The organism is Streptomyces sp. NPDC005017 (assembly GCF_042873115.1).
GTDB lineage: Bacteria > Actinomycetota > Actinomycetes > Streptomycetales > Streptomycetaceae > Streptomyces.
Genome location: NZ_JBIALD010000019.1, coordinates 111,956 through 161,089 on the forward strand (window position 1 = coordinate 111,956; position 49,134 = coordinate 161,089).

Here is a 49,134-nt window from a genome sequence, read left to right on the forward strand (position 1 = left end):
GCGCGACCCGCATGGAGGTCAGCTGGCGCCAGAACCAGCGGGCCCAGCCGATCACACCGAGGGCGGGCGGGTTCGGTGCCTCCTCCTCGGGCGCGGTGGACAGCTGGGAGCCGGCGGCGCCGAGGTCCTGGTCCTCGGGGGCGCTGGGTGTCGTCTTGCTCATGGATCAGATCCCCACAACGAATCCGTCGGACCAGTTCTGCATCTCGCGCACGAGACTGTCCCACGCCCCGGTCAGCAGCAGCACACCCGTGACGATCATCATCGTGCCGCCGGCCCGCATGACCCAGACGTAGTGGCGCTTGACCCAGCCGAAGGCGCCGAGGGCCTTGCGGAAGGCGACGGCGGCGAGCACGAACGGCAGGCCGAGGCCCAGGCAGTAGGCGACGGTCAGTATGGCACCGCGCCCGGCGCTGGCCTGCTCCATGGCGAGGGTCTGCACGGAGGCGAGGGTCGGGCCGATGCAGGGCGTCCAGCCGATGCCGAACAGCGCGCCGAGCACCGGGGCGCCGACCAGGCCGGTCGCGGGGCGCCGGTGGAAGCGGAACTCCCGCTGGGTGAGCCAGGGCATCAGGCCCATGAAGAACACGCCCATGAGGATCATGAGCACGCCCAGCACCTTGGACAGCGTCTGCTGGTGCTCGCGCAGGGTGTAGCCGAAGTAGCCGAAGAGCGCGCCGCCGGAGACGAACACGACCGTGAAGCCGAGCACGAACAGGGAGGCGCCGGCGACCATCCGGCCGCGCCGGGCCTCGGCCAGGTCGGTGCCGCTGACGCCGGTGACGTAGGAGAGGTAGCCGGGGACGAGCGGCAGGACGCAGGGCGAGAAGAAGGAGACGAGGCCGCCGAGGACCGCGAGCGGCAGCGCCAGCAGCAGCGCGCCGTGCAGCACGGTGGCGTTCTGGCCGCCCGCCTCGGCCAGGGTGGACAGCGCGGTCACGTTACTTCTTCTCCGCGATGACCGGCTTGATCATGCCGAGCAGCTTCTCCGCGCTGAGTTCCTGGAGCGCGCGGGCCGCGATCCTGCCGTCGCGGTCGATGACGATCGTCGAGGGCACGAGCTGCGGGTTGAGCGTGCCCTTCTTGAAGCGGAGCATCAGCTTGCCGTCCGGGTCGTACAGGCTGGGGTAGGTGATGCCCCATTCCTTCTCGAAGGCGAGCGCGGGGATGGTGCTGGTGTCGCGGGTGTTGACGCCGACGAACTCGACGCCCTGCGCCTTGACGTCGTTGTAGACCTTCGCGAAGTGCTTCGCCTCGATCCGGCAGGGGCCGCACCAGGAGCCCCACACGTTCACGACGAGGACCTTGCCCTTGTAGTCGGCGGTGCTGAGCGGCTTGCCGTCGAGGGTCTCGCCGTCGAGCACCGGCGCCTCGGCGCGCTCACCCTGCTTGGCGGTCGCGATGCCGTCGTCGCCGGTGACGAAGTTGGTGTCACCGCCGCCGCCGGACGTTCCCCCGGAGGTGCACGCGGACAGTGCCAGCGCGGTGACGACGGCACCGGCGGCGAGCAGGGTGGTACGGCTGGCGGCACTCATGTGAAAAGTTTCGCATGTCCGTTCCGGGGATCTTGCGCACCCCCCTCGCGGGGACGAAACCGCATTTCACGGCCCCTTTCGCAGCCCGTTCCGCTCCCCGCCTCACAGGGCCTTGAAGCCCCCCGCGGGCGCCTGTCCCACACCGAGCGTGCGCAGCTTGTCGAGGACCTCGGGCCGCTGCACGTCCAGCCAGTCGGTGAACTGCCTGAAGGACACCATCCGCACGTCACCGCCCTGGTCCGCGGCACGCGCGATGTGCTCGATCGCCTGCTCGACGGCGTCCATGTAGATGCCGCCGTTCCACTGCTCGAAGTGGTTGCCGACGAAGAAGGGCGCCCGGTTCGTCTCGTACGCCCGCTGGAAGCCGGATATGTACGCCCCCGCCGCCTGCTCGCGCCAGGCCGGGTAGTTGTGCGCCGGGGCGTTGGTGGAGGCCAGCGACTGGTTGGCGAGCATGTTGTAGTCCATCGACAGGACCTCGAAGCCGCGGCCCGGGAAGGGCACCTGCTGGAGCGGCAGGTCCCAGACGCCCTGCTTCTTCGCCGGCCAGACCTGGAGGCCGCCGGGCGAGGAGGCGTCGTAGCGCCAGCCCAGCTCGCGGGCGACGGGCAGCAGGTTGTCCTGGCCGAGCAGACAGGGGGTGCGGCCGCCGACGAGTTCCTTGTCGTAGTCGAAGGGCAGGGAGGGCAGGTCGGTCCAGCCGCTGTTGGTGCGCCACTGCTTGACGAAGGACTTGGCCTGGTCGATCTCGCTGCGCCACTGCGCGCCGGTCCAGTGCGCGACGGAGCCGCCGCCCTCGCCGCAGAAGTGACCGTTGAAGTGGGTGCCGATCTCGTGGCCCTCGAGCCAGGCCCGGCGCAGACCGGCGAGGGTCGCCTTGATGTGGTCGTCGGTCAGGTAGCCGATGTCGGAGGCGCCGCGCGGGTTGTTCGGCGGGTCGTACAGGCGCTGCTTCGACTCGGGCAGCAGATAGAGCCCGGAGAGGAAGAAGGTCATGGACGCGCCGTGCTCCCGCGCGAGGTCCAGGAAGCGCGGGAAGAGGCCGTTGCCGACCTCGCCCGCGCCGTCCCAGGAGAAGACGACGAACTGCGGCGGGGTCTCGCCGGGCTCCAGCGGGACGGGCCGGGGCGGCTGGTGGGGCTGCCTGCCGGTGAAGGCGGTGGAGCCGTCGCCGATGGGGCGGGCGGTGGGTGACGGGCTGCCGGACGGCTTGCCCGACGGTCCGCCGGGACGGTTCTTCCCGGAACCGGATCCCGGGCTCGGTCCGTCGGAGGAGGTGAGGCTGCCGCACCCGGCCAGTCCGACGGTGGCGGCGACGCCCGCGCCGAGTCCGAGTGCTCCCCTGCGAGTGACAGTGCGCATCGCGCGCCCCCCGTTCGTGGCCTTCTCTCGTGGTCAATCACAGAGAGGGCGCCACGAACGGGGGGGTTCCCGCCGGAATTCGCCGGTTGCGTAACAGACCGCCTCATCGCGCGACTCGGGCCGCGGGTGTCGCACGGTGCCCCCGCGGACGGGGGCCACGGCGTACGCGGGCCGCGACGGACGCGGGCCGCGGGCGAAGGGCGACGGGCGTACCGGCCCTACGCCCCGAAGGCCTTGTCCTTGCCCTGCACCGGTTTGGCGCCGGCCCGCAGATGCGCGGGGACGAGATCGAGGGCCGGCTCGGTGTAGCCGACGGACACGATCCGGTCGCCCTCGTAGGTGAAGGACGTCAGCGAGGCGAGGGTGCACTGCCGGCGGCGCGGGTCGTGCCACAGCCGCCGCTTCTCGGCGTAGGAGCGCACGATCCAGATCGGCAGCTGGTGGCTGACCAGCACCGCCTCGTGGCCGCGCGCGGCGTCCTTGGCGGCGTCCAGCGCGCCCATCATGCGCACGACCTGGTCGACGTACGGCTCGCCCCAGGACGGCCGGAACGGGTTGACCAGGTGCTTCCAGTTGCCCGGCCGCTTCAGCGCGCCGTCGCCGACGCCGAAGGTCTTGCCCTGGAAGACGTTGTCCGCCTCGATCAGCCGGCCGTCCGTGGCGAGGTCGAGGCCGTGCGCCTTGGCGATCGGCGTCGCGGTCTCCTGCGCCCGCTCCAGCGGGGAGGAGCAGACGTACGTCACGTCCCGCTCGGCGAGGTGCTCGGCGACCCGGTCGGCCATCCGGCGGCCCAGTTCGGAGAGGTGGTAGCCGGGCAGCCGGCCGTAGAGCACGCCGTCGGGGTTGGCGACCTCGCCGTGCCGCATCAGGTGGACGACCGTGATGTCACGGGTGCCGTTGCCGTCGCCGCTCATGCGCTCGCCTCCGCCGCCGCGCGGGCCGCCGCCGGGAGCGCCTCGGCGATCCGGTCGAGGGCGCGCTCGTCGTGCGCGGTGGACACGAACCAGGACTCGAAGGACGAGGGCGGCAGATAGACGCCCTGCGCGAGCATCGAGTGGAAGAACGCGTTGAAGCGGAACGACTCCTGGCGCCGGGCGTCGTCGTAGTCGCGTACCTCACGGTCGGTGAAGAACACCGAGAACATGTTGGAGGCGGTCTGCAGCCGGTGGGCGACGCCCTCCTTGGCAAGCGCCTCGGTGACCAGCGCCTGGATCTTCGCCGACACGGCGTTCACGGTGTCGTACGCCGCGTCGTCGAGCAGCCGCAGCTGGGCGAGGCCGGCGGCGGTGGCGACGGGGTTACCGGAGAGGGTGCCGGCCTGGTAGACGGGCCCGGCGGGGGCGAGGTGGGCCATGACGTCGGCGCGGCCGCCGAAGGCCGCGGCGGGGAAGCCGCCGCCCATGACCTTGCCGAAGGTCATCAGGTCGGGCACGACGCCCTCGACACCGAACCACCCGGCGCGGCTCGTGCGGAACCCGGTCATGACCTCGTCGGAGACGAACAGCGCGCCGTTCTTCTCGCACGCGTCCTTCAGGCCCTGGTTGAAGCCGGGCAACGGCGGGACGACGCCCATGTTGCCGGGGGCGGCCTCGGTGATCACACAGGCGATCTCGCCGGGGTGCCGGTGGAAGGCCTCCTGCACGGCCTCCAGGTCGTTGTACGGCAGCACGATCGTGTCGCCGGCCTGGGCGCCCGTGACGCCGGGCGTGTCGGGCAGCGCGAAGGTGGCGACCCCGGAGCCGGCCGCGGCCAGCAGGGAGTCGACGTGGCCGTGGTAGCAGCCGGCGAACTTGATGACCTTGGCCCGCCGGGTGAACCCGCGCGCGAGGCGGATGGCCGACATGGTGGCCTCGGTGCCGCTGGAGACGAGGCGGACCTGCTCCAGGGGCGCGATCCGCGCGACCATCTCCTCGGCGAGCGCGACCTCGCCCTCACCGGGCGTGCCGAAGGAGGTACCGCGGGCGACGGCGGCCTGCACGGCGGCGACGACCTCGGGGTGGGAGTGGCCGAGGATCATCGGGCCCCAGGAGCAGACCAGGTCGACGTACTCGCGCCCGTCGGCGTCCGTCAGATAGGGGCCGGTGCCCGAGACCATGAACCGGGGCGTGCCGCCCACCGCCCGGAAGGCGCGCACCGGGGAGTTCACACCACCCGGGGTGACGGCAGCCGCACGGTCGAACAGCGCCTGCGAGACGGGTGCTTCGTATGGATATGGCAGTTCGCTCATGACCTGCGACTTCTCCGACTTCTCGGACTCCGGTGGGCAGTGACCCGTTCAGGGTAGGCCGCGGAGGACGTCGATCGATCCTCCACCGCTCGTGAAAGCATCTGCGAAACTGAGAGCTGACACACACACGTCATTCGGGCGAAGGTGGCCAGAGGCTGCGAAGATCCTGCGGACAGGAGTTCCCGGCGCACGTTTCGGCGGGCGGCCGTGGGGGAGGTCACTGACACGATGATCGGGTTGCGCGGCGGGGGCCACGCGTCCTAGAAAAGCAGTCGGGTGGAGATATGCATCGCGGTGGCGGACTGGGCGAGGGGACGGACGATCTCGGTCCTCGACGTGCCCGGCGGGGAAAGCACCGGCGCGAAGCGGACGAGACCGGCGAAGCACGTCAGGCACACGGTGGACCGAGCGAGCCCGAGAGCGCCGACCGGCGCCGGGAGCGCCGCGCGGATCCGCTGCGGGCCGAAAGCAGGAATGGTGGTCGGGTGGGGGTGACGTACAAGTACTTCGGCGCGCCGGACGGCGCGACCGCGGCCCGTGTCCCGATCTCGATGCGTCCCGAGGAGCTCGGCGGCGACGAGCTCGGGATGAACGGCATGTTCACCAAGATCAAGCCCGAGACGATGGCCGCGATGGTCCTCACCGGCATCGAGGGCGTCCCCCTGCACAAGGTCCCCCCGCTGGAGCTCGTCGTCCTCCACCCCGACTACGCCGTCGTCAAGCTCCCCATGACCGTCGTCGACCCGCTGCGCGACATAGGCGAGGAGGCCGTCGGCGCGGCCGCCTTCATCTGGTCCACGGTCCCCGACCGCGGAGGCCCCCGCGACGCCTTCGACGTCTACCAGCTGCTGCACGAGTGGCAGGACTTCTCGCATCGGCTGCATGAGGCGGGGCATCAGCCTTACTGCCTGGTGTGGCCCTGACCTGGGGTTCTGCGGGTCGGGGGGGCGGTTTCGGGCCCCGGCCGTGCAACCGCCGCGGGTACGCCGTCGCTGATCACGACCATGGGGACAGCCGCGGAGCAGGCAGCGCCAGCACGTCGCCCCAGCGGTAGCGGTCGCCCCTGACGCCGGCCTTCGGCCGGTGAGGCAACGCGGCCGGACACCACCGCCCCAGAGGCGCGGGGAGTGCGCGAACAAGCCCCACCAGCCCGCACCCGGCAAACCAGCAGACCTACGGCTCCACCGCACGGGCACGACCCCTGAACGCGGCCGGACACCACGGCCCAAGGGGCGCGGGGAGTGCGCGAACAAGCATCACCGACCCGCACCCGACAGCACCGCACAGGCCACCCCACAGGGGCGCGGGGAACTGCGCAACCCCCCGAAACCCTTACACCCGCCAGGCCGAGGCCGCTCAGGACGCGGTGGACGCCCGAAGCTCGTTCTCCAGCCCGTCCAGCAGGGCCCGCAGTCCGAAGTCGAAGGTCCGCTCCGGGGAGGCGTTGTACCCGGCGGCGGGCGCGTCGAGCCGGGCGCGCAGCCGGGGAAAGGCCTCCGCGATCTTCCGCGCGTCGGCGAGCGCCTGCTGGACCCGCGCCTCGGCGTCCCCGTCGGCCCCGCCGAGCCGCCGCGCGAGCGAGGCGTTGGCGGCGTCGCCGAGGGAACTGCCGAGCACGAAGGTGAACACGGTGGCGGCGGCCCGGTCGGCGGCGGCCCCGGCGAACCCGGCGCTCTCGTACACGGCGAGGCTGTGGTCGTCGTAGCGCGCCTTGGCGGGCCCGTACAGCAGATGGGAGCCGAGGGCCTGGACCAGCCACGGGTGGCGTCCGAACATCGCGTGCAGCCCGGTCGCCATCCGGGTGGCGGCATCGCGCCAGTCCACGGCCGCGAGGTCGGGCAGCCCGATCTCCTGCCAGACCTGGTCCCCGGCCAGCAGGACGAGGTTGTCCTTGTTCTTGACGTGCCAGTAGACGGCGGTGGCGGCGGAGTCCAGCCGCTTGCCGAGGGCCCGCATGTTCAGGCCCTCCAGCCCTTCCTCGTCGAGCAGCTCGATGGCGGTCCGGACGATCTGTTCCTTGGTCAGCGTGTCGCGCGGCATGGGCTCACGATAGGCACGCCGAGCCCACTTGCACAAAGTTCAGGAAGTCTATTGCACTTAGTTCAAGTACCCCCTTACAGTCATCCACAGACAGCAAGGCCCCCACCCCGAACCGGGCGCGGACCACCACCGCACCCATCACTTGAACAAAGTGCAAGGCCAATCCGGACCCACCCGCACCCACCACTTGCACTTAGTTCAAGAAGCACCGGACCCACCCGCGAACCGAGCCCCTGCGAGGACCCGAAACCATGAACACCTTCATCGCCGTGATGCAGCTGCTCGTCACCGCCGCCTTCGTCAGCATCCCGCTGGTCCGCCACCGCTACGGCGCCACGGCGATGGCGGGCGCCCAGGCCGAACTGACCCGCCAGGGCGTGCGGACGACCGTCCTGCACGAGAACGGCATGCGCTTCGACGCGGGCGGCCACGAGACGGCGGCCCCGGCGACCGTCGCCGCGATCATGCTCACGCTCGCCGCCCTGAACCTCCTGGACGGCCCATGGGCCACCCCCCTGACCCTGGTCTTCATGACCCTGGTCCTGCTCGGCAACTGCGCGATCCTCCACAGCCAGCTCACCGCCGTGAAGTCGGTCCGCTCCGCCTTCGCCCGCAAGAACGACCCCGAACTCACCCGCATCGACGTCCCCGCCCTCCTCAAGGCCGCGGAGGCCGGCTTCCCCGCCTGGACCTGGACCCTCCAGACCGTCCGCCACACGGTCGTCTTCACCGCCACGATCCTGTCCCTGGCGGCCACCCTCCCCCTGACCTGAACCCACACCGGACCCACCCGGACCACAGCGCTCGGCCCCCAGGCCCCAGGCCTGGGGGCCGAGGGCTGTCGTGGCGGGACTCAGCCCACCGAGGACCGTTCCGCGACCGGGGCCCGCCGCTGCGCCGGCGGCTCCAGGTGCGCCACGACCGAGGCGTGGAAGCGGTCGACCGCGTCGTCGACGCTGCGGATGAAGCCGGACTCGGCGTTCCCACGGGTGCTGCCCATGCCCTTGAACAGGGAGAGCCGGAAGCCGGTGATCTGCACGCCGCTCTTCGGCAGCATGTCGCCCGGCTCCGGACGCAGCCGTTCCAGGGTTCCCCGCGGCCCGCCGGCCTCACCCTCGACCAGCGTCTCGACGTGGAGGTCGGCGGGGGCCTCGGGGCTGCCCGCGAAAACACCGAGTGGCCGGACCGCGGACGCCTCGGTGCCCAGGCCGACGGGCCGGACCGCGGACGCCGCGGTGCGCCGGCCGACGTCAGAGGCGCCCCGCCCCCTCACCGCACCCCCCGCACCGTGAACCCGATCACCGAGCCGCCGCCCTCGCGGGTGTACGCGAACGGGGCGCCGCCGTGGGTCAGGGCGATCTCGCGGACGATCGAGAGGCCGAGGCCCGAGCCGGGGAGGGCGCGGGCGTCGGCCGCTCGGTAGAAGCGGTCGAAGACGCGGGCGAGGTCGTCGTCGGTGATGCCGGGGCCGCGGTCGAGCACCTCGACGCGGACGGGTGAGCCGGGGCCGCCGCCGATGTGGATCTCGATGGGCGAGGTGCCGCCGCGGTCGAACTTGGCCGCGTTCTCGACAAGGTTGGAGACCGCGCGGGTCAACTGCGCGGCACGCCCCTCGGTCACGGTCGTGCCGCTCGCGGCGACCAGGATCTCGCGCCCGGTGCGGCGGCGGGCGAGGGCCGCGACCTCCTCGGCGACGTCGAAGAGGTCCACCTGCTGCGGCGGCTCGCTGTCGGACTGCCCGGCCGCTAGGTCGACCAACTCGTTGACCAGATCGGTCAGTTCGCGCGCCTCCTCGCCGAGGTCGGCGACCAGATCCTCACGGGCCTCGGCGGGCAGTTCGTCCATCCGCTTCAGCAGCGAGATGTTCGTCCGCAGCGAGGTCAGCGGCGTCCGCAGCTCATGGCCCGCGTCCTGCACCAGCCGCCGCTGGTCCTCCTCCGACTGCGCCAGCCGACCCAGCATCCGGTCGAAGGCCCGCCCGAGCCGCCCGACCTCGTCGCTGCCGGACACCGGCACCTGGATGCCGAGCCGACGCGTGCGGGCCACGGCCTCCGCCGCCGAGGTGAGGACGACCAGACGCCGGGTGATCCGCCAGGCCAGCCACCAGCCGAACAGCCCCGCGCCCAGCACCACCGCGCCCACCAGCACGAGCGTGCGCTGCTGGAGCACCCGCAGCAGATCCTCGGTGTCGCCGAACTGCTGCCCGACCTGCACCGCGCCCCGGCCGCCGCCGAGCGCCACGGTCGCCACCCGGTAGACGTCGCCCTCGACCCGGACGTCCCGGTGCACCACCACCCGCCCGGCCGCCGGGGCGGCGGCGACCAGCCGGTCGTCACCGACGACCGGCAGACCGGGGCTGCCCTCGTCGAAGACCGACCCGTCCGGCCCGAGCACCTGCACATCCGTGCGCGCGGGCCGGACCAGGTCGTGGCCCGGCGCCGAGGAGAAGTCGGCCGGGTTCATCGGAGCGCGCCGCACCTCGGCCCGTACGTCCTGCACGACCTCGTCGAACACCGTCTGCTGGTCCACCCGCACCAGCCGGGCCGCGGCGCTGTACGACAGGATGCCGACCAGCACGGTCACCCCCGCGGTCACCGCCGCGAAGGACATCGCGAACGTGGTGCGCAGCGACACCAGCCGCCACAGACCGCCGCTCACTCAGCCCTCCCGCAGGACATAACCCACCCCGCGCACCGTGTGGATCAGCTGCGGGGCACCGGGCTCGTCCAGCTTGCGGCGCAGATAACCGACGTACACGGCGAGGTTCTTGGAGCCGGGCCCGAAGTCGTAACCCCAGATCCGGTCGTAGACGGTGGCGTGGTCCAGGACCGTCCCGGCGTGCCGCACGAGCAGCTCCAGCAGCTCGAACTCGGTGCGGGTGAGCTCCAGTTCGCGCTCGCCGCGCCACACCCGGCGAGCCTGCGGGTCCATCCGCACACCCGCCGCCTCCAGCGTGCTCTGGACCGGCGCGGCGGGCTCGGGCGCGGCGACGGCGCCGGTCTCCGGCACCGGGCCGACACGGCGCAGCAGGGCGCGCAGCCGCGCGAAGACCTCCTCGACGTCGAAGGGCTTGACCACGTAGTCGTCCGCCCCCGCGTCCAGGCCCGCGATCCGGTCCGCGGTCTCCACCAGCGCGGTCAGCATCAGGATCGGCGTACGGTCGCCGTCGGCGCGCAGCTCCCGGCAGACCTGGAGTCCGTCCTTGCCGGGCATCATCACGTCGAGCACGAGCACGTCCGGCGGCATCCGGCGGGCCTCGGCCAGGGCCGCGACGCCGTCGGCGACCGCCGTCACCCCGTACCCCTCCAGGGTCAGGGCGCGCTCCAGGGCGTGCCGGATCGCGCGGTCGTCCTCGGCGAGCAGAAGTGTCGGGGCCACCCGTCCAGTGTGGCAAAGCCACCTGTGCCGACGAGCGGCCCCGGCCCGCTGACCCGCGCTTCTTACCGTTCGCTCACCCGGTGGGCCGCAGCCCCGCGAGCCGCTGCTCGAAGGGCACCACGGCGAACTCGTCCTTCGGCTCCGGCCGCCGCGCCCCGAGCCCGCTCATCAGCGCGGCCAGTTCACCGGCGGCCCGGTCGATCCGCTCCTGGAGCCCCTCGGCGCCCCAGTCCTCCGAGGCGGCGTACACCCCGGTCGGCACGACCACGGCCCGCAGGTAGGCGAACAGGGGCCGCAGCGCGTGCTCCAGCACCAGCGAGTGCCGGGCGGTGCCGCCGGTCGCGGCGATCAGCACCGGCTTGCCGGTGAGCGCGTCCTTGTCGAGGACGTCGAAGAAGGACTTGAACAGCCCGCTGTACGAGGCCGAGAACACGGGCGTGACGACGACCAGTCCGTCCGCCCCGGCCACGGCGTCGAGCGCGGCGCGCAGCGCGCGGCCCGGGAAGCCGTTGGTGAGGTGGTGCGCGATCTCCACGGCGAGCTCGCGCAGCTCCACGACCTCCACCTCGGCCGGCTCCCGCCGGTCCACCGCGGCGGCCAGCCGGTCGGCGAGCAGCCGGGTGGAGGACGGGACGCTCAGTCCCGCGGAGACGACGACGAGCTTCATGCGACGACCTCCTTCTCGTCCTGGGCGGCAGCAGCGGCCTCGGCCGCCAGCAGCGAGGCGTGGGTGGGCGCGTCCGGCACGTCCGCGGGCCGCCCCGCGGCGAACTCCTTGCGCAGCACCGGCACGACCTCCTCGCCCAGCAGGTCGAGCTGCTCCAGCACGGTCTTCAGCGGCAGCCCCGCGTGGTCCATCAGGAACAGCTGGCGCTGGTAGTCACCGGCGTACTCGCGGAAGCCCAGCGTCCTCTCGATCACCTGCTGCGGCGAGCCGACGGTCAGCGGGGTCTGGTCGGTGAAGTCCTCCAGGGAGGGCCCGTGCCCGTAGACCGGCGCGTTGTCGAAGTACGGCCGGAACTCCCGTACCGCGTCCTGGGAGTTCTTCCGCATGAACACCTGCCCGCCGAGCCCGACGATCGCCTGCTCGGCCGTACCGTGGCCGTAGTGGGCGTACCGGGCGCGGTACAGCTCGATCATCCGTTTGGTGTGATCCGCCGTCCAGAAGATGTTGTTGTGGAAGAAGCCGTCGCCGTAGTACGCGGCCTGCTCGGCGATCTCCGGCGAGCGGATCGACCCGTGCCAGACGAACGGCGGTACGCCGTCCAGCGGGCGCGGCGTGGACGTGAAGCCCTGGAGCGGCGTGCGGTGCTTGCCCTCCCAGTTCACGACGTCCTCGCGCCACAGCCGGCGCAGCAGCGCGTAGTTCTCGATCGCCAGGTCGATGCCGTCACGGATGTCCTTGCCGAACCAGGGGTAGACCGGGCCGGTGTTGCCGCGCCCCATCATCAGGTCCACCCGGCCGTCGGCCAGGTGCTGGAGCATCGCGTAGTCCTCGGCGATCTTCACCGGGTCGTTGGTGGTGATCAGCGTGGTGGAGGTGGAGAGGATCAGCTTCTCGGTCCGCGCGGCCACATAGCCGAGCATCGTCGTCGGCGACGACGGCACGAACGGCCGGTTGTGGTGCTCACCCGTGGCGAAGACGTCGAGGCCCACCTCTTCCGCCTTCAGGGCGATGGCGACCATGGCCTTGATCCGCTCCCGCTCGCTCGGCGTACGCCCGGTCGTCGGGTCCGGAGTGACATCACCGACGGTGAAGATCCCGAACTGCATGGCCACCCTCCAAGTAGTTGAGCGTTGAACTATACCGCTGAACGGCCACCACGGCACGGTTATTCCACGCCTCCACCCGACCCCGACCCCGACCCCGCAAGGGCCGCAGGGAACCACACGCCCCGTAAGGGGCGCGGGGAACTGCGCAGTCTTCCAGGGGCGCGGGGAACTGCGCAGGTCCTTAGGGGCGCGGGGAACTGCGCAGGCCTTGAGGGGCGCGGGGAACTGCGCGACCAGCCCCACACGACCCGCACCCACCGAGAACCCCCACCCGCACCCCACAGGTACGGGCGGACGCCCCACCCCACGGAACACCCCGCAACCCTCACGGCACCAGAACCAGCCGCCCCCGCACCCCTCCCTCGGCCAACCGCACATGCGCCTTGACCACGTCCCCCAGCGCGAACACCTCCGCGACACGCGTCGACAGCACCCCCTCGTCCAGCAGCCGCGCCAGCTCCCCCAGCCGGCCCCCGTCCGCACTCACCTCGACCGCCGCCGTCCGCACCCCCCGCACCGAGGCCGGCTCGGCGTGCGGAATCACCCCCGCGTACGCCCCCTCGTCCCGGACCCAGGCCAGCGCCCGCTCACCCAGCACCGCCGCGTCCAGCACCGCGTCGAAGCCGCCGGCCACCCCGTCGGTGACGAACGCCGACGCACCCAGCGATCGCACCAGCTCCTCGTCGCCCGCACGGGCCAGCCCGGTCACGGCGAACCCCTGATGCGCGGCGAGCTGCACCGCGTAACCGCCGACCGCGCCCGCGGCACCCGTCACCAGCAGCGACTGCCCCGGCCGCAGCCCCAGCAGATCCAGCGCCTGCGCGGCCGTCAGCGCGTTCAGCGGCAGCGTCGCCGCGTGCACCGCGTCGGCCGAAGCCGGCGCCGCCGCCACCGCGCCCGCGTCCACGACGACGTACTCCGCGTGCGTCCCCAGCGGCTTCGCCGTGCCGTAGACCAGCGCCACGACCTCCTCGCCCACCCGCCACGCCGCGCCCTCGCCGACCGCGTCGACCGTGCCGGCCACGTCCCAGCCCAGCCCGAGCGCCCCGGTCCCGCCGAAGACGCCCGAGCGCACCCCGGCGTCGACCGGGTTCAGCGCGGCCGCCGCCACCTTGATCCGCACCTGCCGCGCCCCCGGCTCGGGCACCGCCGCGTCCACGACCCGCACGGCCTCGGGACCGCCGAACTCCGTCACGACCACAGCACGCATCTCAACTCTCCCCGTTTCTAGGTCACTTGCGGGGCCGTTCGCCCCGTGACCACAACCCTAGGAAGAGTTACTCTCTTTCGGTAAGTAGTTACCTGAAGGTGCCTACCGCACCCCGAGGAGAGCCATGGCGACCCAGACGGCGGCCCAGCGACGCGAACAGGCCCGGGCCGAGTACGACGCGTTCATCAAGGCGTGCCCCACCAACCAGCTCCTCGACCGCATCAGCGACAAGTGGGTCAGCCTGGTCGTCTCCGCGCTCGCCGCCCACCCCATGCGCTACAGCGACCTCAGCCGCAAGATCGCCGGGGTCAGCCCCAAGATGCTCACCCAGACCCTGCGCACCCTCGAACGCGACGGCATCGTCACCCGCACCGTGACCCCGTCCGTCCCCGTCCGCGTCGACTACGAGCTCACCACCCTCGGCAGCAGCCTCGCGCTCCTGCTCACCGCGGTGAAGGACTGGGCCGAGACCAATTTCGACGAGGTCCACAAGGCCCGCGAGCGCTACGACACGGACACACCGGCCGCCTGAACCGCGCCCCCTCGCCTCAGGAAGCGCGAGGAAGCGCGCACGTCCCCGCCGGACACAAGCCCCGAAGCCCCTCATCCCCGAAGCCCTCAGAAGAAGTACGTGTCCCCGGTGTCGAGCACCAGCACCCGCTGCCGGTCGTTCTCCCGGTTGCGGTTCACCGCGCCACCGCCCCACACCGTGTCCAGCTCCAGCACCGCCTCCGACGGCACCCCGAGCAGCCGCACGCCCAGCTCCCCCGGCCCGTCCGCCGGCAGCGCCCCCGTCCGGCACACCACCGCCCGCGCACACCCCGCAGGCAACTCCTGCCGGTCGGCCGGCGGCACCGACCACCGCAGCCGTACGGTCGCCTCCGGCACCTCGTCGGGCCCGTGGTCGCCCACGGCGAACCGCACCCGCATCCACCCGTCCACCATCACCGCGGACCTGTGATACGCCAGATCAGCCTCCGGCCACCCGCCCCGCGGCCCCGCCGCACCGGCCCCCGGGGCACCCACCACCCCCGCCGCGCCGGCGACCGCCGGCACCGCACCGCACACGACCAGCCTCCGCACCGCCCTGCGCATGCCGTCCACCAGCCCTCCAGACCTCACCGGGCCCTCGGCGCGCACCCGGTCCGCACCGCTGTGCATCCCACGACCCGCGCACCGGCAGGCGCCCTCCATCAGGTGACACCCGCACGCCATGCCAAGCTGAGGCCATGCTCGTCGCCCGGTCCGCCGCCCTCTTCGTCGTCGCCGCCCTCTTCGAGATCGGCGGAGCCTGGCTGATCTGGCAGGGCCTGCGCGAACACCGCGGCTGGCTGTGGATCACCGGCGGCGTCCTCGCCCTCGGCGCCTACGGCTTCGTCGCCACCTTCCAGCCCGACGCCCACTTCGGCCGCATCCTCGCCGCGTACGGCGGAATCTTCGTCGCCGGGTCCATCGCCTGGGGCATGGTCGCCGACGGCTACCGCCCCGACCGCTGGGACATCGGCGGCGCGGCGATCTGCCTCGTCGGCATGGCCGTGATCATGTGGGCCCCGCGCAACGGCTGACCACCCGCCGTACGGCTGCGGCCGCCACCTATCCTGGCGGGAGCCCGGTCGTACCAACGCCAGCCCGAGGAGCAGTCCCATGGCCACCGCCGCCCCCTCCGCCGCCTCCCGCATCGCCGTGGTCACCGGTGCGAGCGGCGGCATCGGCGCCGCGACCGCCCGACAGCTCGCCGCGGCCGGCTACCGCGTCGTACTGACCGCGCGCCGCAAGGACCGCATCGAGGCCCTCGCCGAGGAGATCACCACGGCGGGCGGCTCCGCGACGGCGTACCAGCTGGACGTGACGGACCGCGCGGCGGTCGACGAGTTCGCCACGGCCTTCAAGACGATCGGCGTGCTGGTCAACAACGCGGGCGGGGCGCTCGGCGCCGACCCCGTCGCCACCGGCGACCCCGCCGACTGGCGCACGATGTACGAGACCAACGTCATCGGCACCCTCAACATCACCCAGGCCCTGCTGCCCAAGCTGGAGGCGAGCGGCGACGGCACGGTCGTCGTGGTCTCCTCCACCGCGGGCCACGGCACCTACGAGGGCGGCGCGGGCTATGTCGCCGCCAAGCACGGCGAGCACGTCCTCGCTGAGACGCTGCGCCTGGAGATCGTCGGCCGTCCGGTCCGGGTGATCGAGGTCGCCCCCGGCATGGTGAAGACCGACGAGTTCGCCCTCACCCGCTTCGGCGGCGACCAGGAGAAGGCGGACAAGGTCTACGCGGGCGTCGCCGCCCCGCTCACCGCCGACGACGTCGCCGACACCATCACCTGGGCCGTCACCCGGCCCAGCCACGTCAACATCGACCTGCTCGTCGTCCGCCCCCGCGCCCAGGCCTCCAACACCAAGGTCCACCGCGAGCTGGCGTGACCTCCGGGGCTCCCAGGGCCTACCGTCCCCATCGATGGACAGACACATACCCTTCGAGTCCCTGGCCAACTTCCGCGACCTGGGCGGCTATTCGACGACGGACGGCCTGCGCGTCCGCCGCGGCCGCCTCTACCGCGCGGACTCCCTGGGCAAGTTGAGGCCGGACACCCCCGACTGGGACCGCTTCCTCGCCCTGGGCATCCGCACGGTGATCGACCTGCGCTACCCCTGGGAGATCGACAACAGGGGCCGCGTACCGGCCGACCCCTCCTTCGCGTACCACAACCTGAGCATCGAGCACCGCCCGTACGACCAGCCGTCGCTGGGCCCGGAGGTGGCACCCGGCCCGTATCTGTCGGCCCGCTTCATGGAGGTGGCCGAGGACGGCACCCGGGAGATCGCACAGGTCCTGAACCTCGTCTCCCAGGCGGCGAGTTCGGGCGAACCACTCGCCTTCCACTGCGCCTCCGGCAAGGACCGCACGGGCCAGATCGCCGCACTGGTCCTGACCCTCCTGGGCGTCCCCGCCGAGACCGTCGTCGAGGACTTCACCCTCACCGACCGGGCCACCCCGGCCCTCCTCGCGGACTGGTCCGCCCGCAACGAGGGCCGCACCCCCGCCTGGCCCGCCTTCGGCCGCGCCCCCGCGGAGGTCATGACCCTGTTCCTCACCGCCATGACAACCCGCTACGGCTCGATGGACGCCTACGTCACCGAGGCCCTGAACCTGGACGCCCCCACCCTGCGCCGAACCCTCCGCAAGGGCCTCCTGGAGCCCGCTGGTTAGTCCATAAGGGTGATCACTCTCGATCACCCGAACGGCAGCCGAACTGCCGATCTACGCTCGCGTCACACCACACATTCGATGGCCCTTGCCGGGGACTGCCATCCCCGGCAAGGGCCTGACCAGCATGGAAGAGGCACTTCCTGTGGCTGAATGCGAGCCTATCGCTCACCCGTTCATGGACCTCACGGTCCCCGAGTACGCGTACATGTTCGGCTTCTTGCAGGCGGACGGGCATCTGGCGAAAGGGACCGGACAGAAGGGCCGCCTGACTGTCGAGATCAACTCTCGGGACATCGAGCTCCTGCGCGAGTTCCAGAAACTCACGCCCTACTACAGCAGCATCACCGAGCGCACTCGCTCCACCAATTTCGCCGCGACCCACACATCGGCCGTATGGAGCCTGTGCTCCCTCGAAGCCAGGACCCGGCTCAACGAAGTCGGCCTGCCGTACGGCCGCAAGTCGAAAACCATCGAACCACCGCGCGGAGACTGCTCTCGGCGCGATTACCTACGGGGTCTGATCGACGCGGACGGCTCCATCGGTTTCACCGGCAAGGGGTTTCCCTTCGTCTCCCTCACCACCGCCAGCACCGCCGTCGCCGCACACCTGAGCGACTACGCGCGGGACGTGACGAACGCAGAGCGCATCCCCAGGCGCAACGCCCGCGACGACCTCTACAACATCCTCTACACCATGGAGGTCGCTCAGGGGCTGGCAGCCGACCTGTACTACCCCGGCTGCCTCTCCCTTGAGCGCAAGCTGACCGCAGCGGGCTCCCTCGCGGCTTGGACGCGTCCCGCCGGGATGAGGGCCGCGTGCACGCGACGCCGGTGGACCGGCCAGGAGGACCGGATTCTGCTGGAACTGAACAGCCCGACGGCAGCCGCCGCGGAACTCGGACGAACCGTCCAGAGCTGCGAACTCCGCCTCTGGCGATTCCGCACCGGCCGGACACCGATGCCCGGCGCACGGTGACCGAACGAGAGGCCCCGGCAACGGCCGGGGCCTATTGCGTCAGCCCTTCACACAGATGAACTGCTTCAGCTTCGCGACGACCTCCACGAGGTCCCGCTGCTGAGCCATCACCTGGTCGATGTTCTTGTAGGCCGCCGGAATCTCATCCAGAACTCCGGCGTCCTTGCGGCACTCGACGCCCCGGGTCTGCTCCTCCAGGTCCTTCACGGTGAACCGGCGCTTGGCGGCATTGCGGCTCATCCGTCGTCCCGCTCCATGCGAAGCAGAGTTGAAGGCCTTCTCGTTCCCGAGGCCTTTCACGATGTACGAGCTGGTACCCATCGAGCCCGGGATGATTCCGTACTCGCCGGAGCCCGCGCGGATCGCACCCTTGCGGGTGACGAGCAGGTCCATTCCCTCGTACCGCTCCTCCGCCACGTAGTTGTGGTGGCAGGAGATCTCCGGTTCGAAGGTCACCTTCGCCTTCTTGAACTCCTTGCGGACGATGTCCTTCAGGAGCGCCATCATGATCGCGCGGTTGTACTTGGCGTACTCCTGCGCCCAGTACAGGTCGTGCCGGTAGGCGGCCATCTGCGGAGTGTCCGAGACGAACACCGCGAGATCACGGTCGACAAGGCCCTGATTGTGCGGAAGCCGCTGTGCGATCCCGATGTGGTGCTCGGCCAGTTCCTTGCCGATGTTGCGGGAACCGGAGTGCAGCATGAGCCAGACCGAATCCGACTGATCAAGGCAGAACTCGATCAGGTGGTTGCCCGAGCCCAGCGTTCCCATCTGCTTCGTCGCACGCTCCTGACGGAACTTCACCGCGTCCGCGACCCCGTCGAACCGTCCCCAGAAGTCGTCCCACCCAGCGGTGGCGAGGCCGTGGAAGCGGCCCGGGTCGACCGGGGAGTCGTGCATGCCGCGGCCCACCGGGATCGCCTGCTCGATCTTCGTGCGCAGGCGGGACAGATCCCCGGGCAGGTCGTTGGCCGTGAGGGACGTCTTCACCGCGGACATCCCGCAGCCGATGTCGACGCCGACCGCGGCCGGGCAGACCGCGCCCTGCATGGCGATGACGGACCCGACGGTCGCGCCCTTGCCGAAATGGACGTCCGGCATGACGGCGAGACCCTTGATCCACGGCAGCGTCGAGACGTTGCGCAGCTGCTGCATGGCGACGTCCTCGACCGACGCCGGGTCGGTCCACATACGGATGGGTACCTTCGCGCCCGGCACCTCGACGTACGACATATCGTCCTCATTCCCCCGGAAAGCAAACAGAAGCCTTTAACCGCAAAACCGGCGCCAGGGTCAACGAAAGGGGCAGGGGACCGGCGTTCACGGCAGTGCGTGCGATACACATTGTCTGCGGGCCGTACCCCCGCCGGGCAACCGATTAAGCAGCCAGGACATCGACGGAGAGGAGCCGGACCGTGCAGCGGAAGGCTTACGTATCCGGTACCGCCGCCCTCCTCGCGGCGCTGCTGGCCGGCTGCACCGGCGGCACCCAGGGCGGCGCCACCTCGGACGGCTCCAACCCCCAGGGCTCCGGCACGACCACCGCGGCCGCCGAACCCGGCCGCTACCGCACCCTGCCCGAGCCGTGCGGCGTGGTCGGCGAGGACACCCTCGACACGCTGCTGCCCGGCATCCTGGAGATCACCGACGAGGTGCGGCGCGAGCAGGCGTACGAGGGCACGGCCACGCTCACCTACGACACGGACCGCAAGGTCGGCTGCCGCTGGAAGGTGGAGTCCGCGGCGGCCACGGACCATCTGCTGATCGACTTCGAGCGCGTGGTGTCGTACGACTCCTCCGTCAGCGACGAGACCGAGGCGGAGTCCCTGTTCGCCGCCAGGGTCGCCGCGGCGGACCTGCCCGAGCCGGCCGCGACGCCGGGGACCACGGCGTCCGCGTCGCCGAGCGGCAGCCCCACCGCCTCCGTCGCCCCGTCCGGCAGCGCGAGCGCGAGCGCCGGCGGCACCGCGAGCCCCTCGGCCACCCCCACCGCCCTCCAGCCCCGTCTCCTCGACGGTCTGGGCGACCAGGCGTTCGTCGACGACGAGCTGAACAGCTCCGGTTCCACGGCCAAGCGCCGCACGGTGACTGTGGCGTTCCGCACGTCGAACGTCATCGTGACCATCGAGTACGAGGAGCAGCCGGCCGTCGTCGGAGTCGTGCCGGACAGCAAGGAAATGCAGGACAGGGCAAGGAATCTGGCTTCCCGGCTCGCCGACTCCCTCTCCTGACAGCCCCCTTGTGGGGCCGGGCCGCGCCGCGGCGCGAAGCGTCCGAAGCGAGGCGGCCCGTGTCGTTCACCGCGTACCGTGGCCCCTCGGACCCGAACCGACCGCAGGAACCATGAGCGTCATGAGCGAAGGAACCATGCAGCGACGAGCACAGCGAGCCGACCGTGACCAGCGAGTGATGCGACGGGGCCGTGCCCTGGCCGGTGTGGCCGCCCTCCCCTTGGCACTGCTGGCCGCAGGCTGCTCCTCCGACTCCGGTTCGGAGGACAAGGCGAAGGAGGCGTCCCCGAGCGTCACCGCGAGCCCGTCGCCGACCGTGAAGGCGGCGGCGTACGCGACGCTGCCGGAGGCGTGTGACGTCCTGACCTCGAAGACGCTGGAGGAGCTGGTCCCCGAGGCGGGCAAGTCCGGCAAGGAGGGCAGTTCGGACGATCTGGAGTCGCGCGGCAGCTGCTCCTGGGACAGCCTCGACAACAACGGCGTCAAGGGCTCCCAGTTCCGCTGGCTGAACGTCTCGCTGCTGCGCTTCGAGTCGGACGTCACACGCGGCCCCGGTGACGAGCTGGCCAAGGAGTACTACGACGGCCAGGTGGCCGACGCCAAGGGCGCGACGGGCGCGCGGAACGTGAAGGCCGTCCCGGTGGCGGGCACCGGCGACGAGGCGACGGCGATCCGCTACGACCTGAAGAAGAAGGAGGGCGCCTTCAAGCAGCAGACGGTCGTGGCCCGGGTCGAGAACGTCGTCGTGACGGTCGACTACAACGGCGCCGGTCTCGCGGGCGAGAAGGCCCCGGACGCCGACGAGCTGATGAAGGACGCCCAGCGGGCGGCCAGGGAGGCCGTGGCGGCGGTGTCGAAGGCGAACAGCGCCGGCGCCGCGAAGTCCCCGGGTGCGACGGCGTCGAAGTCCGCCGGTTCCTCGGCGACCTCCGCCTCCGGTACCGGGACGTCCTCCGGCGACAAGTCGTCGTCCGCGTCCGGCAGTTCGAAGAAGCCCTCGACCCGCAAGAGCTGAGGTCCGCGCCGGCCCCCGTGGGCCGGCCCCGGGACCGGCCACCCGTTCCCCGCACAGATGTGCCACTCTGTTGCCCGCACAAGCGCACGCAGCGGGAGGGGATGACGGGTGGCCGCGCCCATACAGCTGACACGGATGCACCGTGTTCTCATCGGTGTGGTGGTCTTCGGTGCCGTGATCATCGCCGCCATCGGTTTCGCGGGGTCGTACGCGGCCGTGCGCGAGCTGGCCGTGAAGAAGGGCTTCGGGGACTTCTCCTACGTCTTCCCGATCGGCATCGACGCCGGCATCTGCGTCCTGCTCGCCCTCGACCTGCTGCTCACCTGGATCCGTATCCCGTTCCCGCTGCTGCGGCAGACGGCCTGGGTGCTGACCGCCGCGACGATCGCCTTCAACGGCGCCGCCGCCTGGCCCGACCCGCTCGGCACCGCCATGCACGCGGTGATCCCCATCCTGTTCGTCATCTCCGTCGAGGCCGCCCGCCACGCCATCGGCCGGATCGCCGACATCACCGCCGACAAGCACATGGAGGGCGTGCGCCTGACCCGCTGGCTGCTCAGCCCGCTGCCCACCTTCCTGCTGTGGCGCCGCATGAAACTGTGGGAGCTGCGCTCCTACGACCAGGTCATCAAGCTCGAACAGGAACGCCTGGTCTACCAGGCCCGCCTGCGCTCCCGCTACGGCCGCGCCTGGCGCCGCAAGGCCCCCGTCGAGTCCCTGATGCCGCTGCGCCTGGCCCGCTACGGCGTCCCCCTCGCCGAGACCGCCCCCGCGGGCCTCGCCGCCGCCGGCATCGAGCCGATGGTCATCCCGGCGGCCTCCCAGCAGCACCGGCTCTCCGCGGCGCCCGTCGCCCAGGCGCCCCTGACCGCGTCGGCCGCCCCGGCCCAGGCCGCGCCCGCCGCCGGGCAGCAGCGCGGGCCGGCCGGGGAGGCCGAGGACGGCCGCAGCCAGTGGCTCCAGTCCCGGGACCCGCGCACGGTCGAGTACCACGGCGGCTACGACCCGGACTACGAGCCGGAGCTGTTCGATCCGCCGTACGACGAGTTCCCGCCCGAGGACTACCTGCCCGAGGAGTATCTGCCCGAGGGGCCCCGGTCCGAGGCGCCGCTGGAGTCCCTCTCGGAGGAGACGGGCAGCTTCCCGATCCCGGTCGGCCCCGGCCGCACCCGGGAGCTCGGCGAGGGCGGCGGCAGCCCGGAGCCGGACGAGGAGTCCTTCTACCAGGTGTTCAAGCAGTCGATCAACGGCAGCTACCCGACGCCGCGCGAGCTGATGGACAACGTGGAGGCCGAGTTCGGCCTCGGTCTCGCGCCGGAGGACGCCAAGCGCCTGGTCAGCCGTTTCACCAACCGCCACGCCGCGGAGCTGGAGGAGGACCACATCGCCTGACGGCGGCGCGGTGAGCACCACGGACAAGCGAAAGGGGCCCTCGGTCGAGGGCCCCTTCGTCGTGCCTGGTGCGCCGGTACGGCTACTCCCCGAGCAGGGTCCGCACCCGCTCCTGCCCCACCGCGAGCAGCAGCGTGGGCAGTCGCGGCCCGGTGTCGCGGCCGACGAGCAGGTGGTAGAGCAGCGCGAAGAACGTCCGCTGGGCGGTCTTGATCTCCGGCGGCAGCTCCTTGGGCGTGGCGTCCGCGGAGAACCCGGCCTGGACCTTGGGCACGCCGTAGACGAGGTGGGTCAGCCCGTCCAGGGACCAGTGCTCGGCCAGTCCGTCGAGCAGCAGGCGCACCGAGGCGCGGCCCTGCTCGTCGAGGGACTTCAGCAGGTCGGTGTCCGGTTCGGCGCGCACGATGGTGCGCTGGTCGGCGGGCACCTGGGTGTTGATCCACGCCTCGGCGCGGTCGTAGCGGGGCCGTACCTCGTCGAGCGCGGCGAGCGGCTGCTCGGGGTCGAGCTCGGAGAGGATGCGCAGGGCCTGGTCCTCGTGGCCGGCGGTGATGTCGGCGACGGACGCGAGCGTCCGGTACGGCATCGGCCGCGCGGTGCGGGGCAGCTCGGCCTCGGCGGTGCGTACGGCACGGGCGTGCGCGGCGGCGTCGGCGGGCAGGACGGAGCCGTCGGCGACCTTGGCGTCGAGCTTGTCCCACTCGTCGTAGAGCCGCTGGATCTCCTGGTCGAAGGCGATCTTGAAGGACTGGTTGGGCCTGCGGCGGGCGTAGAGCCAGCGCAGGAGCTGCGGCTCCATGATCTTCAGCGCGTCGGCCGGGGTGGGCACGCCGCCGCGGGACGAGGACATCTTGGCCATGCCGGAGATGCCGACGAAGGCGTACATCGGGCCGATCGGCTGCTTGCCGCCGAAGATGCCGACGATCTGTCCGCCGACCTGGAACGACGACCCGGGCGAGGAGTGGTCGACACCGCTGGGCTCGAAGATCACGCCCTCGTAGGCCCAGCGCATCGGCCAGTCGACCTTCCAGACCAGCTTGCCGCGGTTGAACTCGTTCAGCCGGACGGTCTCGGAGAAGCCGCACGCCGTGCAGGAGTACGTCAGCTCGGTGGTGTCGTCCTCGTAGGAGGTGACGGTGGTCAGGTCCTTGCCGCAGTTGCCGCAGTACGGCTTGTACGGGAAGTACCCGGCGGAGCCGGAGCTGCCGTCGTCCTCGGCCGCGGCGCCGGAGCCCTCTGCGGCCTCCAGCTCGGCCTCGTCGACGGGCTTCTGCTGCTGCTTCTTGGCGGGGGCCTTCTTGGTGCGGTACTGGTCGAGGATCGCGTCGATGTCGGCGCGGTGGCGCATGGCGTGCAGGACCTGCTCGCGGTACACGCCGGTGGTGTACTGCTCGGTCTGGCTGATGCCGTCGAACTCGACGCCGAGCTCGGCCAGCGACTCGACCATGGCGGCCTTGAAGTGCTCGGCCCAGCTCGCGTACGGCGAGCCCTTCGGTGCGGGCACCGAGGTCAGCGGCTTGCCGATGTGCTCGGCCCAGGACTCGTCGACGCCGGCGACCCCGGCCGGCACCTTGCGGTAGCGGTCGTAGTCGTCCCAGGAGATGAGGTGGCGCACCTGGCGGCCCCGGCGGCGGATCTCGTCGGCGACGAGGTGCGGGGTCATGACCTCGCGCAGGTTGCCGAGGTGGATCGGGCCGGACGGCGAGAGCCCGGAGGCGACGACGACCGGTTTGCCCGGGGCCCGACGCTCCGACTCCTCGATGACCTCATCCGCGAAACGGGAGACCCAGTCGGTGGTCTCGGTGCTCTGAGCCACGATCGGCACGTCCTTCTTTCTCCGGTACAGCCGCACGGTCGATCGACCGCCCCTCCATTTTAGGGGGCCCACCCAGCGCCCCTGCCGCTTTTATGAGCGCGGTGAACTGCGCGAGCTCTGATGGGCGCAAGGAACGACACGCTCTCTTAGAGGCGCGGGAAACGGCGCGATCTTTCAGGGGCGCGGGGAACTGCGCGACCAGCCCCCACCCACCCGCACCCACACACCCACCCCACCCCCGAGCCCCCACCCCGCAGTCGCGAAAACCCCTTTACCCCCCATGGGATACTGGCCAGGACCATCCAGCCCACGAGGAGAACGGCACCCACACCCATGACCTCGGTCAAGTCGCTCACAGATCTCGTCAACCAGCAGCTCACCGACGCCCTCGCCTCCACCCTCCCGGAAGCCGACGGAGTCGACCCGCTGCTGCGACGAAGCGACCGGGCCGACTTCCAGGCCAACGGCATCCTCGCCCTGGCCAAGAAGGCGAAGGCGAACCCCCGCGACCTGGCGACGCAGGTGGTCGGCAACATCGTCACCGGCGCCGTGATCAAGGACGTCGAGGTCTCCGGCCCCGGCTTCCTCAACGTCACCGTCGCCGACCGGGCGATCACCGAGAACCTCGCCGCGCGCCTCGCGGACGGCGACCGCCTCGGCGTACCGCTGAAGGAGAACGCGGGCATCACGGTCGTCGACTACGCCCAGCCGAACGTGGCGAAGGAGATGCACGTCGGCCACCTGCGCTCCGCGGTCATCGGCGACGCCCTGCGCGGCATGCTCGACTTCACCGGCGAGAAGACGATCGGCCGGCACCACATCGGCGACTGGGGCACCCAGTTCGGCATGCTCATCCAGTACCTGTTCGAGCACCCCGGCGAGCTGGCCCCCGCGGCCGAGGTCGACGGCGAGCAGGCGATGAGCAACCTGAACCGTGTGTACAAGGCCTCGCGGGCGCTGTTCGACGCGGACGAGGAGTTCAAGGAGCGGGCCCGCAAGCGGGTCGTCGCCCTTCAGTCCGGTGACAAGGAGACCCTCGAGCTGTGGCAGCAGTTCGTGGACGAGTCGAAGGTCTACTTCTACTCCGTCTTCGAGAAGCTCGACATGGAGATCCGCGACGAGGAGATCGTCGGCGAGTCCGCGTACAACGAGGGCATGCCGGAGACCGCCCGCCTCCTGGAGGAGACGGGTGTCGCGGTGCGCTCCGAGGGCGCGCTGGTGGTGTTCTTCGACGAGATCCGCGGCAAGGACGACCAGCCGGTCCCGCTGATCGTGCAGAAGGCCGACGGCGGCTTCGGCTACGCGGCCTCCGACCTGACCGCGATCCGCAACCGCGTCCTCGACCTGCACGCCACGACGCTGCTGTACGTCGTCGACGTACGCCAGTCGCTGCACTTCCGGATGGTCTTCGAGACGGCCCGCAGGGCGGGCTGGCTGAACGACGGCGTCACCGCGCACAACATGGGCTACGGCACCGTGCTCGGCGCGGACGGCAAGCCCTTCAAGACGCGTGAGGGCGAGACCGTGCGGCTGGAGGACCTCCTCGACGAGGCGGTGCAGCGCGCGGCGGAGGTCGTCCGGGAGAAGGCTCAGGACCTCACCGAGGCCGAGATCCAGGAGCGGGCCGCGCAGGTCGGCATCGGCGCCGTGAAGTACGCGGACCTGTCGACGTCGCCGAACCGCGACTACAAGTTCGACCTGGACCAGATGGTCTCGCTCAACGGCGACACCAGCGTGTACCTCCAGTACGCCTACGCCCGTATCCAGTCCATCCTGCGCAAGGCCGGCGAGGTCCGCCCCGCCGCCCACCCGGAGCTGGAGCTGCACGAGGCGGAGCGCGCGCTGGGCCTGCACCTGGACGCGTTCGGGGACACGGTCTTCGAGGCGGCCGCGGAGTATGCCCCGCACAAGCTGGCGGCGTACCTGTACCAGCTGGCCTCGCTGTACACGTCGTTCTACGACAAGTGCCCGGTGCTGAAGGCGGAGACGCCGGAGCAGGTGGAGAACCGCCTGTTCCTGTGCGACGTCACGGCCCGCACGCTGCACCAGGGCATGGCCCTGCTGGGCATCAGGACGCCCGAGCGCCTCTGATCCTCGGGCGAGTTCGACGGGAGCGGCGCGGCGACCGGGTGTTCCCCGGTCGCCGCGCCGCTCCCGCGTGTACGGCCTCTGCTGTACGGCACCTGTCGTACGGCCTCTGCCCAGGTCGGCGGGCATTGTCAGTGCCGGGCCCTACAGTCACCGGCATGGCGACTCTTCCCAATCCGCTGCCCGCGCTGGCGGCGGACCCCAGCGGGCGTTCCCTCGGGCTCCAACTGCCCCCGGGCAGGCTGTTCGACGCGACGGACGACGGTCCGTGGCCCGAGCCGCTGATGTGGCACGCCGGTACGCCCGCCGGGCCCGGCCACTGGGCCTCGCTGGGCGGGTCGGCGGCCCAAGTCGGCCTGCTGCCGGTCCTGGTCGACCTGGCGGACCGCCAAGGAGGACCGGAGGACTGGCAGTTGGCGCCCGGGGACGTGTCCTACCCCGGGGACCACGACGCCGAGGACGTCCTCGCGGAGTACTGGGAGGGCGACGACGACTACTGGGACGACGATCTCGCCGACCGGTTGGAGCCGTTCGGCCCCGACTGGCCGGGCCTCGCCCCCGCGGCCCGCGTGACGGCAGAGCCGGGCGCGTGCGCGGCCCAGGTCGCCGACGCGCTGTGCGACGGCACCCACCGGTGGCTGGGCAGCCCGCATCTGGCCCTCGTCCCGGCCCGCCGCTCCGCCGACATACCCGCGGCCCTGGGCTGGACCGGCCCGCTGAACCACGACAACGACGTGGCCCGGATCTGCGCGGTCCTGCGCTCCTGGGAGGACCGCTTCGGCATACGCGTGATCGCCCTCGGCTTCGACACGCTCACGGTGTCCGTGGCCGCCCCGCCGGCCGGCCTCGAAGCGGCCGAGGCGTTGGCCGCGGAGCACTACGCGTTCTGCCCGGACAACGTCACGCAGACCGCTTCGGGCGGCCTGCGGGAGTACGCCAAGAGCCTGGTCGGCGAGCGCGTCTGGGTGTTCTGGTGGGACTGACCCCCGCGCCCTACGCGCCGCCCCCGAGCCCCTTCGCCAGCCTGCGCAGCCCCTCCGCGATCTCGTCCGGCGTCTGCGTCACGAAGCACAGGCGCAGGGTCGAGCGGTCGGGCCGCGAGGCGTAGAAGGGCGCGCCGGGGACGTAGGCGACGTCGTGCCGGACCACCTCGGGGAGCAGGGCGGTGGTGTCGTAGGAGTCGGGAAGGCGGGCCCAGAGGAACATGCCGCCCTCGGGCCGGTTCCAGACCGAGCCCTGCGGGAGCGCCGCCGGAAGGGACGCGAGCATGGCGTCCCTGCGCTCTCCGTACACGGCTCGCACCGTGGCCACGTGCGCGTCGAGTACGTCGAGGTAGCGGGCCGCGACGAGCTGGTTGAGGGTCGGGGTGTGCAGGTCGGCGGCCTGCTTGGCGACAGCGCAGGCCCGGCGGAGCGCGGCCGGGGCGCGCAGCCAGCCGAGCCGCAGCCCGGGGGCCATGATCTTGGAGAAGGAGCCGAGCAGGACGGTACGGTCGGCGGCCCCGTCGCAGGAGGCGATCCAGGGCACGGGTTCGCCGTCGTAGCGCAGCTCACCGTAGGGGTCGTCCTCGATGATCCACAGTCCGTGCCGTGCGGCCACCGCCGCCACGGCGGCCCGGCGGCCGGCGGGCATGGTGCGGCCGGTGGGGTTCTGGAAGGTGGGGACGGTGTAGAGCAGCTTGGGGCGTTCCCGCACCACGAGATCGGCGAGGGCCTGGGGGTCGACGCCGTCGTCGTCCGTCGGCACGCCGACGACCCGCGCGCCCGCGAGGCCGAAGACCTGGAGGGCGGCCAGATAGCAGGGGTCCTCGACCAGGACGGTGTCACCGGGGTCCAGCAGGGCCGTGGCCAGCAGGGACAGGGCCTGCTGCGAGCCGGTGGTGACGAGCAGGTCGTCGGCGTCCGAGGGCAGGCCCCGACCGGTGATCCGGCCGGCGAGGGCCTCGCGCAGTGCGGGTTCGCCCTCGGTGGTGGAGTACTGGAGCGCCTGCGCGGGGGTCCGCTCCAGGACCTCGTGGAACGCGGCGGCGATGCCCTCGCGGTCGAACAGCTCCGGCGCCGGGAGCCCGCCCGCGAAGTTGATCACCTCGGGGCGGGCGGTGACCGCGAGGATGTCGCGTACGGGCGACCCGCCGATCGCCGAGGAGCGCGCCGAGAGAGGCGGGAGGGACGCGGGGGCGGTCATGACAGGGCTCCTTCGACTGCGAGGGTACGCCGCGTACGGCTCGTGCCCGCAGCCTAGGGAGTCCGTGTCGCCTACAACTTCCTTTTCGCGATGTGGACTCGGAGCTACCGGTCCACCGGGCCTGCGCGCTTGCGCTCTACCGCTCCGCCGCGATCATCCGGGTCGCCTCGACGGCCCAGTAGGTGAGGATGTTCCTGGCCCCGGCCCGCTTGATGCCGGTCAGGGACTCCAGGATGGCCCGGTCGCGGTCGATCCAGCCCTTCTCGGCGGCGGCCTCGATCATCGAGTACTCGCCGGAGATCTGGTACGCGGCGACCGGCAGGTCCACGGCGTCGGCGACGCGCGCGAGGATGTCGAGGTAGGGACCGGCGGGCTTGACCATCACCATGTCGGCGCCCTCCTCCAGGTCCAGGGCCAGCTCCCGCAGGGCGTCACGCGCGTTGGCGGGGTCCTGCTGGTACGTCTTGCGGTCACCCTGGAGCGAGGAGCCGACGGCCTCGCGGAAGGGGCCGTAGAAGGCGGAGGCGTACTTGACGGTGTAGGCGAGGATCGCCACGTCCTCGCGCCCGATCTCGTCCAGGGCGTCCCTGATGACCCCGATCTGGCCGTCCATCATGCCGCTGGGCCCGAGCACGTGCGCGCCCGCGTCGGCCTGCACCTGGGCCATCTCGGCGTAGCGCTCCAGGGTGGCGTCGTTGTCGACACGCCCCTCGGCGTCGAGCACGCCGCAGTGTCCGTGATCGGTCGTCTCGTCGAGGCAGACGTCGGACATCACGAGAAGGTCGTCGCCGACCTCGGCCCGCACGTCCCGCAGCGCCACCTGGAGGATCCCGTCCGGGTCGGTCCCAGGAGTGCCCAGGGCGTCCTTCTTCGACTCCTCCGGCACGCCGAACAGCATGATCCCGGAGATCCCCGCCTCCACGGCCTCGGCGGCGGCCTTCTTCAGGCTGTCCCGCGTGTGCTGCACGACCCCGGGCATCGCCGCGATCGGCACGGGCTCGCTCACGCCCTCGCGGACGAACGCGGGCAGGATGAAGTCGGCCGGGTGCAGCCGGGTCTCGGCGACCATGCGCCGCATGACGGGAGTGGTGCGCAGCCGCCGCGGTCGCGTGCCGGGGAAGGATCCGTACGTCGTCATGCGGCCTACGCTACGCCCGTCCCCGCACCCCCTTTGCCGACTGCCCGTCGGAGCCCGGCCCACCTGAGCAGCACAAGGCACCGCCCCCGAAGGAGCGCGGGGAACTGCGCGGCAAGCCACACCGCCGCCGCAGCCGAAAGACCACGCACGCCCCCTAAAAGGGGCGCGGGGAACTGCGCGACCGGCCACGACGGCGCCGCACCCGAAGAACCGCTCAACCCACCGCACCCATCGGAGCGCTCAGGCGGCGCGAGGCTGCACCCCGCCCCCTGCCGCCTCGCGTTCCCGACACTCGCGGCACAGGCCGGGCTCCGGAGCGCGGAAGGGACGGTCACAGCCGTCGCAGTCCTGGAAGCGGTGGGGGTGGCGAGGGACGTCAGGGCTGTCGTCCGTCACGGCACGCGGGACGGGGACCGCAGGCAGAGGCGCGGGCAGCAGTTCGCGCAGCCGGTACCCGAGCACACCGGCCGGGTACCGCATGTCCTGTGGCAGGTCGTCGGTCAGCGCCCGGTGGACGACCAGGGCCGAGGCCCCGCGGTCGAACCATGCCGTGACGAGCGGGGCGAGCCGCGACAGGTCCCGCTGGGTGAGGACGAGGCGGTCGTCGGTACGGCGGAGGCCCGCGAGGAGGGCGACGGCTCTGTCATGGCGGGCGTCGAGCGGGGCGGCCGGTTGCGCGGGACGGCTCGGCGGCGGCACGGGTGCCTGCCGGGCCGCCCGCGCCTTCGCCACCGGAGCGGGAGCCGCAGGGGCAGGGGCAGGGGGCGCGGCTCGATCCGCGCCCTGGCCCGCGCCTCGGTCGTCCTCCTGAGGTGCCTGCCGGTCGTCCCCCGAGCGGCGGACGGCGGCGCTCTTGCCGCGAGAACGGGCGGCGGGAAGACCCACCGGCCCCTGGGGCGCTGCGGCAGCCTCGGGGGTGTGGTGCGCGTAGGTGCGGATGAACAGCCGCCCGTTCTCCGTGCGTTCCCGCACCCGCGCCAGGTAGCCGTGCGTCTCCAGCTCCCGCAGGGCGAAGGTGATCCGGTCCCGCCCCTCGGGGAAGCGGTCGGCGAGGCTGCGGATGTCGACGGGGGAGCCCTCGGGCAGCGAGAAGATGTGGGCGGCCAGCCCGATCGCGGTCAGCGACAGCTCGTGGTGCTGGGCGAGGTGGTTGCCGACGACCGTGTAGGTGCCGGACTGGTACGTCCGTACGTGTGTGACCCCGGACGGGGTGTCGGATCGCCGAACTTCCTCGTTCGGACGCGCGACAGGACTAGGCTTCATCTCAGCCATGGGAAGGGTTCGCTTCCTCGTTGGTCAGGCCCTCGCCCTGGGATGCCAGTCCCGGCGGGGGCCGAATTCGTTTGTGGGGCTGTGGAGTTGTGAGTGGTGCCTGTACCGAGAGTGCACGCTGGGGCCACGACACGCCAGCCGGTCGGGCCAAGTTCACCCAGCCGTGTGACCGGGGTGAGGTTTGGTTGGTTGGTAGGTTTTTACCTGGGGTTTTTAGTCTTTTACCGCCCGCCGCCCCGGCGCCCGGAAGTCCGGTCGACGGTTTCGCGGACTCCGGGGCGGCGGTCTCCGAAGGTCTCCAAGGATCACGGAGAGTGCCCGGGATCAGGCGCCAGATCGAGTTCCGCCCACACCGTCTTGCACGGCACCGGGCCGGAGCGCACGCCCCAGCGGTCCGCCAAGAACCCCTACGGCCCGCGCCTCACCCTCACCTCCAGCACCTGGGCGGCGTTCCTGCTCCACGCAGGCAACCGAGAGACGACACTATGACGCCCAAGGCTTCCGAAGCCCCCACCGGGCTGGAGTGGATAAAGAGCAGCCACAGCACAGCAGACGGCCCCGACTGCGTCGAAGTCGCCGCCACCCCCGGCCACATCCTCGTCCGCGACTCCAAGAACCCCGACGGCCCCCGCCTCACCCTCACCCCCACCGCCTGGGCGGCCTTCCTGCCGCCGCTGCCCGGCACGCGCGGTCGCTGAAACGCCCGGACCCCGCCCTCTCTCTCACTCAAGAGAAGGCGGGGTCCGGGCGCACTGCCTGGTGGCATCGGCCTGGTTACGTCGCCGCGCGACGCCGACGCGCACCCGGGCGGCGTTCGCTCGGCCGGGTCACCGGGTCACCCGCCTCCAACGCGGCAGCGCGCCGCTTCATGCCGAAGTCGGCCAGCGCCTCCGCCAGCTTCAGGGCGGACGGCTCCGGGGCCATGACGTCGACGCGGAGCCCGTGCTCCTCGGCGGTCTTGGCCGTGGCCGGGCCGATGCAGGCGATGACGGTGACGTTGTGCGGCTTGCCAGCGATGCCGACGAGGTTGCGCACGGTGGAGGACGAGGTGAACAGCACCGCGTCGAAGCCGCCGCCCTTGATCGCCTCACGCGTCTCCGCCGGCGGTGGCGAGGCGCGCACGGTCCGGTAGGCGGTGACGTCGTCGACCTCCCAGCCCAGCTCGATGAGCCCGGCGACGAGCGTCTCGGTGGCGATGTCGGCACGCGGCAGGAAGACACGGTCGATCGGGTCGAAGACCGGGTCGTAGGGCGGCCAGTCCTCCAGCAGGCCCGCGGCCGACTGCTCGCCGCTGGGCACCAGGTCGGGCTTCACGCCGAAGGCGATCAGGGCCTTCGCCGTCTGCTCACCCACCGCAGCCACCTTGATACCCGCAAAAGCCCGAGCATCAAGGCCGTACTCCTCGAACTTCTCGCGGACCGCCTTCACCGCGTTGACGGAGGTGAACGCGATCCACTCGTAGCGGCCCGTCACCAGGCCCTTGACGGCGCGCTCCATCTGCTGGGGCGTGCGCGGCGGCTCGACCGCGATGGTCGGCACCTCGTGCGGGACGGCGCCGTAGGACCGCAGCTGGTCGGAGAGCGAGGCGGCCTGCTCCTTGGTGCGCGGCACGAGGATCTTCCAGCCGAACAGCGGCTTGGACTCGAACCACGACAGCTGGTCGCGCCGGGCGGCGGCGCCGCGCTCCCCGACCACGGCTATGACCGGCCGGCCGCCGTCCGGGGACGGCAGCACCTTCGCCTGCTTCAGCGTCTGCGCGATGGTGCCGAGGGTGGCGGTCCAGGTGCGCTGCCGGGTCGTCGTGCCGGCGATCGTCACGGTCAGCGAGGTGTCCGGCTTTCGGCCCGCCGAGACCAGCTCGCCCGCGGCGGCGGCCACGGAGTCGAGGGTCGTGGAGACGACGACCGTGCCGTCGGAGGAGCCGACCTCGGTCCAGCAGCGGTCGGAGGCGGTACGGGCGTCGACGAACCGTACGTCCGCGCCCTGCGCGTCCCGCAGCGGGACACCGGCGTACGCGGGTACGCCGACGGCGCTCGCGATGCCGGGCACCACCTCGAAGGGCACACCCGCGGCGGCACAGGCGAGCATCTCCTCGGCGGCGTACGCGTCGAGTCCGGGGTCCCCGGACACCGCACGCACGACCCGCCTGCCGCCCCGCGCGGCCTCCATGACAAGATGTGCCGCATCCCGCACCGCGGGAGCACCAGCGGTTGTTGACACGCCGTCAACAGCCGTCTGCTGAGGCGTGCCCACGCCCGGACCGGCATCCGACGAGGGATGCGTGTCAGGGTCGACGACGGCGACGCCCGGCCTGGCGTGTGTCCGTACGACGTCGAGCACCTCGTGCTCGGCGACGAGAACGTCCGCGTTCGCCAGCGCCTCGACGGCGCGCAGGGTCAGTAGTCCCGGATCCCCGGGTCCGGCACCGAGGAAGGTGACGTGCCCGTGTTCCGGACCGGCGGGAAGGGTGGTGGGGCTCAATGTGCTCGCTCCCCCATCAGACCGGCCGCGCCCTGGGCGAGCATCTCGGCCGCGAGTTCGCGACCGAGCGCCATCGCCGCCTCGTGCGTCTGGGGCGCGGGACCGGTGGTGGACAGCTGCACCAGCGAGGTGCCGTCGGTGGTGCCGACGACGCCGCGCAGGCGCATCTCCTGGACAACATGCCCGTCGGCCGTCAGGTCGGCCAGTGCGCCCACGGGGGCGCTGCAGCCGGCCTCGAGGGCCGCGAGCAAGGACCGCTCGGCGGTCACGGCGGCCCGGGTGAACGGGTCGTCGAGCTCGCCCAGCGCGGCGATGAGGTCCGCTTGAGCAGCGGTGCACTCGATCGCCAGGGCCCCCTGACCGGGGGCCGGAAGAACGGTGTCGACCGACAGGAAGTCGGTGATCTCCTCGGCACGGCCGATCCGGTTCATCCCGGCGGCGGCCAGTACGACCGCGTCGAGCTCCCCGTCGTGGACGTACCGGATGCGGGTGTCGACGTTGCCGCGGATCGGCACGGTCTCGATGTCGAGGCCGTGGGCGCGGGCGTACGCGTTGAGCTGCGCCGTGCGGCGCGGCGAACCGGTGCCGATCCTGGCCCCGCGGGGCAGGTCGGTGAACTTGCGCGCGTCCCGGGCGACGATCACGTCCCTCGGGTCCTCGCGCGGCGGGATCGCGGCGAGCGCGAGCTCCTCGGGCTGCGCGGTGGGCAGGTCCTTCAGCGAGTGCACCGCGAAGTCGACCTCCCCCCGCACGAGCGCGTCCCGCAGGGCGGTGACGAACACACCCGTGCCGCCGATCTGCGCGAGGTGCTCGCGCGAGACGTCGCCGTACGTGGTGATCTCGACGAGCTCGACGGGCCGCCCGGTCACCCGGCTCACGGCCTCGGCCACCTGTCCGGACTGGGCCATGGCGAGTTTGCTGCGCCGTGTTCCCAGCCTCAGTGCCTTCTCACTCATGCCGGCCCTCGGTTCTTGTCGGTGGTGCTGTCCTCGGCGCGGAAGACGGCGGCCACCGTCTCCTGGTCGAGGTCGAACAGGGTGCGCAGGGCGTCCGCGTACCCGGCGCCGCCGGGTTCGGCCGCGAGCTGCTTGACCCGTACGGTCGGCGCGTGCAGCAGCTTGTCGACGACGCGCCGCACGGTCTGGGTGATCTCCGCCCGGTGCCTGTCGTCGAGGCCGGGCAGCCGGCCCTCCAGCCGCGCGATCTCACCGGCGACCACGTCGGCGGCCATGGCGCGCAGGGCGATGACGGTCGGCGTGATGTGCGCGGCGCGCTGCGCGGCGCCGAACGCGGCGACCTCGTCGGAGACGATCCGGCGGACCTGGTCCACGTCGGACGCCATGGGGGCGTCGGCGGAGGCCTCGGCGAGCGACTCGATGTCGACCAGTCGCACCCCGGCGAGCCGGTGCACGGCGGCGTCGATGTCCCGCGGCATCGCGAGGTCCAGCAGGAACAGGCCCGGCTCGGGGCGCGGCGGCTCGGCCACCGGCTCCGGCCTGCGGCGCTCGGGGATACGGCCGACGGTGGCGGCGGTCGCGGCGAGCGCGGTGATCAGCTCGGCGTCGGCCTCGGGTGTGCGCCGTGCGCCTTCGCGGCGGACGGCGGAACCCCCGGCCCAGGCGGCGTGCTGCTCCAGCGTCGCCGCGTCCATCCCGGCGACCGCTGCCTCGCCCATGACGGAGAAGCCGGGCTGTACGGCGGTCAGGTCGAGGGGGCAGGACTCCTCGGCGGGCGCCGGCCGGCGCACGTCGGTCCCGCGCGGGGCGTCCGCGGCGATCCGCTCGGCGGGGGCGCCGGTGCGGCCCTCGACGGCGGCGGCGACGGCCTCGGCGTCCAGGACCAGGCTGGTGGCGCCGGTACAGGAGACGACGACGTCGGCACGTGTCAGCTCGGCCGGCACCGATTCCATCGGTACCGCCCGGGCCACCACGGCCGGGCCTTCGGCGTCTTTGGCCTCCCCGAGGATCTGCGCGAGCCGCTCCGCCCGGTCGAAGGTCCGGTTGGCGACGACGACCTCGGCGACCCCGGCCCGCGCGAGCGTGGCCGCGGCCAGCGAGGACATCGACCCGGCGCCGATCACCAGCGCCCGGCGGCCGCGTGCCCAGCCGGCGACGTCGGCGCCCGCGGCGAGCTGCTCCAGGCCGAAGGTGACCAGGGACTGCCCGGCGCGGTCGATGCCGGTCTCGGAGTGGGCGCGCTTGCCGACCCTGAGGGACTGCTGGAACAGGTCGTTCATCAGCCGGCCCGCGCTGTGCATGTCCTGCGAGCGGGCCAGGGAGTCCTTGATCTGGCCGAGGATCTGGCCCTCGCCGACGACCATCGAGTCCAGCCCGCACGCCACCGAGAACAGGTGGTGCACGGCCCGGTCCTCGTAGTGCACATAGAGATACGGGGTGAGCTCGTCGAGCCCCACCCCGCTGTGCCGGGCGAGCAGCGTGGACAGCTCGGCGACCCCGGCGTGGAACTTGTCCACGTCGGCGTAGAGCTCGATGCGGTTGCAGGTGGCCAGCACCGCGGCCTCGCTCGCCGGTTCGGCGGCGACGGTGTCCTGGAGCAGCTTGACCTGGGCGTCCGCGCTCAGCGCGGCCCGCTCCAGCACGCTGACCGGGGCGCTGCGGTGGCTCAGTCCGACGACGAGGACGCTCATGCCGGCATCACGGCGGGTACGTCCCCGTCGGGTCCCTGCTCGGCGGCCTGCTTGCGGGCGGCGGCCGGGGCCGCGGCCTCGGCGGCGCTCTCCTCGCCGGCCTTGCGCTGCTCGTGGAAGGCGAGGATCTGCAGCTCGATGGAGAGGTCGACCTTGCGCACGTCGACCCCGTCCGGAACGGTCAGGACGGTCGGCGCGAAGTTGAGGATGGAGGTGACTCCGGCGGCCACCAGCCGGTCGCAGACCTGCTGGGCGGCGCCGGCGGGCGTCGCGATCACGCCGATGGACACGCCGTTGTCCTCGATGATCTTCTCGAGTTCGTCGGTGTGCTGCACGGGGATACCGGCGACCGGCTTGCCGGCCATGGCCGGATCGGCGTCGATGAGCGCGGCGACGCGGAAGCCGCGGGAGGCGAAACCGCCGTAGTTCGCGAGGGCGGCGCCGAGGTTACCGATACCGACGATCACCACGGGCCAGTCCTGGGTCAGGCCCAGCTCTCGGGAGATCTGGTAGACGAGGTACTCGACGTCGTACCCCACACCGCGGGTCCCGTAGGAGCCGAGGTAGGAGAAGTCCTTGCGCAGTTTCGCGGAGTTGACGCCCGCGGCCGCCGCGAGTTCCTCCGAGGAGACCGTGGGCACCGAACGCTCGGAGAGCGCGGTGAGGGCTCGGAGGTACAGCGGAAGCCTGGCGACGGTGGCCTCGGGAATCCCTCGGCTACGGGTCGCCGGTCGGTGAGTTCGGCCAGTTGCCACGGTGCTCCTGCGGGTAGAGCGGGGCTGTAGGCGGTCATATGTCCCCGGACCGCCCCGTCGACAGCAGGCTATGTCTTTGTGAACGCGTGCACAAAGATGGTGTCCGATTTGCCCGGCCAACGTGACCGGGGTCACGCGCCCCCGGCGCACCTGCGGGGAACCGGCGCACACCAGCGCTCGTTCCTTGCGTCCTGGGGGCAAAACCGCACACTCTCCTCAACGATCCATGCCCCCGGGTCCTGCTCACCGTCGATCCTAAGTGACTTTCCGGACGACTTGGACTGGTCGGTCAGTGACTTGTTCCTCAAGCGGGGCTCGACCGTGTGCGGTGTCACTCGGTGAGGGCCCGGCGCAGGCGGTCCTCGTTCACGCGCCAGAAGGTGTGCTGCTCACCGTCGACCAGGACAACCGGGATCTGCTCCCAGTACTGACGGTGCAGCTCCGCGTCCTCGTCGATGTCCTTCTGCTCCCAGGGCACACCGAGTTCCGCGCACACCTTCTCGATCACGGCCGCCGCGTCGTCGCACAGATGACACCCCGGCTTGCGGATGAGGGTGACGAGCCGGTCCTGCGGTGCCCTGGAGGCCGCCTTGCGGCGAAAAATGGGACTCATACCGGCCATTGTTTAACGACGCGGTCGCGGAGAGTTCACAGCCTCCAAACCTCGGAGGTCCGGCGGCTCGGAACGGAATGGCTATGCTCACGCCATGGCCGCTCTCGGATGGCTCACTTCCCGTAAGCGCTCCGCCACGGCGCGGAGCGTGCTGGCAGGCGAGGCCTCGGCCGAAGCCGCGCGCAAGTCGGTGCCCGAAGCCCAGGTGGAGGAGAAGGCGTCACCGGAGGAGCCGGCGTTCCCGGTCCTCGGCGACGACAGGGCCGCGGCCTTCTTCGACCTCGACAACACCGTGATGCAGGGCGCCTCGCTCTTCCACTTCGGGCGCGGGCTGTACAAGCGGAAGTTCTTCGAGACCAGCGACCTGGTGCGGTTCGCCTGGCAGCAGGCCTGGTTCCGGCTGGCGGGCAGCGAGGACCCCGAGCACATGCAGGACGCCCGCGACTCCGCCCTCTCCATCGTGCAGGGCCATCGCGTCGCCGAGCTCCAGTCCATCGGCGAGGAGATCTACGACGAGTACATGGCCGAGCGCATCTGGCCCGGCACCCGCGCCCTCGCCCAGGCCCACCTCGACGCGGGCCAGAAGGTGTGGCTCGTCACCGCGGCCCCGGTGGAGATCGCCCAGGTCATCGCCCGCCGCCTGGGCCTGACGGGTGCGCTGGGCACGGTGGCCGAGTCGGTGGACGGCGTCTACACCGGCAAGCTGGTGGGCGAACCCCTGCACGGCCCCGCCAAGGCCGAGGCGGTACGCGCCCTGGCGGCCGCCGAGGGCCTGGACCTCGGCCGCTGCGCCGCCTACAGCGACAGCCACAACGACATCCCCATGCTCTCCCTGGTCGGCCACCCCTACGCCATCAACCCGGACACCAAGCTCCGCAAACACGCCCGGACCCAGGACTGGCGCCTGCGCGACTACCGCACGGGCCGCAAGGCCGCCAAGGTCGGCATCCCCGCCGCCGCGGGCGTGGGCGCGGTGGCCGGCGGCACAGCAGCAGCCATCGCCCTGAGCAGACGCCGCCGCTGACACAGCCGCCGCGGCTGCGCACCGCCCGTCGCTGCGGGCATGCGTGCCGCTGAGGGCGGCACGGGTGGGCGCCGGGGCGCCCCCTCCGGAGGAGGCGCCCCGCTGACGCCGAGCCGCGAAACGCCCCACCCCGCCACAACCGGACAGCCCCGAGCAAACTCACTGCGGCCCGACCCCACCCCACCACGCAGCAAGTTGTCCGCGCCCTGCCACAACACGCCCCGCATCCATCCCGAATACGAGCCAAACCGATCAACAATCTGTCACTCTGCGCCACCCGACCGAGCGCCAATGGGTTACAGAAGCGACGTAATCGATGATTTGAGCAACTCGGTGTAGCAGGGCCTGCACGAAGCGTTATTCTCCTCAGACGCAAACCGGTACCTCTCCGTCGCTACGACGGGTGAACGGTCCCGCACTGCACGTGATGGAAGCTCTGCCTCTGGGAGTCCCGTGTACCCACACGTCGGGGTTGACGCCTCGGGCCTGGCTACGCTGCGCGCAACGGTCCTCGACCTGTTGCGCGGCTTCGTCCCCACCGCGTACGCCGTCCCCGCCTTCGCCACCGCGCCCGCCGGCCCGTGCTACGCACTGGCCGAGAGCGGCGCCGCGGTCGGCAGACGAGGACGCTCCGGCGCCGCCACCACCGCACGCCGCCCGGCCGCAGACAGTGACAGCGCCCGGATGATGGACCTAGTCGAACGCGCCCAGGCCGGCGAGACCGAGGCGTTCGGCCGGCTCTACGACCAGTACAGCGACACCGTCTACCGGTACATCTACTACCGCGTCGGCGGCAAGGCGACCGCCGAGGACCTGACGAGCGAGACGTTCCTGCGCGCCCTGCGCCGCATCGGCACGTTCACCTGGCAGGGCCGCGACTTCGGCGCGTGGCTCGTCACCATCGCCCGCAACCTCGTCGCCGACCACTTCAAGTCCAGCCGCTTCCGGCTGGAGGTCACCACCGGCGAGATGCTCGACGCCAACGAGGTCGAGCGCTCCCCGGAGGACTCCGTCCTGGAGTCCCTGTCCAACGCCGCGCTGCTGGACGCCGTACGCCGGCTCAACCCCCAGCAGCAGGAGTGCGTGACCCTCCGCTTCCTCCAGGGACTGTCCGTCGCGGAGACCGCCCGGGTCATGGGCAAGAACGAGGGCGCCATCAAGACCCTCCAGTACCGCGCCGTCCGTACGCTCGCCCGGCTGCTCCCGGACGACGCGCGCTGACCCCCATCCACCGCCACCCTGAGTGACGACAACTCACGGCGAGTGAAAGTCCGTTGACTTCTCGATCCGATCATCCGCCGTCCGTAACCCAAGTGCCGCGCCGCTCGTTGTGCGGGATGCAGGCTCCCTGTGGTCACGCCCGAACCGAGCCCGATCACCCGATCGGTTGGCAGCGGTCGCGGGCGTGCAACCCCAAGGATCCCCAGGGAGTCGACCGTCATGACGAGAGGAGGTGCCGCCAGTGATCGCGAACGTATCGGCGCACCGGCGGGCGAACGCCTTCGCCCAGGCCCTGGAGGAACAGTCCGACCGGGGCCCGGCGGCCGATCAGTCCGAGGCACCGGCTCCGGCACCCGCGCGGCAGACCGAACCGGGAAGCCTGCTGGCACTCGCCGCCGGACTGGGTGAACTGCCCAAGCCGGTGCTGGACCCGGAGGTCAAGGTCGTCCAGCGGGCCCAACTGGTGGCCGCCATGGAGGCCATGCTCCGGGCGGGCACCGCGGGAGGCGAGGCGACGGACCCTTCGATGCCCGAGCAGCGTCGGGCCAAGGGCGCACACCGGGCGACATCGCTCGGCAAGTTCCGGCCCCGCACCCGGCTGGCCAAGGGCCTCACCGCGGGCGGACTGAGCGTGGGCGTTGCCGCGGGCGCGTTCGGCGGAGTCGCCGCTGCCAGCTCCGACGCCCTGCCGGGTGACTCGCTCTACGGCCTCAAGCGCGGCATCGAGGACTTCAAGCTCAACGTCCTGGCCGACGGGAACATCGAGCGCGGCGAGGTCTATCTCGACCACGCCTCCACCCGCCTCAGCGAAGCCCGCCGGCTGATGGAGCGCGGCCGCAGCGGTCCCCTCGACCACGAGTCGCTCGGCGAGGTCCGCCGCGCGCTCTCCGGCATGCGGCACGACGCCGCCGAGGGCCACCGCCTGTTGCACGAGGCGTACGAACGCGACCCCGACTCGCTGGGCCCCATCCAGGCGCTCTCCGCCTTCTCGCGCTCCCACCGCGAGGTCTGGGGTGCCCTGCGCGACCGGCTGCCCGTGCAGCTCGGGGACGTGAGCCAGGAAGTGTCGTCGGTCTTCGACGCCATAGACCAGGAGGTCGCCCCGCTGGAGTCCCTCCTCCCGCAGTCGCCCGCCCAGGGCGGCGGCACGGGCGAGGGCGGCCGGCAGGGCGGTGGCCCGTCGGTGTCCACCGGCAGCTCGGGCACCGGCCGTTCCGCCGCGCCCAGCGCGGGCAGCAGCGCCCCGGACAACCACCGCGGCACCGGCGGCCCGAGCAGGTCGGCGGGCTCCGACTCCGACGAGGGCCTCCTCGGCGGCGGCACCGGAGGTCTCCTCGACCCGCCGCAGAGCACCGGCACCGCGTCCCCGTCCCAGAGCAAGACGCCCACCGCGGAACCGGACGTCACGCTGCCGCCGCTCCTCCCGGGCCTGCTGCCCGGCCTGGGCATCGACAGCCAGGACGCCGAGTAGCGCCGCGGCGCGCCGCCACAGCGACGAGGGCGCCCCTTCTCTTCGGAGGAGGGGCGCCCTCGTCGTCGTACCGGCTCGATCAGGTCCTGGACGGGGCCGGTCAGGTCCTGGTCGTCAGAAGAACACCGACCTGCGCTGGACCAGCAGCTTGTACAGGGTGTGCTGGATCTGTTCACGGACCTGGTCGGTCAGGTTGAACATCAGCATCGGGTCCTCGGCGGCCTCCGGCGGGTAGCCGTCCGTGGGGATGGGCTCGCCGAACTGGATCGTCCACTTCGTCGGCAGCGGGATCGCGCCGAGCGGGCCCAGCCACGGGAAGGTCGGGGTCAGCGGGAAGTACGGGAAGCCGAGAACCCGCGCCAGGGTCTTGGCGTTGCCGATCATCGGGTAGATCTCCTCGGCCCCGACGATCGAGCACGGGATGATCGGAGCGCCCTTGCGCAGCGCCGTCGAGACGAACCCGCCCCGGCCGAAGCGCTGGAGCTTGTAGCGCTCGCTGAACGGCTTGCCGATGCCCTTGAAGCCCTCCGGCATCACCCCGACCAGCTCGCCCTGCCCCAGCAGCCGCTCGGCGTCCTCCGCGCAGGCCAGGGTGTGCCCCAGCTTGCGCGCGAGCTCGTTGACCACCGGCAGCACGAAGACCAGGTCCGCGGCGAGCAGCCGCAGATGCCGGCCCGCCGGATGGTGGTCGTGCACCGCGACCTGCATCATCAGGCCGTCCAGCGGAAGCGTGCCGGAGTGGTTGGCGACGATCAGCGCGCCGCCCTCGGCCGGGATGTTCTCCAGCCCCTTCGCCTCGACCCGGAAGTATGTGTCGTACACCGGACGCAGCAGGGACATCAGGACCTGGTCGGTGAGCTCCTCGTCGTAGCCGAAGTCGTCGACCTCGTAGTCCCCGGTGAGCCGACGGCGCAGGAACGCCAGGCCGCTCGCCACGCGCCGCTCCAGGCCTCCGGGGCCCTCCTCGGGCCGCGGCGGCGTCGACTCCGTCACCTCCTCAGGTGTCACCGGGGCATCGTCCCCCGCCGCCGCCCTGGTGTGCAGGGGCTGGACCTCGTGCACCGGCGCCGCCTGCGCGCCCTTGAGCCTGCTCCCCCCGCCACGGCGCCGCGCGGGCCGCTGCACGGCACCCCCGCGGGACCGGTCGTCGTCGAACGGAATGACCTTGGCGTCCGCCATCGTTGCTGCGCTCCTCAGTTGGCGCTCTGCGTCGGGGAGTGGCCGCCGCCCGCGAAGGGCAGCGCGGCGATCCGGTCCACGGCCCCCGCGACGGCCTCGGGCGGCAGCAGCCCGGGGCCGCGGCCGCGTACGAAGTCCGCGAAGGTCTCGGCGGTGGTGTACTTCGGCTGGAATCCCAGTGTCTCGCGCATCTGCGCCGTCGACACGACCCGGCCGTGGGTGAGCAGCCGGATCTGCTCGGGCGAGAAGTCCGTCACCCCCAGCGTACGCACGGCCGTACCGGCCCAGGTGACGGCGGGCAGCAGCAGCGGCACCGTGGGGCGGCCCAGGCGGCGCGCGCACTGCGAGAGGAGCAGGACGCCGTCGCCGGCGACGTTGAAGGTGCCGCTGTTGAGCGTGCCGCGCCTGGGCTCGTGCGAGGCGATCCGCAGCACCTCGATCACATCGTCCTCGTGCACGAACTGCAGCCGCGGGTCGTAGCCGAAGACGGTCGGCAGGACCGGCAGCGAGAAGTACGAGGCGAGCGGCGAGTCGGCGCTCGGGCCGAGGATGTTGGCGAACCGCAGCACGCACACCGCGACGTCCGGCCTGCGGCGGGCGAAACCGCGCACATAGCCCTCGACCTCCACGGCGTCCTTCGCGAAGCCGCCGCTGGGCAGCGACTTGGCCGGGGTCGTCTCGGTGAAGACGGCCGGGTCGCGCGGCGCCGAGCCGTACACGTTCGTACTGGACTTCACCACCAGGCGCTTCACCGTCGGGGACTTCTGGCAGGCGCCCAGCAGCTGCATCGTGCCGATGACGTTGGTCTCCTTGACCGTGGTCCGGCTGCCGCTGCCCAGCGCGGTCGCGGTGACGTCCATGTGGACGACCGTGTCGGCGCCCGTCTCGGCGAGCACCCGCGCGATGGTGGGCTGGCGGATGTCGGCCCGGATGAAGTCCGCGCCGCCCAGATGGTGCTCGGGTGGCACCGCGTCCACGGCGATGACCCGGTCCACATCGGGGTCACGCTGGATCCGTCGTACGAACCGGCCGCCCAGCCGTCGGGCCACTCCGGTGACGAGCACGACCTTGCCCAAGTTCAGCGCCTTCCTTCGGCCTCACGGTTCTCTGGCTCGTACCCTGCCGTGTTCCCCCCGTGCGGCCAACCTAGCGGGTCGATGTTGCGCTGTGATGACCCCCCGATGCGTGACGTGACGAGAAAGTGCGGTCGTACCACCATGCGGGCGGGGGTGGGGGTGTGTGCGTATGCATGTGGATCGGGCGGGGGCGGTTTCGTGCTCCCAAGGTGGTCTCGGCCGTCCGGGTGGGGGTTCGGGGCCGTGCGGGGCTGTCGGGGGCCGTTCGGGGACGTGGAGCGTCTCCGGCGGGGCTGTCGGTGGCCGTTCGGAGGCGTGGAGCGTCTCCGGACATGCGTGTGGCCCCCCACCAGATGGGTGGGGGGCCACAGCCACGCCATGCCGGCCTGCCACTGCAAGTGGCGGCCCGCGGCGCTTACTTCTTGTTGCGACGCTGAACGCGCGTGCGCTTGAGCAGCTTGCGGTGCTTCTTCTTGGCCATCCGCTTGCGCCGCTTCTTGATAACAGAGCCCACGACTACCCTCGCTCACTTCTCATCACTCGGTGTTTGGGCGCCATGGGCCCACACGACCTACGAGGGGCTAGCCTACCCGCCCGAGCGCTGAGGTCGTAATCGAGGTGAGCGAGGAGATCCACAAGCGACCGGTATTGCCCTGCCATGCCCGGAACGGATCTCCTCGCGGAGGGGTCGTCAGGCGGTTTCCACCCCCACGTAACTGTCACGCAGGTATTCGTGTACCGCTTGCTCCGGGACGCGGAAGGACCGCCCCACCCGGATCGCGGGCAGATGACCACTGTGCACCAGCCGGTACACGGTCATCTTCGACACTCGCATCACCGAAGCGACTTCCGCCACGGTGAGAAACTGAACCTCGTTCAGAGGCCTCTCGCCAGCTGCAGCCATGACACACCTGAACCTTCCGCACTCGACGGCCACCGGCTTCCCCTTCCGGTGACTCTTCGTCGTTGCGTGCTCACTCCCCAATGTAGGGGCGGGTGATGCGAGTGGGGAAGAGGTGCACCCATCGGCGGCCTACTGTGACAGACACGCTCGATTGAGTACGTAGCGCGTAAGCGGGCGGTAGTAAGCGGACCGCACAGCGTCATCAAGTGGAACGGCCACGGATACGACGCCCTCGGCCTCGCCCACGAAGAGCGCCGGGTCGTCGGCGTCGGCCAGTCCGATGGCCTCGAACCCCAGCTGACCTGCTCCGCAGACCCAGCCGTGGTCTCCGATCACCAGCTCCGGGAGCGGGCCGCCGGCCTCCGCGGCGGCGGCGAGCGCGGTACGAACCGGCAGTGGTGAGTGCGTGTGTGCGCCGGTCGCACAACCGGGGCTCCCGGGGCGGGACTTCCGGACCAGCGCGACTCCTCGTACGTAGTCGAGGGTGTGGGTGCGTAGGCCGAACCGGGTCGTTATGTCGATACAGCGACCCGTCGCCGGGGTGAGGACAACACAGCCTGCTGTCGACAAAGCGTCTGCGAGGGTGGCGTAGAAGCCCAGCAGGCGGTGGGGGTGACCGGTGCCGAGCAGCACGGGTGCCCTTCGCCTGGCGGCGGCGCCGACCCGGTCCGCGAACGCGTCCAGCGCGGTGAGTGTGCGGTGCGGGTCGATCACATCATGCCCGGAAGTGCGGGCCGGATCGGCCGAAACTCCGCACTTCTCCGCCATGAGTGCGATCAACTCCCGCATTCCCCAAGTGCATTCGGGGTCGAGACCGATCAGCACGCGGGGGTCGCGGGCGGCGAACAGGCGGTAGCTCCGCAGGCTCTCCTCCCGTGACGTCGCCACCGTCCCGGCGATCCGGGCAGCGAGAAGATGCTCACGCAGGGCACGGCGGCTCACCATGACGGTGATGGTGACGCCTCCCGCCCCACCCCGCGCCCCGAACCCCGGAACTGCGCACGGTTGGCGTAACGACGGGGGTGCCTGCGGCGGCCTGCTCGCGTTCGGTGGGGGTGCGCGTAGCGCGTTGCGTGGGTGGGTGGTGCGGGGCGTGTGCCTGCGGCGGCCCGCTCGTGTCCGGTGGGGGTGGGCGTAGCGTCTTGCGTGGGTGGGTGGTGCGGGGCGTGTGCCTGCGGCGGCCCGCTCGCGTTCGGTGGGGGTGGGCGTAGCGTCTTGCGTGGGTGGGTGGTGCGGGGCGTGTGCCTGCGGCGGCCCGCTCGCGTTCGGTGGGGGTGGGCGTAGCGCGTTGCGTGGGTGGGTGGTGCGGGGCCGGGGCGGGGGGTGTCCGTCCTCGGTCCGCCGATCCGGTCCCTTGCGGGGGTTCTGGTGTTTGACGGCGGCCGCTGCGGGCGGACACCCCCCGCCCCGTCCCCTTGCCGCCGTACGCGGCTTCCCGTCGCCCGTCGCCCGTCGCCCGTCCCCTTGCCGCCGTACGCGCCTTCCCGTCGCCCGTCGCCCGTCCCCTTGCCGCCGTACGCGGCTTCCCGTCGCCCGTCGCCCGCCGCCTTGCCGCCGTACGCGCCTTCCCGTCGCCTGTCGCCTGGGGCCGCGCGCCGCCGCCGCGGGCATGCGTGCCGCCAGGGGCGGCACGGGTGGGCGGGGCGGCACCTCGTCGCGCCGAGCTGCGCACCGCCCCGCCCTCAAGCCCCCACCGGGCAGCACAACGTCAGCGCCGAGCCATGAAAGCCACCAGCCGCCCCCTACGCCAACAACCCCCGTAGGGGGAACACCGCCCGCCGCGCGGCAAGCACCGCCTGGTCCAGCCGGTCGGCGGGGTCGTACCCGCCCTCCCAGTCGGCCCACGAGACAGGCCACCGCCCATCAGTCATCCGCAGAGGCCCCAACTGCCGCGTACGAGCGAACACCTCCTGCCGCCAGCTCTCAGGAACCACCGTCTCCGGCGCGATCTCCCGCCCCGCGGCGATCCCCACAAGATGCGTCCAGGACCGAGGCACCACGTCCACCACCGCGTACCCACCCCCACCGAGCGCGACCCACCGCCCGTCGGCGTACTCGTGCGCCAGCGAATGACAGGCCACCTGAACCGCCCGCTGCGCGTCCAGCGACACGGCGAGATGGGCGAGAGGATCCTCGAAGTGCGTGTCGGCCCCGTGCTGGGTCACCAGCACCTGCGGCCGGAAGTCGGCGATCAGCTCGGGCACCACGGCATGGAAGGCCCGCAGCCACCCCGCGTCCCCCGTCCCCGCGGGCAGCGCCACGTTCACCGCGCTCCCCTCCGCGGACGCCGCCCCCGTCTCCTCGGGCCACCCGGTCTGCGGGAAGAGCGTCCGCGGATGTTCGTGCAGCGAGATCGTCAGCACCCTGGGGTCCTCCCAGAACGCCGCCTGCACCCCGTCCCCGTGGTGCACGTCGACATCGACGTACGCCACCCGCTCCGCACCCAGCTCCAGCAGCCGCGCGATCGCGAGCGAGGCGTCGTTGTAGACGCAGAACCCCGCCGCCGCCCCGGGCATCGCGTGATGCAGCCCGCCCGCGAAGTTCACCGCGTGCGCCGCCTCCCCGCGCCACACGGCCTCCGCCGCCTCCACGGACATCCCCGCGATCAGCGCGGAGACGTCGTGCATCCCGGCGAACGCCGGATCGTCCAGCGTCCCGATCCCGTACGACCCGTCCGCCGCCCCGGGATCGAGCGACGCCGCCTTCACGGCCTGGATGTAGTCCTCGCGGTGGACCAGCCGCAGCGTCGACTCGCCCGCCGGCTTCGCCGCCACGACCTCCACCTCACGGTCGAGCCCGAACGCGTCGATCAATCGCCGGGTCAGGGCCAGCCGGACCGGATCCATCGGATGCCCCGGCCCGAAGTCATACCCCGTTACTGCCTCGTCCCACATCAGCTGTGCGCGGCCGCTCATGCCCGCCACCGTATCGGTCCGGTTGAGCGGCGAACGACCGGGCATACCCGAGCGTCACCAGCACCAACACCATCGGCACCAGCATCGCCCCGCGGTAGCTCCACGCGTCCCCGAGCGCGCCCACCAACGGCGAACCGATCAGGAACCCCACGTAGTTGAAGACGTTCAGCCGCGCGACAGCCGCGTCGGAGGCCCCCGGGAACATCCGCCCCGCCGCCGCGAACGTCTGCGGCACCAGCACACACAGACCCAGCCCCACCAGCGTGAATCCGAGCAGCCCCAGCCCCGCCCCCGGCGCCGCCGCCACCACGGCGAACCCGCCCGCGGCCACCAGCGTCCCGCCCCGTACGACCGCCGCGGCCCCGAACCGCCGCACCCCGAAGTCCCCCAGCGCCCGCCCCACGAGCGTGGTCACCATGTACACGTTGTACGGAAGCGTCGCCGCCTGCTCCGAGCTGCCGAGGACGTCCTGGAGATATTTCGCACTCCAGTTGGACACCGTCGAGTCCCCGATGTACGCGAACGTCATCACCAGACACAGCGGCAGCAGCAGCTTGAAGGCCACACCCCGGTCGCCGCCCTCACCGCCCTTCGCGGCCGGGCCGCCGTCCCCGTCGACGTACCACCGGCTTCCCACCAGGCACAGCGGCACCAGCAGGCACACCACCGGCAGATACGACGCCCACAGCGTCAGCTCCCAGTGCGCGCCCGTCCACGCCAGCGACGCCCCGAGAATCCCGCCCAGGCTGTACGCCGCGTGAAACCCGAGCATGATGCTGCGCCCGTACGCCCGCTGGAGGCTCACCCCGAGCATGTTCATCGAGGCGTCCAGCGCACCGACGGCCAGCCCGAAAACCGCCAGCGAAACGGCCAGTTCGGCCATACGGTCCCCGGCCCCGACCCCGAGCAGCGCCAGGAGCACAACGGGCTGGGACCACCGCAGCACCACGCCGGCCGGTACGCGCCTCACCAGCCACTCGGTCCCCACGCTCCCCGCGCCGGCCAGCACCGGCACGGCCGCGAGGAAGGCGGGCAGCAGCGCGTCGGAGACCCCGTACCGGTCCTGGATGGCCGGAATGCGCGTCACGAGCAGAGCGAAGACGACACCCTGCGCGAAGAACCCGAACGCCAGCGAGGCCCTGCCGCGGCGCAGCACATCAGTCATGGCGGGCAGCGTAGGGCCCCGTGGTCCGCCTGGATACGGGGAAGTTGAACTTTGCTCAGCTTTGGATCTCCCAGCTTTGGATCCCTATCCGAGCAGCCCGTCCAGTTCGGCCATGCAGGAGAACAGCCCGGTCGCCGCCGCCAGCTTCGCGGCCGGGGTCATCGCCGTGAATCCGTACACGTCCATCCCCGCCGCCACGGCCGCCCGGACGCCCAGCGGGCTGTCCTCCACGACCACACAGCGCTCGGGCGCCACGCCCATCCGCTCCGCCGCGTGGAGGAACAGGTCCGGCGCCGGCTTCCCTCGCCCCACGTCCTGCGAGCTGAAGATCCGCCCGTCCTCGAACCAGCGGTCCAGCCCCGTCGTCCGGTGCCCCACCCGGATCCGCTCATGGCTCCCCGAGGACGCCACGCAGTAAGGCACCCCGTTCTCGGCCAGCCACGCGAGGACCTCCGCGGCCCCGTCCACCGGCTTCAGCTCCCGCTCGAACGCCTCGAACACCCGCCCGTGGAAGACGTCATCGAACTCCGCCGGCAGCCGCTGCCCCGTCCGCTCCTCGATCAGATCGTGGATCCTGTGCATCGCGGACCCCATGTAGTCCCGGATGGAGTCCTCGTACGTCGTCGGATGACCCACCTCGGTCAGGTACTCGGCCAGCAGGCGGTTGGATATGGGCTCACTGTCGACGAGCACACCGTCGTTGTCGAAGATGACGAGGTCATAGCGCATACCTGGAGCCTAAACGCAGAAAACCCCCGTACCGGTTTACGGTACGGGGGTTTTCTCCAATAATTGTTCGGCGGCGTCCTACTCTCCCACAGGGTCCCCCCTGCAG

Annotated in this window: 47 protein-coding genes and 1 pseudogene (1 of these 48 running past the window's edge); 16 read left to right on the forward strand and 32 right to left on the reverse strand. The window is 71.7% G+C overall.

Annotated features, from left to right (window positions below; genetic code table 11):
* The 6 genes from ACFYR0_RS26435 to hemL form a co-directional block, all read right to left on the reverse strand.
* On the reverse strand, positions 1-163 hold the 5' portion of the coding sequence (locus ACFYR0_RS26435) for a cytochrome c biogenesis protein ResB (protein ID WP_389332915.1). The gene continues 1,553 nt to the left of window position 1, outside the view; 163 of the gene's 1,716 nt are visible here — the first part of the coding sequence; the start codon lies at positions 161-163; its stop codon lies off the left edge, out of view.
* A 3-nt stretch (positions 164-166) separates the two neighbouring features.
* The gene (locus ACFYR0_RS26440; protein WP_386380523.1) at positions 167-940 is read right to left on the reverse strand and encodes a cytochrome c biogenesis CcdA family protein; all 774 of its coding nucleotides are present in this window, start codon (positions 938-940) and stop codon (positions 167-169) included.
* A gap of 1 nt (position 941) precedes the next feature.
* On the reverse strand, positions 942-1,535 hold the full coding sequence (locus ACFYR0_RS26445) for a TlpA family protein disulfide reductase (protein ID WP_389332918.1): 594 nt from the start codon (positions 1,533-1,535) through the stop codon (positions 942-944).
* Between the two features lie 102 nt (positions 1,536-1,637).
* Positions 1,638-2,897 carry a hypothetical protein gene (locus ACFYR0_RS26450; RefSeq protein WP_389332921.1) on the reverse strand — a complete coding sequence of 420 codons (1,260 nt, stop codon included), beginning with the start codon at positions 2,895-2,897 and terminating at the stop codon, positions 1,638-1,640.
* Between the two features lie 218 nt (positions 2,898-3,115).
* Positions 3,116-3,811, reverse strand: a complete 696-nt coding sequence (locus tag ACFYR0_RS26455; protein ID WP_389332924.1) for a histidine phosphatase family protein — start codon at positions 3,809-3,811, stop codon at positions 3,116-3,118.
* Positions 3,808-5,124 (reverse strand): glutamate-1-semialdehyde 2,1-aminomutase, encoded by a 1,317-nt coding sequence (gene hemL / locus ACFYR0_RS26460; RefSeq protein ID WP_389332927.1) that lies wholly within the window; start codon positions 5,122-5,124, stop codon positions 3,808-3,810. Before hemL ends, ACFYR0_RS26455 begins: the two co-directional genes overlap by 4 nt.
* A gap of 284 nt (positions 5,125-5,408) precedes the next feature.
* Between hemL and ACFYR0_RS26465 the strand changes: the two genes are divergently transcribed.
* Entirely contained in the window at positions 5,409-6,047 is a 639-nt protein-coding gene (locus ACFYR0_RS26465; protein ID WP_386380518.1) for a hypothetical protein, read from the forward strand.
* A gap of 433 nt (positions 6,048-6,480) precedes the next feature.
* Here ACFYR0_RS26465 and ACFYR0_RS26470 read toward each other — a convergent pair whose 3' ends face one another.
* On the reverse strand, positions 6,481-7,164 hold the full coding sequence (locus ACFYR0_RS26470) for a TetR/AcrR family transcriptional regulator (RefSeq protein ID WP_389332931.1): 684 nt from the start codon (positions 7,162-7,164) through the stop codon (positions 6,481-6,483).
* A gap of 251 nt (positions 7,165-7,415) precedes the next feature.
* Here ACFYR0_RS26470 and ACFYR0_RS26475 point away from each other — a divergent pair, with 251 nt between their 5' ends.
* The gene (locus ACFYR0_RS26475) at positions 7,416-7,937 is read left to right on the forward strand and encodes a hypothetical protein (RefSeq protein WP_389332934.1); all 522 of its coding nucleotides are present in this window, start codon (positions 7,416-7,418) and stop codon (positions 7,935-7,937) included.
* 80 nt (positions 7,938-8,017) lie between these two features.
* On the opposite strand, the pseudogene ACFYR0_RS26480 reads toward ACFYR0_RS26475, so the two are convergent.
* From ACFYR0_RS26480 to ACFYR0_RS26505, 6 genes and pseudogenes are all read right to left on the reverse strand, one after another.
* Positions 8,018-8,317: pseudogene (locus ACFYR0_RS26480) on the reverse strand (TerD family protein); the annotation flags it as partial.
* A 116-nt stretch (positions 8,318-8,433) separates the two neighbouring features.
* Positions 8,434-9,774 carry an ATP-binding protein gene (locus ACFYR0_RS26485; protein WP_389333063.1) on the reverse strand — a complete coding sequence of 447 codons (1,341 nt, stop codon included), beginning with the start codon at positions 9,772-9,774 and terminating at the stop codon, positions 8,434-8,436.
* A gap of 48 nt (positions 9,775-9,822) precedes the next feature.
* A complete protein-coding gene (locus ACFYR0_RS26490) occupies positions 9,823-10,542 on the reverse strand; it encodes a response regulator transcription factor (RefSeq protein ID WP_389332937.1) in 720 nt (239 codons plus the stop codon).
* Positions 10,543-10,615: 73 nt separating this feature from the next.
* Complete coding sequence (locus tag ACFYR0_RS26495; RefSeq protein WP_389332940.1) at positions 10,616-11,209, reverse strand: FMN reductase; 594 nt, start codon at positions 11,207-11,209, stop codon at positions 10,616-10,618.
* The gene (locus tag ACFYR0_RS26500) at positions 11,206-12,315 is read right to left on the reverse strand and encodes an LLM class flavin-dependent oxidoreductase (RefSeq protein ID WP_389332943.1); all 1,110 of its coding nucleotides are present in this window, start codon (positions 12,313-12,315) and stop codon (positions 11,206-11,208) included. The genes ACFYR0_RS26495 and ACFYR0_RS26500 overlap by 4 nt, the downstream gene beginning before the upstream one ends.
* Positions 12,316-12,640: 325 nt before the next feature.
* Positions 12,641-13,525, reverse strand: coding sequence for an NADP-dependent oxidoreductase (locus ACFYR0_RS26505; RefSeq protein WP_389332946.1), 885 nt, complete (start codon positions 13,523-13,525; stop codon positions 12,641-12,643).
* Positions 13,526-13,649: 124 nt separating this feature from the next.
* On the opposite strand from ACFYR0_RS26505, the gene ACFYR0_RS26510 reads away from it, so the two are divergent.
* Entirely contained in the window at positions 13,650-14,057 is a 408-nt protein-coding gene (locus ACFYR0_RS26510) for a winged helix-turn-helix transcriptional regulator (RefSeq protein WP_389332949.1), read from the forward strand.
* An 86-nt stretch (positions 14,058-14,143) separates the two neighbouring features.
* On the opposite strand, the gene ACFYR0_RS26515 is transcribed toward ACFYR0_RS26510, so the two are convergent.
* Positions 14,144-14,470, reverse strand: coding sequence for a hypothetical protein (locus tag ACFYR0_RS26515; protein ID WP_389332952.1), 327 nt, complete (start codon positions 14,468-14,470; stop codon positions 14,144-14,146).
* A 284-nt stretch (positions 14,471-14,754) separates the two neighbouring features.
* Between ACFYR0_RS26515 and ACFYR0_RS26520 the strand changes: the two genes are divergently transcribed.
* The 4 genes from ACFYR0_RS26520 (at position 14,755) to ACFYR0_RS26535 (ending at position 17,712) form a co-directional block, all read left to right on the forward strand.
* Positions 14,755-15,090 carry a YnfA family protein gene (locus ACFYR0_RS26520; protein ID WP_389332955.1) on the forward strand — a complete coding sequence of 112 codons (336 nt, stop codon included), beginning with the start codon at positions 14,755-14,757 and terminating at the stop codon, positions 15,088-15,090.
* Between the two features lie 79 nt (positions 15,091-15,169).
* On the forward strand, positions 15,170-15,949 hold the full coding sequence (locus ACFYR0_RS26525; RefSeq protein ID WP_389332958.1) for an SDR family NAD(P)-dependent oxidoreductase: 780 nt from the start codon (positions 15,170-15,172) through the stop codon (positions 15,947-15,949).
* Between the two features lie 34 nt (positions 15,950-15,983).
* Positions 15,984-16,736 carry a tyrosine-protein phosphatase gene (locus ACFYR0_RS26530; RefSeq protein WP_389332961.1) on the forward strand — a complete coding sequence of 251 codons (753 nt, stop codon included), beginning with the start codon at positions 15,984-15,986 and terminating at the stop codon, positions 16,734-16,736.
* Positions 16,737-16,860: 124 nt separating this feature from the next.
* Complete coding sequence (locus tag ACFYR0_RS26535) at positions 16,861-17,712, forward strand: LAGLIDADG family homing endonuclease (RefSeq protein WP_389332964.1); 852 nt, start codon at positions 16,861-16,863, stop codon at positions 17,710-17,712.
* A gap of 39 nt (positions 17,713-17,751) precedes the next feature.
* Here the strand turns inward: ACFYR0_RS26535 and ACFYR0_RS26540 are convergent, their stop codons facing one another.
* Entirely contained in the window at positions 17,752-18,945 is a 1,194-nt protein-coding gene (locus tag ACFYR0_RS26540) for an RtcB family protein (RefSeq protein WP_389332967.1), read from the reverse strand.
* Between the two features lie 182 nt (positions 18,946-19,127).
* On the opposite strand from ACFYR0_RS26540, the gene ACFYR0_RS26545 reads away from it, so the two are divergent.
* The 3 genes from ACFYR0_RS26545 to ACFYR0_RS26555 all read left to right on the forward strand — a co-directional run bounded on the left by ACFYR0_RS26545 (position 19,128) and on the right by ACFYR0_RS26555 (position 22,350).
* Positions 19,128-19,943, forward strand: coding sequence for a DUF3558 domain-containing protein (locus tag ACFYR0_RS26545; RefSeq protein ID WP_389332970.1), 816 nt, complete (start codon positions 19,128-19,130; stop codon positions 19,941-19,943).
* A 121-nt stretch (positions 19,944-20,064) separates the two neighbouring features.
* Entirely contained in the window at positions 20,065-20,958 is an 894-nt protein-coding gene (locus tag ACFYR0_RS26550) for a DUF3558 family protein (protein ID WP_389332973.1), read from the forward strand.
* 135 nt (positions 20,959-21,093) lie between these two features.
* Entirely contained in the window at positions 21,094-22,350 is a 1,257-nt protein-coding gene (locus tag ACFYR0_RS26555; protein ID WP_389332976.1) for a DUF2637 domain-containing protein, read from the forward strand.
* Between the two features lie 82 nt (positions 22,351-22,432).
* Here the strand turns inward: ACFYR0_RS26555 and lysS are convergent, their stop codons facing one another.
* Positions 22,433-24,175, reverse strand: a complete 1,743-nt coding sequence (gene lysS, locus ACFYR0_RS26560) for a lysine--tRNA ligase (protein WP_389332979.1) — start codon at positions 24,173-24,175, stop codon at positions 22,433-22,435.
* Between the two features lie 324 nt (positions 24,176-24,499).
* Between lysS and argS the strand changes: the two genes are divergently transcribed.
* Both argS and ACFYR0_RS26570 read left to right on the forward strand, forming a co-directional pair.
* Complete coding sequence (gene argS, locus ACFYR0_RS26565) at positions 24,500-26,257, forward strand: arginine--tRNA ligase (protein ID WP_389332982.1); 1,758 nt, start codon at positions 24,500-24,502, stop codon at positions 26,255-26,257.
* A 155-nt stretch (positions 26,258-26,412) separates the two neighbouring features.
* Complete coding sequence (locus ACFYR0_RS26570; protein ID WP_389332985.1) at positions 26,413-27,237, forward strand: DUF4253 domain-containing protein; 825 nt, start codon at positions 26,413-26,415, stop codon at positions 27,235-27,237.
* Positions 27,238-27,247: 10 nt separating this feature from the next.
* Here ACFYR0_RS26570 and ACFYR0_RS26575 read toward each other — a convergent pair whose 3' ends face one another.
* The 3 genes from ACFYR0_RS26575 to ACFYR0_RS26585 all read right to left on the reverse strand — a co-directional run bounded on the left by ACFYR0_RS26575 (position 27,248) and on the right by ACFYR0_RS26585 (position 30,848).
* Positions 27,248-28,438, reverse strand: a complete 1,191-nt coding sequence (locus tag ACFYR0_RS26575; RefSeq protein WP_389332988.1) for a PLP-dependent aminotransferase family protein — start codon at positions 28,436-28,438, stop codon at positions 27,248-27,250.
* 136 nt (positions 28,439-28,574) lie between these two features.
* Positions 28,575-29,576, reverse strand: a complete 1,002-nt coding sequence (hemB, locus tag ACFYR0_RS26580; RefSeq protein WP_389332991.1) for a porphobilinogen synthase — start codon at positions 29,574-29,576, stop codon at positions 28,575-28,577.
* A gap of 240 nt (positions 29,577-29,816) precedes the next feature.
* Positions 29,817-30,848 (reverse strand): helix-turn-helix domain-containing protein, encoded by a 1,032-nt coding sequence (locus tag ACFYR0_RS26585; RefSeq protein ID WP_389332994.1) that lies wholly within the window; start codon positions 30,846-30,848, stop codon positions 29,817-29,819.
* 485 nt (positions 30,849-31,333) lie between these two features.
* Between ACFYR0_RS26585 and ACFYR0_RS26590 the strand changes: the two genes are divergently transcribed.
* On the forward strand, positions 31,334-31,546 hold the full coding sequence (locus tag ACFYR0_RS26590) for a DUF397 domain-containing protein (RefSeq protein ID WP_389332997.1): 213 nt from the start codon (positions 31,334-31,336) through the stop codon (positions 31,544-31,546).
* A gap of 76 nt (positions 31,547-31,622) precedes the next feature.
* Here the strand turns inward: ACFYR0_RS26590 and ACFYR0_RS26595 are convergent, their stop codons facing one another.
* The 5 genes from ACFYR0_RS26595 to ACFYR0_RS26615 all read right to left on the reverse strand — a co-directional run bounded on the left by ACFYR0_RS26595 (position 31,623) and on the right by ACFYR0_RS26615 (position 37,353).
* Entirely contained in the window at positions 31,623-33,329 is a 1,707-nt protein-coding gene (locus ACFYR0_RS26595; RefSeq protein WP_389333000.1) for a uroporphyrinogen-III synthase, read from the reverse strand.
* On the reverse strand, positions 33,326-34,285 hold the full coding sequence (gene hemC / locus ACFYR0_RS26600; protein ID WP_389333003.1) for a hydroxymethylbilane synthase: 960 nt from the start codon (positions 34,283-34,285) through the stop codon (positions 33,326-33,328). Before hemC ends, ACFYR0_RS26595 begins: the two co-directional genes overlap by 4 nt.
* Positions 34,282-35,976 (reverse strand): glutamyl-tRNA reductase, encoded by a 1,695-nt coding sequence (locus ACFYR0_RS26605; RefSeq protein WP_389333007.1) that lies wholly within the window; start codon positions 35,974-35,976, stop codon positions 34,282-34,284. Before ACFYR0_RS26605 ends, hemC begins: the two co-directional genes overlap by 4 nt.
* Complete coding sequence (locus ACFYR0_RS26610) at positions 35,973-36,731, reverse strand: redox-sensing transcriptional repressor Rex (protein WP_389333010.1); 759 nt, start codon at positions 36,729-36,731, stop codon at positions 35,973-35,975. Before ACFYR0_RS26610 ends, ACFYR0_RS26605 begins: the two co-directional genes overlap by 4 nt.
* A 331-nt stretch (positions 36,732-37,062) precedes the next feature.
* Positions 37,063-37,353 carry a glutaredoxin family protein gene (locus tag ACFYR0_RS26615; protein ID WP_389333013.1) on the reverse strand — a complete coding sequence of 97 codons (291 nt, stop codon included), beginning with the start codon at positions 37,351-37,353 and terminating at the stop codon, positions 37,063-37,065.
* Between the two features lie 85 nt (positions 37,354-37,438).
* Between ACFYR0_RS26615 and ACFYR0_RS26620 the strand changes: the two genes are divergently transcribed.
* From ACFYR0_RS26620 to ACFYR0_RS26630, 3 genes are all read left to right on the forward strand, one after another.
* A complete protein-coding gene (locus ACFYR0_RS26620; protein ID WP_389333016.1) occupies positions 37,439-38,368 on the forward strand; it encodes an HAD family hydrolase in 930 nt (309 codons plus the stop codon).
* 453 nt (positions 38,369-38,821) lie between these two features.
* A complete protein-coding gene (locus ACFYR0_RS26625) occupies positions 38,822-39,589 on the forward strand; it encodes an ECF subfamily RNA polymerase sigma factor, BldN family (RefSeq protein WP_389333019.1) in 768 nt (255 codons plus the stop codon).
* Positions 39,590-39,830: 241 nt separating this feature from the next.
* Positions 39,831-41,060, forward strand: a complete 1,230-nt coding sequence (locus tag ACFYR0_RS26630; protein ID WP_389333022.1) for a DUF5667 domain-containing protein — start codon at positions 39,831-39,833, stop codon at positions 41,058-41,060.
* Positions 41,061-41,174: 114 nt separating this feature from the next.
* Here ACFYR0_RS26630 and ACFYR0_RS26635 read toward each other — a convergent pair whose 3' ends face one another.
* The 8 genes from ACFYR0_RS26635 to ACFYR0_RS26670 form a co-directional block, all read right to left on the reverse strand.
* Positions 41,175-42,239: a lysophospholipid acyltransferase family protein gene (locus ACFYR0_RS26635; RefSeq protein ID WP_389333025.1), complete on the reverse strand. Its 1,065-nt coding sequence runs from the start codon at positions 42,237-42,239 to the stop codon at positions 41,175-41,177.
* A gap of 14 nt (positions 42,240-42,253) precedes the next feature.
* Positions 42,254-43,315 carry an NAD-dependent epimerase/dehydratase family protein gene (locus ACFYR0_RS26640; protein ID WP_386386972.1) on the reverse strand — a complete coding sequence of 354 codons (1,062 nt, stop codon included), beginning with the start codon at positions 43,313-43,315 and terminating at the stop codon, positions 42,254-42,256.
* Positions 43,316-43,730: 415 nt separating this feature from the next.
* Positions 43,731-43,829, reverse strand: a complete 99-nt coding sequence (locus ACFYR0_RS26645; RefSeq protein ID WP_003948845.1) for a 30S ribosomal protein bS22 — start codon at positions 43,827-43,829, stop codon at positions 43,731-43,733.
* A gap of 177 nt (positions 43,830-44,006) precedes the next feature.
* On the reverse strand, positions 44,007-44,219 hold the full coding sequence (locus ACFYR0_RS26650; protein WP_121791081.1) for a helix-turn-helix domain-containing protein: 213 nt from the start codon (positions 44,217-44,219) through the stop codon (positions 44,007-44,009).
* Positions 44,220-44,348: 129 nt separating this feature from the next.
* A complete protein-coding gene (locus ACFYR0_RS26655; protein ID WP_389333029.1) occupies positions 44,349-45,164 on the reverse strand; it encodes a phosphatase in 816 nt (271 codons plus the stop codon).
* A gap of 797 nt (positions 45,165-45,961) precedes the next feature.
* On the reverse strand, positions 45,962-47,134 hold the full coding sequence (locus ACFYR0_RS26660) for an acetoin utilization protein AcuC (RefSeq protein WP_389333032.1): 1,173 nt from the start codon (positions 47,132-47,134) through the stop codon (positions 45,962-45,964).
* Positions 47,085-48,299, reverse strand: coding sequence for an MFS transporter (locus ACFYR0_RS26665; protein ID WP_389333035.1), 1,215 nt, complete (start codon positions 48,297-48,299; stop codon positions 47,085-47,087). The genes ACFYR0_RS26660 and ACFYR0_RS26665 overlap by 50 nt, the downstream gene beginning before the upstream one ends.
* Positions 48,300-48,383: 84 nt before the next feature.
* A complete protein-coding gene (locus ACFYR0_RS26670) occupies positions 48,384-49,028 on the reverse strand; it encodes an HAD family hydrolase (RefSeq protein WP_389333038.1) in 645 nt (214 codons plus the stop codon).
* Positions 49,029-49,134: the final 106 nt, after the last annotated feature.

Bases quoted from the DNA above. Each gene is read 5' to 3' on its own strand.
- ACFYR0_RS26455 (WP_389332924.1), bottom strand. From the start codon at position 3,811: ATGAGCGGCGACGGCAACGGCACCCGTGACATCACGGTCGTCCACCTG.
- ACFYR0_RS26525 (WP_389332958.1), top strand. From the start codon at position 15,170: ATGGCCACCGCCGCCCCCTCCGCCGCCTCCCGCATCGCCGTGGTCACC.
- ACFYR0_RS26540 (WP_389332967.1), bottom strand. From the start codon at position 18,945: ATGTCGTACGTCGAGGTGCCGGGCGCGAAGGTACCCATCCGTATGTGG.
- argS (WP_389332982.1), top strand. From the start codon at position 24,500: ATGACCTCGGTCAAGTCGCTCACAGATCTCGTCAACCAGCAGCTCACC.
- ACFYR0_RS26615 (WP_389333013.1), bottom strand. From the start codon at position 37,353: ATGGCCGGTATGAGTCCCATTTTTCGCCGCAAGGCGGCCTCCAGGGCA.
- ACFYR0_RS26520 (WP_389332955.1), top strand. From the start codon at position 14,755: ATGCTCGTCGCCCGGTCCGCCGCCCTCTTCGTCGTCGCCGCCCTCTTC.
- ACFYR0_RS26635 (WP_389333025.1), bottom strand. From the start codon at position 42,239: ATGGCGGACGCCAAGGTCATTCCGTTCGACGACGACCGGTCCCGCGGG.
- ACFYR0_RS26535 (WP_389332964.1), top strand. From the start codon at position 16,861: ATGGAAGAGGCACTTCCTGTGGCTGAATGCGAGCCTATCGCTCACCCG.
- ACFYR0_RS26555 (WP_389332976.1), top strand. From the start codon at position 21,094: ATGCACCGTGTTCTCATCGGTGTGGTGGTCTTCGGTGCCGTGATCATC.
- ACFYR0_RS26465 (WP_386380518.1), top strand. From the start codon at position 5,409: ATGCATCGCGGTGGCGGACTGGGCGAGGGGACGGACGATCTCGGTCCT.
- ACFYR0_RS26530 (WP_389332961.1), top strand. From the start codon at position 15,984: ATGGACAGACACATACCCTTCGAGTCCCTGGCCAACTTCCGCGACCTG.
- ACFYR0_RS26445 (WP_389332918.1), bottom strand. From the start codon at position 1,535: ATGAGTGCCGCCAGCCGTACCACCCTGCTCGCCGCCGGTGCCGTCGTC.
- ACFYR0_RS26505 (WP_389332946.1), bottom strand. From the start codon at position 13,525: ATGCGTGCTGTGGTCGTGACGGAGTTCGGCGGTCCCGAGGCCGTGCGG.
- ACFYR0_RS26670 (WP_389333038.1), bottom strand. From the start codon at position 49,028: ATGCGCTATGACCTCGTCATCTTCGACAACGACGGTGTGCTCGTCGAC.
- ACFYR0_RS26590 (WP_389332997.1), top strand. From the start codon at position 31,334: ATGACGCCCAAGGCTTCCGAAGCCCCCACCGGGCTGGAGTGGATAAAG.
- hemL (WP_389332927.1), bottom strand. From the start codon at position 5,124: ATGAGCGAACTGCCATATCCATACGAAGCACCCGTCTCGCAGGCGCTG.
- ACFYR0_RS26510 (WP_389332949.1), top strand. From the start codon at position 13,650: ATGGCGACCCAGACGGCGGCCCAGCGACGCGAACAGGCCCGGGCCGAG.
- ACFYR0_RS26450 (WP_389332921.1), bottom strand. From the start codon at position 2,897: ATGCGCACTGTCACTCGCAGGGGAGCACTCGGACTCGGCGCGGGCGTC.
- ACFYR0_RS26495 (WP_389332940.1), bottom strand. From the start codon at position 11,209: ATGAAGCTCGTCGTCGTCTCCGCGGGACTGAGCGTCCCGTCCTCCACC.
- ACFYR0_RS26585 (WP_389332994.1), bottom strand. From the start codon at position 30,848: ATGGCTGAGATGAAGCCTAGTCCTGTCGCGCGTCCGAACGAGGAAGTT.
- ACFYR0_RS26485 (WP_389333063.1), bottom strand. From the start codon at position 9,774: ATGTCCTTCGCGGCGGTGACCGCGGGGGTGACCGTGCTGGTCGGCATC.
- hemC (WP_389333003.1), bottom strand. From the start codon at position 34,285: ATGAGTGAGAAGGCACTGAGGCTGGGAACACGGCGCAGCAAACTCGCC.
- ACFYR0_RS26665 (WP_389333035.1), bottom strand. From the start codon at position 48,299: ATGACTGATGTGCTGCGCCGCGGCAGGGCCTCGCTGGCGTTCGGGTTC.
- ACFYR0_RS26500 (WP_389332943.1), bottom strand. From the start codon at position 12,315: ATGCAGTTCGGGATCTTCACCGTCGGTGATGTCACTCCGGACCCGACG.
- ACFYR0_RS26575 (WP_389332988.1), bottom strand. From the start codon at position 28,438: ATGACCGCCCCCGCGTCCCTCCCGCCTCTCTCGGCGCGCTCCTCGGCG.
- ACFYR0_RS26660 (WP_389333032.1), bottom strand. From the start codon at position 47,134: ATGAGCGGCCGCGCACAGCTGATGTGGGACGAGGCAGTAACGGGGTAT.
- ACFYR0_RS26470 (WP_389332931.1), bottom strand. From the start codon at position 7,164: ATGCCGCGCGACACGCTGACCAAGGAACAGATCGTCCGGACCGCCATC.
- ACFYR0_RS26550 (WP_389332973.1), top strand. From the start codon at position 20,065: ATGAGCGAAGGAACCATGCAGCGACGAGCACAGCGAGCCGACCGTGAC.
- ACFYR0_RS26570 (WP_389332985.1), top strand. From the start codon at position 26,413: ATGGCGACTCTTCCCAATCCGCTGCCCGCGCTGGCGGCGGACCCCAGC.
- ACFYR0_RS26650 (WP_121791081.1), bottom strand. From the start codon at position 44,219: ATGGCTGCAGCTGGCGAGAGGCCTCTGAACGAGGTTCAGTTTCTCACC.
- hemB (WP_389332991.1), bottom strand. From the start codon at position 29,576: ATGACGACGTACGGATCCTTCCCCGGCACGCGACCGCGGCGGCTGCGC.
- ACFYR0_RS26605 (WP_389333007.1), bottom strand. From the start codon at position 35,976: ATGAGCGTCCTCGTCGTCGGACTGAGCCACCGCAGCGCCCCGGTCAGC.
- ACFYR0_RS26475 (WP_389332934.1), top strand. From the start codon at position 7,416: ATGAACACCTTCATCGCCGTGATGCAGCTGCTCGTCACCGCCGCCTTC.
- ACFYR0_RS26515 (WP_389332952.1), bottom strand. From the start codon at position 14,470: ATGGTGGACGGGTGGATGCGGGTGCGGTTCGCCGTGGGCGACCACGGG.
- ACFYR0_RS26655 (WP_389333029.1), bottom strand. From the start codon at position 45,164: ATGGTGAGCCGCCGTGCCCTGCGTGAGCATCTTCTCGCTGCCCGGATC.
- ACFYR0_RS26620 (WP_389333016.1), top strand. From the start codon at position 37,439: ATGGCCGCTCTCGGATGGCTCACTTCCCGTAAGCGCTCCGCCACGGCG.